The organism is Grimontia celer (assembly GCF_900055185.1).
GTDB classification, from domain to species: Bacteria; Pseudomonadota; Gammaproteobacteria; order Enterobacterales; family Vibrionaceae; genus Enterovibrio; species Enterovibrio celer.
The window spans coordinates 1,960,828-2,018,498 of record NZ_FIZX01000001.1; the positions used below are offsets into that span (position 1 = coordinate 1,960,828).

The window sequence follows — 57,671 nt, forward strand, 5'->3', positions numbered from 1 at the left end:
CGGCTCACGGTGCAGTGGCACGCGGTCTGGGAAGGTCCAGACAATTGCACGGGCTTTCGCGTTACCAAATGGCATACAGCCATGGGCAATTGCCACACGCTGGATACCGCCAGACAAGTCGGTCTTCCAATTTTTACCTTCAGCAGCCGCTTTCTCTTCTGCGGTCAGATCGTCCCACCAGCCAAGCTGCTTAAGCATCTTGTCGGTGAACTCTGGATAGCCGTCTTCCAGCTCACAGCCTTTCGAGTAGCTATCAACGGCCAGCAGGCTTTCTCCTTCAAATTCGACACCGAAACGTGCACGGAAGTTACCGCCTCCTTTCGCCACTTCTTTCGACGTGTCGTAAAGAATATGGGTGCCTGGGTGCTTCATTTCCGGAGTGCCCCAACAAGGCCAAGGCAGACCATAGGTTTCACCGTTAACAGGACCACCTTCTGCTTCCAGCGAGGTTTTATGGAAGGTATGCCAGTTTTGCTGGTGCGCTTTAATGCGCTCTGGGCTTTGGCCTGTGTAGCCAATCGTCCACATGCCCCGGTTGAATTCACGGGTAATGTCTTCAACGCTTGGCTCGTCATTCTGGACCGCGATGTTTTTGAACAGCTGATCGGAGAAACCGAGTTTCTTCGACAGCAAGTACATAATGGTGTGGTCTGGCTTGGAATCGAACAGCGGCTCAATCACCTGATCTCGCCATTGCAGTGAACGGTTAGACGCTGTTACTGAGCCGTAGGTTTCAAATTGCGTGGTCGAAGGGAGCAGATAGATACCATCTTTACGGTCGTTCATGACTGCCGCGACCGTTGGGTATGGGTCGACAATGACCATCATATCCAGCTGTTCCATGGCTTTTTTCATCTCTGGGCCACGGGTTTGGGAGTTCACGGCGTGACCCCAGTAGAACATGGCGCGAATGTTTTCTTTCTGTGCCATTTTCTCTGGGTCTTCCAATACACCATCCACCCAGCGGGAGACCGGAATGCCATTGGTATTCATCGGTTTTGAACCGTTGTAGGAGTTTGGATCAAAGCGACCCTGCACCCACTCTAGATCCACATCCCAGACTTTTGACCAGTGTTTCCACGCGCCGTCTGAAAGGCCGTAGTAACCCGGCAGTGTGTGTGAAAGCACACCGAGATCGGTCGCACCCTGCACGTTGTCGTGACCACGGAAAATGTTCGCGCCGCCACCGGATCTACCAATATTGCCGAGTGCCAATTCCAGTACACAGTATGCGCGGGTGTTGTTGTTACCTGTGGTGTGCTGGGTACCCCCCATACACCAGACGACAGAACCCGGACGGTTCTCAGACAGAATTTTTGCCGCTTTATACATGTCATCACGGTTGATGCCAGCGACGCGTTCCACCTCTTCCGGTGGCCATTTCGCGACTTCTTCGCGAATTTCATCCATACCGAATACACGTTGACGGATGAACTCTTTGTCTTCCCAGCCATTGTCAAAGATATGCCACAGAAGACCCCAGATAAACGCGATATCTGTACCTGGGCGCAGAGATACATAGTGGTCGCCTTTCGCGGCAGTGCGGGTACGGCGTGGGTCGGCTACCACAATCTTACAGCCGTTTTTCTCTTTCGCGATGAGGATATGCTGCATCGCGACAGGGTGTGCTTCGGCAGGGTTAGACCCAACAAAAAGGATCGACTTACAGTTGTGCATGTCGTTAAAGGAGTTGGTCATCGCACCGTAACCCCAGGTATTCGCTACCCCTGCTACCGTGGTGGAGTGACAAATACGCGCCTGATGGTCGACATTGTTGGTGCCCCAAAGCGATGCCATTTTGCGGAATAGGTAGGCCTGCTCGTTGCTGTGCTTGGCTGACCCCAGAAAGTAAACCGAATCCGGGCCCGCTTGCTTTCGAATTTCCAGACACTTATCGCCAATCTCATTGATGGCAGTATCCCAACTGATTTTCTGCCATTTGCCATCCACCAGCTTCATTGGGTATTTCAAACGGCGTTCACCGTGGCCATGTTCACGAAGGGCTGCACCTTTCGCACAGTGACCACCAGCATTAAATGGGTGGTCGAAGGCGGGTTCCTGACCGACCCAAACACCATCTTGCACTTCGGCATAGACACCACAGCCCACAGAGCAATGCGAACAGATGGTACGCTTTTGTTCTACCGGTTTATTCGGATCGACATCTTTTGCTTCGGCTTTTTTCATCATGCCCGGTGCAAACATGCCAGCAGCGGCAATACCACCCGCCGTTGCCAGCGTGGAATTGCGCATAAAGGTACGGCGGGAGACACCCAGCTGCTTTTCATCCTTGCTGACGGCGTCAGAGCGTTTCGTCAATTTCATCGTCTTACTCCATCTGCTGGGTTAGAGGGAATCGTAGTAATCGCGGATGTGTTGCGTTTCGCGATAGCCCGAGGTTTCTTCCTGCTCCGGTGTTTTCACCGTAACTTCTGCTTGCGCAGCACCGCTGACGGTTGAAGCAGCAGCGCCAGCCGCAGCAGCCACACCCAGTCCCTTCAGGAACTGACGGCGCGACCCATCTGGCTTTCCGGTTTCTTTCTTGTTTTCTGACATCACATTGCTCCTTGTACTTTTTGTCAGCGCTTTGTGCCGCTTTCCTGCTGTGCGGTATTACCAAGGGCGCTGGGTAAAGCTTATTTTCTCTATCGTTAGAAACTGATTGACGAGCTCAGCCACTGCGGTATAAAACACAGCAGCTTCTGCGCGTTTGGTGTCGTCACACAGGCCTTCAAACCAAGGCGCGATGTGGCGGTTGAAAAACGTTTTCTGTTCCTGAACATCACCTTCTTCCACCAGCATGGCCATGACTTCCAGTAAAGCGGCGATATGATCTTCAGGTTCTTTGGTGTCCTGTTGGCGTTCAAAACCCAGACGACGAAGATCCTGACGCAGCGACACCAGTGGCAACTCCATCAGCGAACCAGTGAGATACCAGGAACCGAAAGGCATCACCTCTCCACGGCCTACACCGATAAACAAAAGCTGGTATTCATCAGCAGCCTGAATCGGCGTCGTCTTACTGGCGGAAAGTTTCAGGACAGACCAAGCTGCTGCCATGCCGGGAGATTGCTCATCCCCTTCCACTTCCAACGTGGCCAGCCAGTTGAGCGCATCCTGATCGGGCGCTTGCCTGAAAAGATGTGCCAGTAAGTTGTAAATGTTCTGGCGAATCTGGTTTTCTTCGTTAGTGACGTCTTCGATGTTGATAGTCTCTTGCATAGCCATATCCGCTTCCTTACACCTTCATCTGCTTGTCCGGGTTATCCATCATGTCAGCGACAATGTCGCGAACCCGGCAGTCTTCGCACATGGAGAGGCGCTTGATGGCGTCTTCCTGGAAGTGGCTGTGGTTTTGCAGTTTTTCGACCAACATATTGATCATGGAGGCGGGCGCGAAAGGTTTACCGCAGCTGATGCACTCCGCGGCTTCCTCTTCATAAACAGTGTCACGTTGCTGACGCGATTCTGTATCCCAGTTAAAACGAGGCTCCAGTGTGAGGACAGATTCAGGGCAACTGGATTCACAAAGGCCACACTGCACACAATCCTGCTCTCGGAAGGTCATGCCTGGGCGAGAACCAATGGAAGAAAGCGCCTCAGTTGGACATACCGCCACACAACCCATACAAAGGGTGCAATCATCGGTGTTGACGTTAACGCGACCGTAAGGTGCACTTTGAGGCACAGGTGTAGTTGTAAGGTTTTGAGCAGATTGCGCAGCCAACAGATCCAACGCTGCACTCAGTTTCTCGCGCTTGGTACCAGTGAGCTTCTCTGTATGAGAGAGCAGCGCATTGGAGTATTGAGTGAGTGACGAAAGTGAGTCGGCAGCTTTCAACGCAATGCGGTCTGGTTCGATATTGAGGTCACTAAGGAAGGAAGCAGATACCGCAAGTTCCTGCTCCAGCACATGACGTGTTTTAGCGTGAAGGTTTGGCGCCATGGCCAGTATCACCTGAGAAGCACCGTAAACCAATGCACTCAGCCATGTGTCCAAACCCACGGAAGCCAGCTCTTCCAGTCGGACTGGAATGGTGTTGTTTGGCAACATTGACATGGCATCAACCAAAGCGTCTTCATCCGCTTCGGCGTAGAAAAGAATTGCTGGAGTCTCACCACCTTGTTGACGATAACCTTGAATCAGGTCGAAGACAAAATGCTGGGTATTTTCCGGATCAGGTAAGGCATAACTGATGGCTTCTGTCGGACATGCCGTTGCACATGAGCCCATCCCCTGACACAAGTAGGGATTGATGGTGATGGTTTGATTGAGCGAGCTCAGTGCGTCGGCAGGACAGGCGTCAATGCAGCGTGTGCAGCCTTCAAGTCCGCGAGATGCATGAGCACAACGCTCATTGTCCAAACGGAAAAATTTAGGCTTGTCGAAGGTTCCTACCGTTTCAGATATCGCCGCTAACGCTTCTTCTGCAGACACCAAGCCGCGCCCGGCAGCGTGATATCCCAAAGGAGGCAATTGGGCTGCATGGATACCGTTTTCAGTGAGATCGATGATTAGATCAAAATGCTCCCGCCCGACAGCAATTTGCGCCAGATTTTGCAGCGTTCCGTTTCGCTTCAAAGTGACTTGAAAAGCCCCTAAGAAACCTTCGATGCTCACGTCACTGCCATAGAACAATGCAAGACCCTCTGAAGGGTTCGATAACGTCGCGCCCGCTTCATTGCAAAGAAGCACAACGCGGTCACAGATATCAACTGCGATTGATTGACTGAAAGTAGACAATGCTTCAGCAGTTCCCACAACGAGAGCAAGCCCACGGCTTTCAAAGCTCACCGTAGGCGGGATAAGGTTTCCTAACGTGACTGTGCTTTTCAGTGCATGCAGTCTGGCCAATCCGTTGGTATCTGTTTGTTTTTCTAGATACTGATTGAGTGTTGTTGTGTTATTTTCCGTCGACATATTCTCAATTGCTGTTGTCTGTGTAGCCATAAACACCTGCGTCCCTAGCCGGCAAACGGCGTTAATCTGCTTCAATGCGAGAGTTCTTCAAGGCTGGCTTTACAACGTTTAGCGTTGCTGAACAGGGGTTTAGCTACGTCTTCGAGTAAGACACTTCTGTTACAGCAAGTAGCGAACCAGCTTTGAAGGAAGAAAAATGACCTAAACGGAGTCAGGATCCGTCCAAATTCTTATCCACACTTTCTATTGGGACATTTTGTCCCTCCGCATGAGACAAATTGTCCCCTAATTCCTCATGGGTACTTTTTGTCTCACCTTCTGGTAATTCCTTGAGACTGTCCTCATTAACCGATTGATCGCTTGGGGTTTCCTGAGCCAACGCTTCGTCTTCCGGCTTCTCCTCTGTCGCTTCTTCCAGCTTTTCCTTGGTCCACTTTCTTAAGGATTCAGCCACTTCCGCACTGAGGTTGGCAGTTTTGGAATAATCGAGGTCATAGTCGTTCATGCCATCAAGCACGTTGTAAGCATCACTGTGGAATAGCTTGCGAAGCGCCGCTTTCTTCACCTGTGAGGACACACCCTTCGCCAGGAATGCTGCAGCGGAATCCCCTTCTTTCAGGCGCTCAACATCGTCCATCGAAGGCGGGGGAAGCTCTGATTCTTCAGGCTCAGCCACAGCCTCGGAAACCACCAGTTCGGCATCGTCCTCAATCAGCTCAGTCTCTGGCGGCTTTTCATCTTCGGCGCTGTTTTGTTCCTGCTTTCGCTTGGACCAACGGTGCAAAAAGGAATCAGTTGCCACTCGCCCTCCCCGCGCCTTTGCGCTTCTTCTTACGTACTTCGAGGAGCTCGCCATGACGACCAATAAAGGCTTCCATCCAGGCCTGAACAGGCAATGGCATAGGCACCGACTGCACCAGATAATCGCCATCCATAAAGCTGGCTGCGTTGGTCTGCGATGCTGTAACTTTCAGGGGTTTTAGGGATTCATCGTCTTCGACTTCGAAGATGAAAAACAGGTGGGGATCACGGGAACTGAGGTTAAACCGATAGTCCGTGCGTTCGTCTTTAAATAGCTCTAAAGGCAAGGAAATCTGTTCCCCTGAACACTCTTCCTCCGTTCGGGGCAGGTTCAGGTTCGCGATAGACCAGCGCTTGGTTTTCCAGCGACCGACATCAACCTCTGTGGCTTCCAGGTCAAATTGCATTAGCCAGTATTGAGGGTCTTTTATTATTTTCGTCACACATCACTCCTTGAGGTTCCAGGCTTCAAAAACGCTACCGCAGGCACGCAGAAGTCTGGTTTTCTAACCCCATGAAGCAAAACACATACCAGCGACCGGATTGCTCTGCTGGCTTGGAACGGGAATTGCTAACTTTGCTGATGATGTTCAGTTTTCGTGTCTCTTACACACCCAAAAGGAAGCCGGGTAAATGACCCAACCAAAAATTATTCAAACCCAGACCGACATTCCTCAAACCATTGATGTGACCGTGTTCGACGAGTATGGCGAACCCATGACCAAGCAAATTGCCTGCGAACGCGCCTTGACGGTTTATCTCAACTGGAAGGAAATCGTGACCCTGATGACCTTGGGTGCCCGCCCGGACATGCTGGTATTGGGGTATCTCAAAAACCAAGGGTTGATTAACGATGCCGACGCGCTGGATTCAGTGATCATCGATTGGGAAACCCAATCCGCTGCTGTGGTCACGGCAGAGCAAAATGACGATATCGACGAGACGCTTTCCAAGAAAACCGTCACCTCGGGATGCGGTCAAGGCACCATGTTTGGCAACGTGATGAAAAAGCTCGAAGACCTGAAACTGCCAGAGCACCGCATTACCCAATCTTCCCTGTATGGCCTGCTGGAAGCGCTCACTCACCATAATGACACCTACAAAGCGGCAGGCGCTGTTCACGGTTGTGCGGTATGTAAAGGCACAGAAATTCTCTCTTTCGTCGAAGATATTGGTCGTCACAATGCGGTCGATACCCTGACGGGCGAGATGTGGCTGAAAGGTGAAACTGGCGAAGATAAAGTCTTCTACACCACAGGGCGGTTGACGTCAGAGATGGTGATTAAGGTGGCGCAAATGGGTATCCCTGTGCTGCTCTCCCGCTCGGGCGTGACACAGATGGGTTATGACCTTGCCAGACAGCTTGGCATTACCATGATTGCCCGCGCTAAAGGCCAACGTTTTCAGGTCTTCAATGGCGCAGAGAACATCGCCTTCGATGTAAAAGGTGGATCAGATGAGTGAATTTCCGGAGTTCATGAATGCCCGTCAGGTTGCGGAGTATCTCGATCTGAACGAAAAGAAGGTCTATAGCCTGGCCAATGACGGCGTGCTACCTGCCACCAAGGTTACAGGTAAATGGCTGTTTCCTAAGAGTCTCCTTGACCGTTGGCTGCTGGAATCCAGCCACAACGGTGTATTCAGCGACAGACTTTTAATTGCAGGCTCTGATGACCCTTTGCTGCAACACATTGTGAGCAAAATGGCGAACGCCTTGGGAAGCACGGCATTGGTGGGCTACACCGCCACAGGCACCAAACAGGGTTTGTCGATGCTGGAAAAAGGCCACGTCGATATCTGTGCCATTCACTGGGGAAATGCCGAGGAAGCCAAGCTCCGTCACCCCGCACTTATCCAACAATATGCCGGACACAAAAACTGGGTATTACTCCATGCTTTCGAGCGCCAACAAGGTCTGATTGTTCGCCCTGATCTCGCCGAGCAATTGAACGACCCGCACCATTTCACGGGAAAAGAATGGCGATGGGCTGGCCGTCAAGGTGGCGCTGGCAGTGCTCGGGCGATGGAAGAATGGCTATTTAGAAACGGTATTACCACTGACATGCTCAATACGGTCAGTGTCTGTCTGAATGAGCGGGAATTAGGCTCTGCGATTGCGCGGGGGGCGGCTGACATTGGGTTTGGTAGCCAAAGTGCCGCGGGAGAATTTGGCCTCGCTTTTCATCCCATTGCCAATGAAGCCTTTGAATTGGTCATCCCGAAAAACATCTATTTCCGCTCTTTGGTTCAACAGCTAATGCAACATCTGGATGACGAGGAGATCGTCAAACAAAGTGAGCAGTTCGGCGGTTACAACCTTCAACATGCTGGTAAACAAATGTGGGCAGCTGGCTAAGCGCCCACATATTTAGCCTTACTCCATCACCTGCAGCGAAGTGATTTCATCATCGGCCTGAATCTTCTCTCGAAGATAAAGGGTAAACGTGGTGCCCTCGCCAAGCTCAGATTCCACCTTAATCTCCCCGCCCAAACCGCTGACGATGCCATGGGTTACCGCAAGCCCAAGCCCAGTTCCTGAACGGCGCGTGGTGAAGAATGGGTCGAAGATTTTGGTGAGGTTTTCATTGGCAATGCCGCAGCCAAAGTCCTGCACAGAAATGATCGCTCCGATGGGATTACCGTTCTCATCTAACCAATCAGAAGAACGCACCACCAGCTTCCCTTTGTCATTCATGGCATGGACGCCATTCATCTGCAGATTCACCAGTACCTGCAAAAGCTGATGGCGGTTAATCTCCACACAGCATTTGGCATTGAGCTCTGTTACGACTTCCACATCTGATTTCTTGGTTCCTGATCGAACCAAAGTGACACTCTCTTCAATCACTGGATTGACGTGTTGCCAAGTGATTTCGTCCTGTACTCCACCCTGGCGGCTGTATTGAAGCAAGCTCCGGGTGATATTACGAATACGGTCAATTTGCTCCAAAACCGCACTCATTTCTTCGGACACCAACGTCGCGTTTTTGCCCAGCTCGTATTCCATCAACTCAATGTTGCCAAGGATCACCGCAGTCGGATTATTGATTTCATGGGCAATCCCCGCGGTCAGCTCACCCAGAGCAGCAAGCTTCTCGTTTAGTAGCAGCTTGCTTCGGGTTTGCTCTAACAAGGCGATGTTCTGGCGGAGCTCTTCGGTGGTTTCATGAAGACTGGCTGTACGCTCTTTAACTTTGTCTTCCAGCTCTAAAGCATTCTGGCGAATAGCTTCATTTTGCTGTTTGAGCTGGTCGAGCATGGTATCGAACTGACGGGCAAGAATCGCGAGTTCATGCTGCGGGTCTAGCCCCAACTTGCCAATGCGTGCGTCCTGATCGAAGCGCACCAGACGTACGACACGGTGAATACGCTCTATGGGCCGGAACAAGTCTTTAGCGCCGCGATACACTAATAGCCCCGTCACAAACAACGTGGCGAGAATACCGAAGCCTAATTCCACCAAGTTGGTGAGGTAACGGGAGATCAACGGCCATTCGAGATAACCGGTGTAAAGCATGCCTATCACCCGGTTATTGAAGTCTCGGATGGGCTTGTAGGCAGATATATACCAAGCATCGTAAACATAAGCCCGATTAACCCACACATCGCCATTTTCTAGCACTGACTTTCGCACTTCATCCGACACGCGGGTACCGATGGCGCGGCCAAATTTGTTATCGGAATCGAGAGGCACATTAGTACTGACACGGATGTCGTCCATAAACAGGGTGACGGTACCCACGCTGGCATCGGGCAAGGTGCCATCAGGGAATACCAAATCGCGGATCCTATCCACCAGCTCTGTACTGTTATTCAGCAATATGCCGCCATCAATGATCCACTCTAATTCGCCCGCCTCGTTGAAAAGAGGGAGTAAGCTTCGGCTGATCAAACCTCGGGACTCAATCACCTGCTCATTAAGAAGCGGAATCTCTGCACGTGAAGATAAGTCCGGCGTAATTGCTTCCAGTTCAATGTCCGACATCACCTGAAAGAAAGTGCGCTCGCGGCCTTCAATCAGTGGTTTTCGTAGGCTTTGCGGTAGTCTGTCTATTTCGTTGGCTGGGTAAACCGCAAGGAAATCAACATCATATTTCCCCGCTCTTGATTGCGCCCAGGAAAAGATACCCTCAGGGTCACGTTCAATCTGCATTTGGAAGTCATAAGAGCCCGCAATGGCGTTCAAATGCAGCCGCTGTTCGCGCTGCAACACTTCCATACTATTGCTCGCAACGGCAAGGTCAGCATTGACCCCGGCGAGCGCACTTTTCCAAGAGTATGCCAGCGTCCAGTACATGGTAAGAGCAATCAGCGCAAGCAGAGTAATAATGATAGGAACAGACGTCAGCACCAAGAGGCGATAACGCACCATAGTACGAAAACGCTGTCGCCATTGAGTGAACCATTTCATCCGTTACGCTCCATCATTTCACTCGTCGTTCCACTCTTTAAATTTACGCTCCAATGTCTTTCGCGCTACACCAAGTTGTCTCGCAGCGGCAGATTTATTGCCTTCGTGAGCATCGACGACTTTTTCGATGTGCGCGCGTTCTACGTCTTTTAATTGCCATTCTTTCGGATAGCCATCTTCACAGACTGTCACGACTTGTGTTTCTCCGCTGGCGGAGGCTTTTGGTAACTCTCCGTCGCTCCAGTGTTGCAGGTCCGGTTTGCCCAACAGTACCGCCCTTTCAACGGTATTCTTGAGCTCACGAATGTTGCCCGGCCAGTCATACCCTTGCATTGCAGTCAATTCTTCCGCTGACCACACCACAGGTTTCAATCCCATTTCCCGCGAAAGTGTTTCGGAGAAATGATTGAGCAATAATCCGATATCTTCAGTACGTTCTCGAAGCGGAGGTAATTCGACAGAGAGTACATTCAGACGATAGTAGAGATCTTTTCGGAATCGCCCTTCTTCCACTTCTTCCTGCAAGTTTCGGTTGGTCGCCGCGACGATACGCACATCCACTTGTACTTCCCGCTCGGCACCGACGGGACGAATGGTCTTTTGTTCAAGAGTTCGGAGTAGAGAAGCCTGCATCGGCAGTGGCATCTCTCCGATTTCATCGAGGAAAAGCGTCCCTTTATCCGCAACCCTAAAGAGTCCGTCCTTGCTCTTTCGCGCACCTGTAAACGCGCCAGATACGTGACCAAACAACTCGCTTTCCAAAAGCTCTGGCGCAATGGCACCACAGTTAAGCGGAACAAAAGGACCACTCCTCCCGCTTAATGAATGCAGTGCGCGTGCCACTAGCTCTTTACCAGTCCCAGACTCCCCTTCAATCAACACTGCTGCGGGTGAAGGAGCAAGGCGGGAGACCATCTCTCGCATCGCGAGGGTTTTGGGCGCTTCACCGATAATATCGACTGGAAATGAACGGGCGACATCGCGCTGCAAGGCGACATTGCGCCGCTCCATCATGCGTTTATCGAGGCAGCGTTGAACCGATTGCAGCATTTGTTCGAGGTTGAAAGGTTTGAGAATAAAGTCGGAAGCACCAGCGCGAAGGGCTTTGATGGCGGTTTCGAGTTCCGCATAACCTGTCATGAAAATGATGTCGCTGCGCCTTTCATCATCGGTGAAGGCTTCATGCCAATCGATACCAGAACGCCCCGGCAGGTTGATATCCACAATCAATAAATCGAAATGATTACGCTGTCTTAACGCTTCAGCTTCTTCCAGTGAAGAGGCCGTTTCGACCTGAGTAAGCTTCTTGGAGAGCGCTTTATTTAAGATAGCGCGCATGCCGGGTTCGTCATCAACGACCAGCGCGGAGAAACCGAATTGCTGTAATGCGTCCTTCATTCAGTCAAAAGCCTTCGTATTCGTATCAGGTGTACCCAAACAGCATGAAGAATCAGTAAGTTTGGTATGTATCGATAGCATACCGACTCAATCATCATACATGCGACATTTTGACTCAGTCCAACAAAGCCTTAAATGAATCATGTATATAAAGCTGGTCATCAGATCGCAGAACTGTGACGAACCTATTTAATTTTCAATTATTTATGCGCTTAAATGCACGCGCTCAATTTTTGGCATTTTTGTTGCAGTGTCCACAATTCGACCCATCCCAAGTGGGCGAGGCAACACCTTAAAACAAGAAAAGCAATCAAACGTCAGGAAGACATAATGAAATCCATAAAAATCTCGAATCTATTTGCGCTCATCACTTTCTTAACACTTTCCTTAACGGCAAATGCCGCGGAGCTCATCAGACTGGCCACCACCACCAGTACTTATCACTCAGGGTTACTGGAATATCTACTACCAGAGTTTAAAAAAGACACTGGCTATGAAGTCCAAATCCTTGCTGCTGGCACAGGTAAAGCACTAAAAATGGGGGAAAATGGCGATGTCGATTTGGTCATGACGCATGCGCCAAATGCTGAAGCTAAGTTTGTCGATAAGGGCTTTGGCGTTCTGCCTCGCGGCCTGATGTATAACGATTTTGTTTTGGTCGGCCCATTGTCCGATCCTGCGGGTGTAAAAGGCGGGAAAGACGTCGCGACCGCATTTAACGAGATTGCAGCGAAAAATGCTGATTTTATCTCCCGCGGTGATGACTCAGGTACCAATAAGAAAGAGCTGCTTCTATGGGAAGAGGCTGGTCAGCGTCCTGAATTTGGTGCTTACAAAGCAGTCGGCCAAGGTATGGGGCCAACACTGACCATGGCAAATGAAATGCAGGGTTACACTTTGACTGACCGTGGCACATGGCTGGCATATCAGAGCAAGCTGGACATGGAAGTGTTGGTGGAAGGTGACAAGCGTCTTTTCAACCCTTACCAAGTGATTCTGATTAACCCAAGCCGTTACCCAGACATGAACTATGAAGGCGCAAAAGTCTTCAGTGACTGGCTGGTTAATCCAAAGGCTCAAGCCATGATTAATGGCTTTAAAGTGAACGGCCAACAACTATTCGTGGCGGATGCTGGCTAATGGATATGCTGGAAACAACCCGACAGGCAGTTACCTTGCTGTTTAGTGGCGATACAACACTATGGGGTATTGTCGGGGTATCGTTTTCCGTATCGCTATTTGCTATCGGACTGGTGATTTTACCGGCCCTTCTCATAAGCTTTGCACTTGCGTACTGGGATATTCCCGGCAAATGGGTGGTGTTGTCATTGGTTAACACCCTTCAATCTGTCCCTACCGTGGTCATCGGCCTACTGCTGTATATGATGCTTTCAAGAGCAGGACCAATGGGCGACTGGAAAATGCTCTTCACCCAAAAAGCCATGATCCTCGGACAGATTTTAATTGCGATGCCGATCTTGATCGCCATGATGCACGCCGCCTTTCAAAACAGCGATCGCCGCGCTTGGGAAACCGCCTACACACTGGGCGCTTCAATTCCCCGTGCCATGCTGACCCTGATGTGGGAAATTCGCTTTCCATTGCTGGCAGCCGTCATCACCGCATTTAGCCGGATTATCACGGAAGTGGGTTGCTCCATGATGGTCGGCGGCAATATTTTGAATTACACACGAAACATTCCCACGGCCATTGCGCTTGAAACGTCAAAAGGGGCATTTGCCCAAGGCGTTGCGCTGGGCATGGTTTTGTTGATCCTCGCGCTGACGATGAACTTCTTCATTAGCTACGCGCGTGGCAATGGTCACCTGAGAACGAGTTAGGGGCAAGGATGAGTCAGATTACACTGGAAGCCAGCGACCTGTCGGTGAAATACAAGCACCGACTTCTGTTCCATATTCCTTCGCTGAAAATCGCTCCTGGCGATGCCATCTATCTCACCGGGCAAAATGGCATCGGCAAAACCTCCTTACTTAAAGTGCTGGCTGGTATCCAAAAGCCAACCAGCGGTATTTTGAACCTCCGCAAACCGACTCTCATGCAACGTTTGGCAGGCTTTGCTGGGCAAAGTGGCGTTATCTACATGCACCAAGCCGCTTATCTTTTCGACGGCACCGTGGCTGAAAACGTGGCTTATGGTCTGAAAGGCAGGCATTTCTGTCAAAGAACCTGCCGCCAGCTTACAATGCAGGCCTTAAGAATGATTGGGCTGGAAAGCCTGAGCCGGGAGCATATCTCTGTGCTTTCCGGCGGAGAAAAACAAAAAGTGGCGATGGCTCGCGCCTGGGCGCTAAACCCTTCTATCCTTTTGATGGATGAATCCTGCGCCAACCTTGACCCTGATGCCATCGAAGCACAGAAGGTCATGGTCGAAGATCTGTTAGATCGTGGCTCAAGTCTGGTGATCACCAGCCATCACCCTAACTCGCTAACTGCTTGCTGCAATCAGCGCTGGTCGATCGAAAGTCAGCGCTTGATCCATAAGCCAAAACTCAACTTAATCAACAAGGATAACCATGCAGTCGCTTCCTGAAACCACGTGGGTCATTCTTGCCGGCGGCCAAGCTCGCCGCATGGGTGGAAAAGACAAGGGCCTTGTGACCCTGAATAACAAACCTCTCATCGATTATGTTCACGACCGCCTGACCGAACAAGGCGCACATGTTGCCGTAAATGCCAACCGCAATCAGGAAACTTACGCACAATACGGACAAGTTTTCAGTGATGTTTTCGAGGGTTTTCCTGGGCCTTTGGGCGGTATCCATGCTGCGATGGCACAGCTCGACAGTGAGTGGTTTGGCTTCGTCCCTTGTGACTGTCCTAACCTACCCCATAACCTGCTGGAAAAGATGTATCAATCTATTTCTGATGATACCGAAATAGTGGTCGCCCATGATGGCGAGTCCGTCCAGCCTGTCGTGACTATGTACAAACGCAGTGTATTTGAGCGATTAGAAAACTTCCTTAATAACGGTGACCGCAAAATTGTCCTGCTCTACAACATTTGTAAGACAGAGTTGGTTGATTTCAGCGATGAACACGATGCCTTCATCAACCTGAACACACCCGCCGAGCTTGAAAAATTCGGGGCACTTTCATGAGTCTCTCCAACTGTTCCTTACCTGTACTTGGGTTCGCAGCCTTCAGTGGTACCGGTAAAACCACCCTGCTTGAAAAACTCATTCCGCAGCTGGTGGAATCGGGCGTACGCATTGCCATGGTGAAGCATGCTCACCATGAATTTGATGTCGATAAATCGGGTAAAGACAGTTATCGCCTCAGAAAAGCAGGCGCATCACAAATGCTGATCAGCTCTCGCAGTCGTAATGCTTTGATGACAGAAACACCGGAAGAAGAATATACCCTCAACCAACTGCTCAGCCGCCTTGACCAAAACCGCGCCGATCTTGTTCTGGTAGAAGGCTTTAAGCACGAGAGCTTCCCAAAAATCGAACTTCGCCGCGAAGAACTCGCCAAACAGTGGCTTCACAAAGAAGACAAGAACATCATCGCCATTGCCTGCGACAGTGACCCAAAATCAGATCTACCTGCTCTCGACATCAATGATGTACCCGCAATGTGCGCCTTTATCTTGCGCTGGATGGAAGGCCACAAAGCACAGACAACAACCTGTGATTCCTTATCCCCCACCATGCTCTCTGTTGACGCAGGAAGAGAGAAGATTTTAGCAGCGATTGATGAGCCAATTGCCAGCGAAATCCACTCGCTTGAATCTTTATCTGGCAAGGTTCTGTCAGAAGACGTTATCGCACCGGTCAATGTGCCTTCCAGCACCAATTCAGCCATGGACGGTTTTGCGATTCGCAGTGATGATTTGGACCGCGACAGCTATCAGATTGTCGGTGAAGTTTATGCAGGTCATGGTCTTGGGATACCGCTGCAAAAAGGCGAATGTGTCCGCATCATGACAGGCGCGCCTGTTCCCGAAGGCGCCGACACTGTTGTGATGCGTGAGCAGGCAGCGATGGACGGCGATCTGGTGATGTTCGATACCCGAAAAGGTGCCATCCGTCCCGGACAAAATGTGCGTCAGGCAGGCGAAGATCTTAAAAAAGGTGTTGCGGTATTTAATGCTGGTACCCGCCTCAATGCTGCCTCAGTAGGGATGATGGCATCACTGGGTTTCAATCAAGCCAAGTGTTACAAGCCTCTCACCGTTGCTCTGTTTTCAACTGGTGATGAAGTGCAGGCACCCGGAACGCCCGCCAAAGAAAGCTGCATCTATGATGCTAATCGTTTTACGGTTCGCAGCATGTTGGAAAACCTAGGTTGCCGGATTATTGATTTGGGCATTATTGAAGACAGTGAGCAAGCACTGACAGACACATTGACCACGGCAATGGAAAAAGCCGACGTGGTGATTTCCTCCGGTGGCGTGTCAGTAGGTGATGCGGATTACATCAAGAACGTGCTGGATGCCTTGGGTGACATTAATTTTTGGCGAGTGAATATGCGTCCAGGCCGTCCTCTTGCGTTCGGCAAGTTGGGCAATACACCTTTCTTTGGCTTACCGGGTAATCCAGTGGCCGTCATGGTGACCTTCTTGCAGTTTGTTGAACCTGCCATTCGTAAAATGCAGGGTGATGTGAACTGGCAACCTCAGCATTTTTCGGCTGTGACCAGAGAGAAAATTCGCTCCCGTTTCGGCCGCACTGAGTACACCCGCGGTATTTATTCCATCAGCGCCAACGGTCAGATTGAAGTGCGTTCAACGGGCTCGCAGGGCTCGGGGATATTGCGTTCGATGCATGAAGCGAATTGCCTGATTGAGGTGTCACCGGAAGTGGAGAGCGCAGAGGTGGGTGATAGGGTTAATATCATTCCTCTCGTTTCAAGGCTCTAAGCTCAGAACACCAGAAACAAAAAATGCCGCTGGACTCAGCGGCATTTTTTATCGATTTTAGACTTATTTGCCTAGCGCTTCTTTGTAGTGCACACGACACACCGACACGTATCTGTCGTTACCGCCTATCACTACTTGGTCGCCGTCTGCAATGGCATTGCCTTCTGCGTCGGTGCGGATGACCATATTCGCTTTGCGACCACAGTGACAAATGGTCTTCAACTCTACCAGTTTGTCTGCCCATGCCAGCAGGTATTTCGCTCCTTCAAACAGCTCACCACGGAAGTCAGTACGCAGACCATAACAAAGCACAGGGATGCGCAGTTTATCGACCACTTCTGTGATTTGATAAACCTGCTCTTCGGTCAGGAACTGACATTCGTCAATAAGTAGACAATCTACTTTATTGTTGGCGTTGATATCGCAAACAGCCGCGTAGATATCGTCTTTCGGAGAGTAGAGTTGGGCCTCTGCCTGAAGACCAATTCGAGAGCTGACTTTACCCACACCATAGCGGTCATCGATTGCAGCGGTAAAAATCAGCGGGTTCATACCGCGTTCCTGATAGTTAAACGAAGACTGCAAAAGCGTGGTGGATTTACCTGCGTTCATCGCAGAGTAATAGAAGTACAGCTGGGCCATGGAATTCTCCCGAAATTAAGACTGACGAATGCTACCGAAAAATGGAGAGCGGTAAAAGCGGCGCAAAGCGCGTTACAAGAAAAAAGCCCCCGAAATCGGAGGCTCAGAGAGTAGTTTATGCCAGCTTACCCGGTCGACGTGACATCCAGCCAAACAGCGCACACACGACGACAAACGCACACATACCTGCCATCAGGGAAATGCTCAATGAATCCGTGAAACCCAGAACCAGATAAGCTATAGCAGCAACCAAGGCACCCGCCAGTGCATAAGGTAGCTGAGTCGCTACGTGGTCGATGTGACCACAACGTGCCCCCGTCGAAGACAGGATGGTGGTATCTGAAATTGGAGAACAGTGGTCACCGAATACTGCCCCCGCCAAAACCGCAGACAACATCGGCAACATCAGCGCGATATCTGTTGCACCTGCAAGGTCTCCCGCGATTGGGAGCATAATACCGAACGTGCCCCAAGATGTACCGGTGGAGAAAGCCATCGCTGCAGACAACAGGAATAGCAGTACTGGAAGCAATTGAACGGGCAGGTTGCCCTGAATGAGGGTCGACAGGAATTTACCGGTTGCCATATCTCCAATCACGGTACCGATTGACCATGCAAAGAACAGGATCAAAATGGCACCGAACATCGACTTCGCACCAATCCAAGTGGTAGTTGCAATATCAGATACTGGCAGACCTTGCTTAGCCACAGTGATCAACGCAGACAGCAAGCCCATCGCACCGCCGTAAAGCAGCGACATGCCTACATCTGTGTTCTCAAAAGCCCCCAGCACTGAAAAAGCTTTACCGTCTGCTTCAAGCGCCTGTGCCCCTGAATAAACCATCCAAGACATGGTCGCAACGATAAGGACAATGATTGGTACGACCAAATCAGATACTCGGCCTTTTTCACTTTCTTCAATGCCAAGCTCATCATCGAGTGGCTCGTGACCACTTTCTTCATCACCTAGGCGACTACCAGTTGATGCCTGGTACTCAAAGCGACGCATCGGACCCACATCCATTTGGAACCAAGCCACAGCGAATACCATCAGCAATGCGAAAATCGCGTAGAAGTTCATTGGAATCATGTGAGCGAATGCGCTCAGCGGACTGTATTCCGTCACACCATGGCTAACGAGGATGCCACCAATCACAGTGATGATGTACGCCCCCCAGCTTGAAGCAGGCATGATGACGCACATTGGAGCAGCGGTTGAATCAAGGATATAAGCCAATTTTGCACGGGAAACGTGGAAACGATCAGTAACCGGACGACTGATGGCACCGACAGCCAGGCTGTTAAAATAATCATCCACAAAGATGAACACACCCAGGAAAGCCGCCAACAGTTTCGCACCGCGTTTGCTTTTCACTCGACTCTGCGCCCATTCTGCAAACGCACGTGTGCCACCTGAAAGCGTCAACAATGCAGTAATTGCACCCAACAACAGAAGGAAAACGACAATGCTCATATTCCATGAGTTAATGCTGCCATCAGAAATAAACAAACCTTTAATCAGGTTGCCAAGGTAAGAAGCAGTGCCAGAAACGGAAAAGTCATTGAGCAACAAAGCGCCGGAAAAAATACCCAAGCCTAGCGACAATAAGACACGGCGGGTCACGATCGCGAGTCCCAGCGCCAGCACGGCGGGGAGCAAAGAAAGAGAAGAAGAAGAAAAATCGACTAAATTCATGATCTCTATATCAACCTATTCGGTTGGAGATCTACTGCAGAAATGGAAAACCAGACTGAACGAAGACAACGGTTATACACATCGTTAAATCCTACAGTAGCGCTCCATAGTTAAATCCCAATACTATGGCAGTGTTGTGCCTATTCGGTCACAACCCCAGCAGAGTCCCCTGATAAGCGACATTCTGCTTCGGCGCTATCTCCTTTCATTTGTCCTCATCGGCATCACCCTAAGACAAACTACTGATAAACCGCGCACCTCTACGTGTATCAACTCAAACAACTTTATACGATTGACGGTTTTTGCACCGATATACACATACAAAGTAAGCCCGTTTGAGCATAAAGCTAGCGTATTTTATGTGACATTGGTCTGTTTGCAATACAAAGATAAAAAATTTTACACACCTAGCTCAACATGGTTACAAACCAGCCACATTTCACAGTTTCGTTATTCTCTTCGCACATAAACTCACACAAGTATGACGTGTTTATTGTACAGCCTACCGAAAAAGAAGGGATTTTCTATCAAATCAATGGGAGGGCAAATATTAGATTTGCACTTTAATTAAAATAGATATCTAATAAGCACGAAGTTTATTTATTAAATATTGCAAAGAATTATTTATTCTTGCTACTCTTAGTGAAGCAATAAATTATTACATAACGAGAGAATAGGACTGGCATAATGTCTGATGCACTGAAAGTATTGTTAAACCTGCGCAGCCTTCGTGCCGTTGCGCGTGAACTTACTCTGGAACAACTACAAGAAGCTCTGGAAAAACTGCAAGCAGTAGTTAGCGAGCGTGAAGAAGCAGAAGCAGAAGCACGTGAAGCTGAAAAAGAGCGCGTTGAGAAGCTTGAGAAATACCGTGAAATGCTGATCAAAGACGGTATTGATCCAGAAGAACTTCTGGCAACACTTGGCGGCACCAAACCTAAATCTAAGCGTGCTGCGCGCCCAGCGAAATACAAATACACTGACGTAGACGGTTCAGAAAAAACTTGGACTGGTCAGGGCCGTACACCGAAAGTAATCAAAGATGCAATTGATGCTGGCGGTAAAGTAGAAGACTTCCTGATCTAATCGGGCGACGTCTAATACTAAGACAAAAAAGTATCATCATGAAAAAGGAGCAAATTGCTCCTTTTTTTATGCTTGTCGACAAATCTGTGCCTCTCTAAGAACGAAGTACACATGCGGCATACAAAAAAGCGCGCTAACCGCGCGCCTTTCTAATTAGTACTCTTCTCAGCCAAATTTAATACGATCTGCCAAGTGGCTTACTGCCAGTGCAAAGTAGTGAGAGCGATTCCACTTCATTAAGCTTTGATAATTGCCATAGACCAGATAGCTACGGCCATATTCATCATCAGGCTGAATTAACCAAGCTTTTATTTCCACATCTGGCAGTGAAGCATTATTCATACGTCGTACGCCAAGTGCTTGCCATTCCGCCAAAGTTTTTGCTTTATCCTGACTTAAACCTGACAAATCTCTATCGAGGTTTTTAGGAGTGATAACTTGACGTCCCCAAGTATATTCATCGTCCCATCCCGCGTTTTTTAAATAGTTTGCGGAAGAGGCAAACACATCAGGCTTCGAATTCCAGATATCTTTCTTACCATCGTTATTCCCGTCGGCTGCGAAAGAGATAAAAGAACTTGGCATAAATTGGCACTGACCCATGGCGCCAGCCCATGAGCCTTTCATCTTATCAATCTCGATGTGCCCTTCCTGCAATATCGTTAATGCAGAGAAAACTTCACCTCGGAAAAACGCTTCACGTCGACCGTCGTAGGCCATTGTTGATAGCGCTTCAATAACATTAAAGTTACCAGTGAATTTGCCGAAGTTACTTTCAACGCCCCACAAGGCAACTAAAAAGCGGGGTTGTACGCCGTATATTTCACCAATACGCTTTAGGTCATCATAATGCTCGTCGTACAACTTGCGAGCTTGAGAGACTTTCCAATCCGGAACTGCGCGCGGAATATACTCATCCAGAGTTAAACGTTTCTCGGGCTGATTTCTATCTGCTTTAACCGCACGTTCACGATAAGTCAGATTACTAAATGCCTTTTCGATGAGTGCAGCATCATAACCCTTTTCTACACTCTCTTTTTTCAGACCCTCAACGTAGCTGTCAAAACTCTGCTTTTCTTCAGCCAATGCTGGTGCAGACAAAGATAACGCAGCCCCAATGAGGATAGAGATTAATCCCTTACGCATAGCGCTCCTTTATAACTTGGTGTTTTTTTGTCGAATGTGCTGCAGCGCCGCATCCGGTGCAGGTGGCAACTGCAGATAAAATCCATCGTTCTTAAGGTTTTCACGTACTTTATTGATATCGGCAATCGCCAGCTTTTCACGTTTATCTAAGTTGACCATCATTACGAACTGCGGGTTCCCGAAAGTTTGTAACAATTGTTCAGGCACGTCTGAAAAATCATCCTTACGGCTTACGTAAAGATAGGTCGATTCCTTTTTCGTGCTCTTATAAATTGCGCAATACACCTTATACCTCTCACTATTCATGTCAGTTTGCAGCAAACGAATTTTGCGCTGTTCCCAATTTAGAGAAATGGCTTAGAAAATCGCAATGAAATCGGCGATTAAACCAGCACAGTCAGCCTTGGTGCTTGCCGCAAAGATGCCATGAATATACCATGCAGAACACTGTCTGATAATGCACGAAACCCGCTTTATTCCTCCCTAGAATGGCACGCAAATAAAATTTGTCCGCCACCGGAAAAATTGGGTGACGAAAATTCACGTTAGTGTTGTCAAAGCCAACAGTACCGTACCAGCTGGATAACTACCCGAATGACAAAAAATGCTGAACTCAAAGGCAGTTCGTTTACACTTTCTGTGCTCCATTTAATGGATGATGATTTGGATAGCGCGATGCAAGTGCTGTCTGACAAAGTCAGCCAGGCTCCGGCCTTTTTTGATGGCGCACCTGTTGTTGTCGATATCTCCAGGCTTCACTCTCAACCTGACTTCTTCCAGCTAAAAGCCACCATCGAAAAGACTGGCATGCTTGTTGTCGGAGTCACAGGTTGCAAACAAAATCAGGTACGTGAAGCCGCAAAGCTTGCAGGATTAGCTGTAATGAATCCGGCCAAGCAAGCAGCCCGTGTTAACGACCCCATCCAAACACCAACAAAAGTCATCACAACACCGATTCGCTCCGGACAGCAGGTCTACGCCAAGAATGCTGATTTGGTCGTACTGAACCATGTTAGTGCCGGTGCTGAAATCATTGCTGATGGCAGCATTCATATTTATGGCGTGCTCCGCGGCCGTGCCATTGCAGGCGCAAGCGGACAAAAAGAAGCCCATATATTCTGCCAGAACCTGCAATCCGAGTTGCTTTCCATTGCAGGCACATACTGGCTCAGTGAAACCATCCCAGAGCAGTACGCTGCACGTCCGGTGAAAGTCTCGCTGAAAGACGACTCATTAAACATTGAACACCTCACACTCTAACTTTCCAAAGGACTGAGGAATGACTCGAATTATCGTAATCACTTCTGGCAAAGGCGGCGTGGGTAAAACCACCTCAAGCGCTGCCATTGCTACCGGCCTTGCGCTGTCGGGAAAGAAAACGGCTGTTATCGACTTTGATATTGGTCTTCGTAACCTTGATCTCATCATGGGCTGCGAACGTCGCGTGGTTTATGACTTTGTTAACGTCATCAACGGCGAAGCTAACCTTCACCAGGCATTGATCAAAGACAAGCGCGTAGAAAACCTGTTTGTCCTGCCTGCGTCCCAAACCCGCGATAAAGACGCCCTGACCAAAGAAGGCGTTGCCCGCGTGCTGGAAGACATGAAGGCGATGGACTTCGACTTCATTATCTGTGACTCTCCAGCAGGTATCGAAGCTGGCGCGCTGATGGCGCTTTACTTTGCCGATGAAGCCATCGTCACGACTAACCCTGAAGTCTCGTCTGTTCGTGACTCAGACCGTATTCTCGGCATTTTGGATTCTAAATCTCGTCGCGCTGAAAACGGCGAAGAACCAGTAAAAACTCACCTGCTGCTGACCCGCTACAACCCAGCGCGCGTTGCACGGGGTGAAATGCTGAGCGTCGCAGACGTCGAAGAAATCCTGCGCATACCGCTACTGAGTGTGATTCCAGAAAGCCCTTCTGTGTTGCACGCGTCGAATAAAGGTGAACCGGTGATTTTGGATCAAGAGTCTGATGCAGGTCTGGCATACAGCGACGCCATCACCCGTCTGCTGGGTGACGAATGTCCTTTCCGCTTCCTGGAGGAAGAGAAGAAAGGCTTTTTGAAGCGACTGTTCGGAGGATAACCAATGGCATTGCTGGAGTTTTTCCGTCCAAAGAAGAAGACGTCCGCATCGCTTGCTAAAGAGCGTCTGCAGATCATCGTTGCAGAACGCCGCAGCGCAGGGAGTGCTGAGCCAACGTACCTACCCCAGCTGAAGCAAGACATCCTTGAGGTTATCCGTAAGTATGTGGATATCTCTCCTGAACAGGTTTCTGTTGCTCTTGAGCAACGTGATGACGATTTGTCTGTTCTCGAGCTCAACGTCACCCTGCCAGAAGACAAGTAACCTTCATAGTTACTGATCTTTTGGGATGAACAAATGAAAAAACCGGCGATTTCGCCGGTTTTTCTTTTTTCAGTGTTAGGATTATTTATCCAGTACTGCCAGTACTTTCTCTTCCAGATAAGCTTTACGCCAGCCAGTAAGAATATCCGGTGCTTTTTCTGGATTCCGATCATTCATCCATGCCCATTTAAGCACTTGGTGAATTTGCTTTTTCGATCCAATGAATTCCGGCACCATACCCAGCTGCTCGGCGACTGCGTTCGTTTGCTCTTTGATGTTCTTCACCGCTTGCTTGTAACCCGGCATGTCAACAAGGCGCTGAATCTCTTCAGGGTAATGAGCTATAGGCGTCTTATCTGCCTCCTGCGCCATTCGAATAAGGCGGCTGCCATGGCGTTCAATCTCAAATCGGTCAAAGCCTTCATCTGCCATCTTATCCAATGAACGGATGTTAAAACGCGCCATTTTCCATAGGTGCAATTCTTTCACCACGAAGTTCAACGCCAAGTCCCGGCGCTGCGCTTCTCTTAATCGCCAGCTCGCGAGCTTTTGCAGCACGGCCAGTTGTTTCGGGCGCAGCTGCCACGCGTTTTTAATATCGAGATAGGCTTTTTCGGGCTCTGGGGTTTTACCGCGTTTGCTTACCATCAGGGTACATTCTTGCTTCACCGCTTCATCCCAGCCTTTTTCGGTGACGCGTTTCGCAAGCAGATTATAGAGTGGTAACAGGTAGTAAACATCGGCAGCAGCGTACTCGAGCTGTTTTTCACTTAGCGGGCGAGCACACCAGTCAGTTCTGGCTTCACCTTTGTCCAATGTCACTTCGAGATACTCTTCAACCAGTGTTGCAAAGCCCGTCGACAAACCATGACCCAAGAACGCTGCCATGATTTGGGTATCAACCATTGGCGTTGGCATCACGCCCGCATAATGATGGAACACTTCAAGATCTTCACTGCACGCATGCAGTACTTTCACCACAGATTCATCGGTCAGCAGCGCCCAAAGCGGCGACATGTCTTCCAGTTCAATCGGGTCAATCAGGGACAGCGTTTCGCCATCGTAAAGCTGAATAAGACCTAGGCGCGGATAGAGTGTGCGGGTACGAACGAATTCGGTATCCAGCATCACTGCTGGTACTTGGCGTGCTCTCTCACACACACGTTCGAGTTGGGATAGCTCAGTTACAATGTCAAAATTCACGCTGTCATCCACATTTAGGTTCCAAGCTCGCTCTTTGAGCCCAGAAAACAAACATGCTGGCCTGAGCCAGCATGTTTTCAAAGGCATAGGTAGTTTAGTTACTACCTATTGTACGCGCTTAAGCGAGTCGACGCATGTCCGATTATGCTTCTGCGTTTTTGGCGTCCTGCTCTTCACGAAGAGCGCGACGCAAGATCTTACCCACGTTAGTTTTCGGCAGATCTTCGCGGAATTCGATCACCTTAGGTACTTTGTAACCCGTCAGGTGTTCACGACAATGCGCAAGAAGCTCATCTTTCGTCAAGCTTGGATCGCGTTTCACCACACAGATCTTTACGATTTCACCAGAGGTTTCGTGCGGCTGGCCAATTGCCGCAACTTCCAACACTTTACCGTGCAGCGCGACAACATCTTCGATTTCGTTTGGATAAACGTTGAAGCCAGACACCAGAATCATGTCTTTCTTACGGTCAACAATGTGCAGGAAGCCGTCGTCATCGAATTTGACAATGTCGCCCGTTGAAAGCCAACCGTCTTCGGTGATCACTTCTTTTGTCGCTTCAGGACGCTGCCAGTAACCCTGCATCACCTGAGGACCTTTCACCTGCAACTCACCAATCTGATCGTTTGGCAGTACGTTACCTTCCTCATCAACGATGCGGACATCGGTGGATGGTACTGGCAAGCCGATAGAGCCATTGTACTCTTTCAAGTCGTACGGGTACGCCGCCACCAGCGGAGAACATTCTGTCAGGCCATAACCTTCCAGCAGATGTTTACCCGTCAGCTTCATCCAGTTTTCAGCCACGGCACGTTGAACCGCCATGCCACCGCCAACTGTCAGGCTGAGATTGCTGAAATCCAACTCATGGAAATCTTCATTGTTCAGCAGTGCATTGAACAAAGTGTTTACGCCAGTGATTGCCGTAAACGGATGCTGTTTAAGCTCTTTCACAAACGCAGGAATATCACGCGGGTTAGTGATCAGCAGGTTCTGGCCACCCATTTCGATAAACAGTAAGCCATTAACAGTCAGCGCAAACACGTGGTAAAGCGGCAGCGCAGTGACCACTAACTCACGGCCTTCTTTCAAGACAGGTGCATACATGGCTTTAGCCTGGTTCAGGTTCGCCAGCATGTTGTTGTGGGTCAGAACCGCACCTTTCGCAACGCCTGTGGTGCCACCGGTGTACTGTAGGAAGGCAATGTCATCGCCGGTCATAAACGGCTTCACGTACTGCATACGACGGCCTCTTTTCAGCGCTAGGCGCATTGAAGTCGCGTGTGGCAGATTGTATTTCGGTACCATCTTCTTGATGTACTTCACCACGAAGTTAACGATGGTTCCTTTAGCACGTGGCAGTTGGTCGCCAAGGCTGGTCAGAATAACGTGGCGCACACTGGTGTTATCGACGATTTTTTCCAGTGTATGTGCAAAGTTCGATACGATAACAATTGCGGTCGCACCTGAGTCATTCAGCTGATGCTCGAGTTCGCGAGGGGTGTACAGCGGGTTAACGTTTACCACTACACAGCCAGCACGCAGAATACCGAACAGCGCAATCGGATATTGCAGCAGGTTTGGCATCATGACAGCCACGCGGTCGCCTTTTTTAAGGCCAAGATCGTTTTGCAGGTAAGCTGCAAAAGCACGGCTGCGTTCTTCCAGCTTACGGAAGGTCATCACCTGCCCCATATTAATGAAGGCAGTCTGATCAGCATATTTCTGCACCGACTTTTCGAACATCTCCACCAGTGATGGGTACATGTTCGGTGAGATTTCCGCTGGTACATCTGATGGGTAGCGGTTAAGCCAAACCTTATCCACTTGATCTCTCCTATTTTTTAACGCGGGCAGAAAAGGCCCGCGCCAGACGCAATAAATTCAAACGAGTGTTTTAACTCGCAATTAGACCAGAAGTAACATTCAATTAACATCGCTAAGCGCTGTGAGATGTAGCTTGGTCACAAAATCAATGATCAAAGACGCCGTTTTCGCCTGACTCTGAAGGTGGCAGTGATGTGTGCCTTCCACCATTTCCACGGTCAGGTTCTTGAACCACGCCTTACGTTTTTCAGCCATGGGGCTACGAAGCTCCGGATAACCGTCTTCGCCAATAATCGCCATCACTGGACATTCAATACCTCGGACCAGATGCTCGGCATGATGTGTCGACATCCGGTAAATCGATTCCGTCTTCAACTTGGCATCATGACGCCAGCGCCAGATATCGCCCACTTGCTCAATGCCACGCGTCACCAACGGTGTCAGATCTTCAATGCTGACTTTGTTGATACCCCGGCGAAGTTTCAGCGCCGCATCCAGCGAGGGTAAGTCACGAGGCAACTTCATATTCGCGCGGCTTTCAACACCGCGTTTCAGCCTTTCGACGACTTTATCTTCGCGCTCAGACATTGGGCCAAGCGCTTCTATCATCACCAACCCTTTCGCCCTTTCAGCGAAGGCAGCACTCCAGCAAGACGCTACCAATGCGCCCAACGAATGCCCGACCAGATAGATCGGCCTGTCGCCCAGCTGAAGGATCAGTTGGTGCAGGTCGTCCACATAATCAAAGAAGGGATAGAAGCTGTCAGCACCTTTATGGTCGGAATAACCGTGCCCAGGCCAATCTGGCATGACCAAATCAAAGTGCTCGCTGAGTTGCTGGGCCAGTGGCGCAAAGCTTCCGCTATTATCTTGCCACCCATGCAACATCAGAAGAGTCGGCGTGTTTCGCTCGGTCAGATAAACCTGCGCGGCGAGATCGCCAAATCTCACTGCATATTTTTTTTCTTGTAATGTCATATTGGACCGTTTGAGAGCGCGCGAAGCCTACCACAGAGGGTGCAGGCCAAGTGGTACGAGGAGTTACTTAAACGAAGACATCTACGCCGAACATGGCGATAAGTTCTTCACGACGGGCCTGGTTTTTCACATCCATGTAGGACGCCAGCGCATGGCGGCTTCGCCCATCGGGTAAATCGTAATGAATGTTTTGAAAGGCATCTTCCGCCATTTCAGGGTTTCGAATTCCACGGGATACCGCTTTTGCCACCACGGAAGGCTCGGAGACATCACGGGCCTCATCCTTCTTAGGCGTGGGTTTGCGTCCAGCTTTTCCTGGACGCTGTATCTGCTGTGGTAATCCCTGAATTGAAACCATGAAAGACCTTATCGATTAGCTTTAGATAAAACTATTCGCGACCTGGTAATTTCTTCCATGCCACAGTATCACGAAGGTATACCGGGCTGGCATGTTCTGCATCCACTGCCTCTCCACGCGCAAACGCATGATGAGCAAGGATTAACATATCCTGCGATTCAGGATATAGCACACCGCTGTCGCTTACTGACAAGTGTAGCTGGCCTTGCAGATCAGGGTAAGCTTGCCAGCCCGTTCCTGCTACAAACCACTCACCACCTTCTGCCAACTCTGGCTTGAACATTTCAGGAGGCAGCACTGCTTCTTCGACGACCGTTTCCCAATCGCCGTTTTCAAGGCGCACATAGCCACCTGCATAGATTTCGTTCATGCGTGCATCGATGGTGGACAGCACATGTGTGGCCTGTTGTTTACGATGAGCTTGCTCCGCCATTGCAGCCAGTGTAGATACACCGACCATTGGTAGGTCTGCACCAAATGCCAGACCCTGAGCGATACCAATACCAATACGAACACCGGTAAAACTGCCAGGACCACGACCAAACGCCAGCGCATCGAGCTGGTTCAGCTTTAAGCCCGCTTCAGCCAATACACTATCGACCATAGGCAGGATTTTCGTGGTGTGTTCACGCGGTGCCATTTCACAACGCGCGATAATGTCGTTCCCCATCTTCAGGGCAACGGAGCAGTTTTCAGTGGCCGTATCGACGGCAAGGATCTTAGAAGCCATTTATACCTCTGACGCTGCAGACGATTCTGCAGACTGGTTGTTCGTATCTATTTCAGCGAGAAATTCACTGACTTTTGCCAGATCACGCGTTCGCGGAATTGGCGGTAAGCTGCGCAGGAAGGTTTCACCATAGTTTCTGCTCACCAAGCGGTTATCACAGAGAATGAGCGCACCATGATCGTTTCTATCACGTATAAGTCGCCCAACTCCCTGCTTGAGGGTAATCACCGCATCGGGGATTTGAACGTGGGAAAACGGGTCGCCGCCCTGAAGGCGACAATCTTCAATCCGTGCTTTTAGTAACGGATCATCCGGCGCAGTAAAAGGCAATTTGTCGATAATAACACAGCTCAGCGCTTGCCCTCTAACGTCTATCCCTTCCCAGAAGGCACCTGTGGCAACCAAAAGCGCATTACCGAGCTCTAAAAATTCAGCGAGTAGTTTCTGTTTCGACATTTCCCCTTGCACCAACACCGGCAAGTCTGACAATTCGCGGAAACGCTCAGACAAATCACGCACCATTTGATGAGAGGTGCAAAGGAAGAAACAGCGTCCGTTGTTTTGCTCGATCACTGGCTTGAGCATGTCCACTAATTTATCTGCAAGGCCATAGCTGTTTGGCTCGGGCAAAAAGCGCGGTACACAGAGAATCGCCTGAGATTCGTAATCGAATGGGCTGGGCAGGGTAAACTGCTCCGTGGGCTCTAAACCCAAGCGGTTGCTGAAGTGACTGAAATCATCATTCACCGCGAGCGTTGCAGAGGTAAATATCCACGCCCCTTCCTGCTGCTGAATTTGCTCGCGGAATTTTTCAGCCACGGACAATGGCGTGATGTTCAGGCTGAAATGATGACGGCTGCATTCGTACCAGTAGGAATAGCCAGGGATGGAAGTATCTTTTACCCGCTCAAGTCTGGCTTTAAATAAAGTGGCGCGATCGAAGGCAGCATCCAACAACTGGCTTCGACCCAACGACAGTTTCATCACGTCATGGGCAAGCTCAAGTGCATCAGTCAAACGCACTAGCTCCCTTGCCACGGCTGGCGAAGTGCTTATTTCACGCCAGTTACCGCGAAAGCCCGGCTCGCCCAGTACAATGCGTAAATCTGAAGCCGATTGAGAGAGACGATCAGCGACTTTCTCAAGCTGTTTGGTATCGCGAAGTTCAGTGCGATACGCAATGTTGATGTCTTTGGCGAGTTCCTGAAGTTGGCGACTGGAAAGACTCTGGCCGAAATACTGGCTGGCGATATCGGGTATCTGATGCGCTTCATCGAAGATAAACACTTCCGCTTCCGGAATCAGTTCACCAAACCCTGTTTCTTTGATCGCCAAATCGGCTAGGAAAAGGTGGTGATTCACAACCACCAAGTCTGCATCCATGGCGCGCTTGCGGGCCTTCACCACAAAACAGTCTTCGTAACTTGGGCATTCTTTACCCAGACAGTTGTCATTTGTCGAAGTAATTGTGGGGATGATTGGGCTGTCTTCCGCCAAATCATCGCATTCGCCCAAATCGCCGGTTTTGGTTTCTGAAGACCAACTTCGTACTTTCACTAACTGGCTAAGCAGCATTGGGTCGGCGTGACCATCGTGACTCTCAATCATCTGGCGGCTTAAACGCTCTGGGCAAAGGTAGTTTGCACGCCCTTTCAGCAAGGCAACACGACCTGAGAAGCCGAGGGTGTCAACCATCAATGGCAGATCACGGTGAAACAGCTGTTCCTGAAGGTTTTTAGAACCTGTACTGACGATGGTTTTCTTTCCACTGAGCAGTGCCGGCACCAGATAAGCGTACGTTTTACCAGTACCCGTCCCTGCCTCGACCACAAGTTGAGTTTGATTTTTAATTGAACGCTCAACTGACAAGGCCATATCGGTCTGCGGCTGACGTGGCTGGAAGCCTTTTATCGCTCGAGCCAACGCACCTGTGGTGGAGAAAACCTTCGAAATCATTGGTCATTTATACAGTATTTGAAAGGATTGCATTATGCCAACAATCCCCCCTTATCGCCAGACATGCAGAACCTCACCGTCAAGTCTTTGACCTTGAGGCCAATTCAGAGTAAAACGTGATGAATAGCAAATTAAAATTCATCACGAGTAATACGTTTCTATGGAAAGAAAAATCCTGCTGACGGACTGCCCTGACGCTCAAGGCCTCATCGCCAAGATCACCAACATCTGTTACAAGCACCAACTCAACATCATCCATAACAATGAGTACGTTGACCACAGCACAGGTCAGTTCTTTATGCGTACTGAGCTGGAAGGAATTTTCAATGATGAAACCTTCCTGATGGATATCGATCAGGCACTCCCTGCAGGCAGTCACCGCAATCTTGTTGACACCAGTCGCCGTAAACGTGTGGTGATCATGGTGACCAAAGAGTCGCACTGTCTGGGTGACATTCTCATGAAAGCCTATGACGGCTCACTGGATGTGGATATTGCTGCCGTGATTGGTAATCACGACAAATTGGCCGCATTAACGGAAAAATTCGATATCCCGTTCCACTTTGTGAGCCATGAAGGCTTGGAACGTGAAGCGCATGAAAACCAAATCATCGACATCATCGAAGGGTATGAACCGGATCATATTGTTCTGGCGAAATTTATGCGTGTTCTGACACCAAACTTCGTTGCACGTTTCCCGCGCAAAATCATCAACATTCACCACAGCTTCCTGCCAGCATTCATCGGCGCGCGCCCTTATCATCAGGCGTGGGAACGTGGCGTGAAAATCATTGGAGCAACGGCGCATTTCGTGACCAACGATTTAGATGAAGGTCCAATCATCGACCAGAACGTGAAACATGTTGACCACACCTTCAGTGCAGAAGACATGGTTAAAGCAGGTCGTGACGTAGAAAAAACCGTGCTGAGTAATGCACTGAGCCAAGTGCTCGAAGACAAAGTCTTCGTTTATGGCAATAAGACCGTCATTCTGTAAGCAGGAAATAGACCAAAGAAAAAGGAGCCTCAGGCTCCTTTTTCACTTTCTATCACTTGCTCCAGAGTCACAGGGTGGAGCTTAACGCAGACGTCCTTGAACTTGAATGCCACAGTCGGGTTGGCAATACGCTCGCCCTCGCCTGCGGGAGAACTCAGCTTCACCTTCACACCCAGTGATACCAGTTGATCCCACTTTGCTGCAAGCGCTGGGAACAAGCCAAACACATCCTCAAGCAGTGCTTCCGGTGTTGTCGCCTTTGACGGTACCACCCATTCAGCGTGTTCCCACCCTTCTTCCGGATAAAGCTTATCGCCCGGATAAGGCAACTCGACACATTGCGTTTGCCATTGACCAAAAGACAGCGATTCTTTCGCTTTGATCACCACAATCGGACGACCATTGATGTTATTTACGGAGAGTTCTTCACCCGAAGAAAGCCAGGATTGATGAAGTTTCTCAGCCGCTTTTCTGTCATTGATGCGCAAAGCGATGTGGTCGGCCGGATAGGCGCTAAGGTCCAACTCCAACAGTTCTAACAGCGCATCCAAGCGAGCAGAAAAATCGGGGAGTGTGGCGTAGAGGGATTCGACGGTTAATGCTGGCATGGTCATCTCGTTACCTTCAAAGATGACAGGAATTTACCACAGCGTTGATATCACTGGAACGCACACGCTTTTACTTGCTATGAAATCCACCTATTTCGCAGGATTCAGCTTTTAAACTGCGCCTGTTTGTGGGTATTATTACGCCTACATACGCGCATCACACTTTGATGCCCAAGTTTCAGTGCTAAAGCCGTCAACCATGCCCTGTTTGCCTCAAATTGCAGTGGGTATTGTTGACGGATTTTTTGCTTTAACCCGGCTGCATTTTGCCGGGTGTCAGAATTAAGGTAAGCAAGTGAATATTCAAGCCCTTCTTAACGACAAAGTCGCTGCAGCCATGGTTGCTGCAGGTGCACCTGAAGGCAGCCCAGCGGCTGTCCGTCAATCAGCGAAACCACAGTTTGGTGACTACCAGGCAAACGGCATCATGGGTGTTGCCAAAAAGCTGGGTTGTAACCCACGCGAATTCGCGCAGAAAGTGCTGGATGTTCTGGATCTGGATGGCATGGCGGAAAAAACCGAAATCGCTGGCCCAGGATTTATCAATATTTTCTTGAGCACTGAATGGCTCGCAGCCAAAGCAGACGAAGCGCTGGCGAGTGACCGTCTGGGTGTGGCAGAAGCTGAAAAACAAAACATTGTGGTTGACTACTCAGCACCAAACGTAGCGAAAGAAATGCACGTTGGTCACCTGCGCTCAACCATCATTGGTGATGCGGTTGTACGTACCCTGGAGTTTATGGGTCACAACGTTATCCGCGCTAACCACCTTGGCGACTGGGGTACCCAGTTCGGCATGCTGATCGCAAACCTTGAGCGCCATGAAGCACAAGGTGGCGACATTTCAATGGATCTGAGCGACATCGAAGGCTTCTACCGCGAGTCGAAGAAGCTTTACGACGAAGACGAAGAGTTCGCAAAGACTGCGCGTAACTACGTGGTTCGCCTGCAAAGCGGTGACGAATACTGCAAAGAAAAATGGCAGCAACTGGTAAAAATCACCCTGGAACAAAACCAGCGTAACTATGACCGTTTGAACGTATCCCTGACCGATAAAGACGTGATGGGTGAAAGCAAGTACAACGGCATGCTGGCTGGCATTGTTGAAGACCTTAAAGCACAAGGTCTGGCAGTCGAAGATGACGGCGCAATGGTTGTGTTCCTGGACGAATACAAGAACAAAGATGGCGAGCCTATGGGTGTGATCATCCAGAAGCGTGACGGCGGCTTCCTGTACACCACCACGGATATTGCGTGTGCGAAATACCGCTACGAAACCTTCAACGCAGATCGCGTGCTGTACTTCATCGACTCACGTCAGCACCAGCACCTGATGCAGGCATGGACTATCGTACGTAAAGCCGGTTATGTACCTGAAAGCATGAGCCTTGAGCACCATGCATTCGGCATGATGCTGGGTAAAGATGGCAAGCCATTCAAGACCCGAGCAGGTGGTACCGTTCGTCTGGCTGACCTGCTGGATGAAGCAGAAGTACGTGCGAAGAAGCTGATTGAAGAGAAGAACCCTGAACTGTCAGCGGAAGAAAAAGACAACATTGCCAACACTGTAGCTATGGCAGCGGTAAAATACGCTGACCTGTCTAAGCACCGCACTACTGACTATGTGTTTGACTGGGATAACATGCTGGCGTTTGAAGGCAACACTGCGCCTTACATGCAATACGCTTACACCCGTGTGGCCTCTATCTTCAACAAAGCCGGCATTGACGCAAGCAGCATCCAGGGCCAAATCATTGTGTCTGAAGAGAAAGAGAAAGCACTGGTTTCTAAACTTCTGCAATTTGAAGAAGCCGTTGATGGCGTTGCCCGCGAAGGTCAGCCACACATCATGTGTAGCTACCTGTTTGAGCTGGCTGGCACCTTCTCAAGTTTCTACGAAGCATGTCCAATTCTAAATGCAGAAGGCGAAACCAAACAAAGCCGTTTGAAACTGGCAGCACTGACAGCTAAGACCATTAAACAGGGGCTGGATCTACTTGGTATTAAGACGCTAGAGCGCATGTAAACACTGATTCAGAAGCAAGATCACACTTTTAAAAGCCCGCGAATCTTTCGCGGGCTTTTTTACACCCAGTGTAAAAATATCGTACATAATTCTGTTTCACTAACCGACATGTGTGTCAACTAGGAATACAGAATGAGCGACTACGCCTTTTTTGAAGCCACTCGTATTTTTAAACGTGCTGTACCTATGATGGTAAAGTACAAAGTACCGACAACCCCTCATTATTTCTCACTTTGGTATACGTACTGCGCAGGCACTAACCCTCAGCTTAATCAAGCTGTTGATGAGACAGTCACTCGATTTGGAAGCTGTTCACCACTTCATTGCGACAACATCATTGAGACCTATCTGCTTGATGATGCAAAGCGCGAGGTGAATAATTTCCGCCAAAAACTCCAAACTCTGGCAGCCGATCTGGGTGACTCAATGGGCTCAACGGTTTCTGATACAGAAGAGTTCAGAGATATTCTAAGCACGTCCGTTAACAGGTTGAAAAACGTTAAAAGCCATATAGCAGCGAATGGAGAGAGTAAGCAGGTTTTGCAGGAACTTTTAAAGGGCTCCCAGCATCTGCTTAGCGCCACTTCGCAATACCAAATTCAGGTGTCGTCCCAGAAAACAGAAATTGATGCTTTGAAAAAGCAGTTACAGGAATATCAGAAGCAAGCTTCACACGATGCGCTGACTGGTTGCCTTAACCGTCGAGAATTTGAAAAGCAGTTAGAGGACAACGTTCATCAAAAGAACGTGTTTAGCGTCATGATGGTCGATATCGATCACTTCAAATCATTCAATGATGAGTTTGGTCATCAGATGGGTGATAAGGTGCTTCAGATTGTGGCCGCCAAACTTCAGCAGGTCGTCGATGAATCCGGAGCTGTATTCAGATATGGCGGTGAAGAGTTTGTGGCCATTCTGCCAAGCCTTCCTTTGAAATCGACCTTTGTTGTTGCTGAAAAGATGCGCTCAACTCTTGAACGACTCTCTGTAACAGACAAGCGTTCGGGCCAGAAAATTAACTCGATCACCGCATCATTCGGTATAGCAGAGAGAGAAGGTGATGAATGCGGACTAGCACTGGTAGCCAGGGCCGATGAAGCCTTGTACAACGCTAAACATAAAGGCCGTAACTGCGTTATGCCGCAGGTTCGCTAAGCGAACCTGCTATTGGGTGAGTTTTGCCCCTCCGCCTGCGAGCCATTGCAGCTCTGCTTCAGTGGAAAGTCGGCCTAAAGATGCATTGCGGGTAGGAAAGCGCCCAAATCGCTTGATGATATCGAAGTTGGTGCGGGCATGACGGAATATATTTTCGAACAACCCAGCTTCCTCCTGCCCTGCCGAGCTGCACAACTGACTGAATCTGAATAACGCTTCTTCCTGATCTTCCATATGCTCAGAGTGCTGCAAAGGCATATAAAAGAACGCACGCTGAATAGTCGGTAAATCTAAATCCTGCGCTTCTGCCAACCCTCGCTTACATACGGCCAAAGCGAACTCATCGTAACGAAAAGCCGCACTCAATCCGCGGTAGATTCGACGACTGAACTGATCGAGTAATATGACAGTGGCCAGAGTCCCTTGTGGTGAACAAAGCCACTGGCTGAGCTTTCCTTCCCCCGCCATACTCACATGAGGAAGAAATTGCTCCCGGATCTGCCTGTCCAGGCTGTCATTGTTCTCAAACCACATAGATTTGAGCGCATCGTCTGTTTTGGGGGCGTCTGGGTCGCCAAACCAAAACTCCAGCACTTCTGTATAGTCCATTCGCGCCTCCATGTGACGCCGAGTTCTTTTGACCTTAAGTACTCTTAAAGCCTAACTGCATATTTGGTATAGCGTGGCTCAATGACACGTTAGGGACTGGTTTTGTGATTTTACTATGACATTTGCGCAAAACGTGCGCTCTCAAACAGGCAAGAGTTTAATCTTGGTCATACCGCCTAAAGGCTTGGGCTATCGTTTCAGTCATGAGAATTTGCAATCCATCGATTATTTACATTAGTGCGGAATCCCAGTAGTTTTGACCTGATTTCCTGACATCAAGAGAAGATGAAATGCCATTCGAACTCCACCCACGATTGGACGCAGACACGACCTGGCTGGGCGATTTTCCGCTCTGCCGTGTTCTATTAAGTAAAGAAGACATCGGCCCTTGGCTGATTTTGGTTCCTAAAGTCGAAGGGATTCGTGAGATTCATCACCTGACGAAAAGTGACCAACAACAGTTCATACAAGAATCTTCGCTGGTTGCAGAAAAACTGGAAGCGCACTCCAACGCTGACAAACTCAACATTGGCGCACTGGGGAATATGGTTCCTCAACTACATGTTCACCACATTGCCCGTTTTCAAACAGATATCGCTTGGCCTGGTCCAGTTTGGGGAAACACCAATGGCGTGCAGCGCCATGAGTTGGCTCAAAATGAAATGACAGAGAAGTGGCGTAGCCTGCTGGGAGACGCAGCTGGGTTTACCCCAGCAGGATAAAAGAAAAGCGCGGATTCAACCCGCGCTTTTTTGTTTTCTATTGATACACAGTCACGCCAAGCTCAGAGTCTTCAAGCCAGGTGTATTGCCTGATTGTGCCTGACGCCCGAGCTGAAACGGTTATCTTGAGTTTTCCCCGTTTGACCCATTCACTCAGCATGGCCTCAACCCCATCCTCGGAAAGAGCGAACGCTTTTGCTAACTCTTTCAATGAACATTTTGGGTGAGACTGAATGTAATTCCTTAAGGAAAACAAAATCATACTGCAACAACCCTGAGCGCATTACTGAAAGAACCGTTACGCTTGAGTAGTGAAACAGTCGCTACCATTAGCGCGATGCCGCCCGAAATCCAAAGCCCACTCACTAATGGTGTTACCATCAACATCATCGATTGATAAATGATAGTCGCCACGACTACACCCAGCAGCATAGTCCACCCAGCAATGAACATGGCAAATGGTCGACCGAATTCACGCACATAAGCACCCATCGCTGCGACACAAGGTGTATAGAGTAAAACAAAGACCAGATAAGCAAACGCACTTGCAACGGTAAAGTTCGCGCTTAAGTTAGCAAAGATGCTCAGATCGACTTCCTGTTCCTCAGCCACCGCTTCGTTATCAGCCAGATCTCCGACTTGAATACCCAATGGATCGGAATAATTAAGACCCATGAGGTTTTCAGGAATAGTCTGTACTGCTTGGCTCAGGCTACCCAACAAATCATACTCACTGGCTTCTTCACTGCTTGGCGAGGCATAAAGGTTATTTAACGTACCGACCACTGCTTCTTTAGCAAAAATCCCCGTAATGATACCCACTGTCGCCTGCCAGTTGTCTTCCTGAATACCAATCGGCATAAACACGGGCGTGACAAATTGAGCGGCTTTTGCCAGCACAGAATTGTCTGAGTCTTCGTTACCAAACGAACCATCAGTACCAATTGAGTTAACAAAACTCAATATCGTCACGACCACAACAATAGTCTTACCTGCGCCAAGCACGAAACGCTTCAGTTTCTGCCAGGTTTTTACGTAGATATCTTTCACTCGTGGCCATTCATAACGAGGCATTTCCATCAACAATGCCTCACTGTCGCCAGGATAAAGCGTCCGACGTAAAACTACGCCCGTAAAAATAGCTACTGCAATACCTAGCAGATAAAGAAGGAAAACAATGTTTTGCCCATTGTCTGGAAAGAATGCGGCAGCAAAGAGTGCATAAACTGGCAACCTCGCACCACAAGACATAAATGGTGCCATTGCTGCTGCAAGGCGACGTTCACGTTCTTGATCGAGTGTACGGGTTGCCATGATGGCAGGTACGTTACATCCAAAGCCTAGAACCAAGGGAACGAAGGCTTTCCCAGGCAAACCAATCTTCTGCATCGCCTTATCCAGCACAAATGCTGCGCGCGCCATATATCCGGAAGCTTCAAGCAACGACATAAAGAGGTAAAGGCAGGCAATCACGGGGATAAACGTTGCGACAGTTTGAATACCACCGCCAACACCATCGGCAATAATCGTCACCAACCAGACAGGTAGATGATTGTCCAGCAGGTAGTGACCGCCATCGACCAACAAAGCCCCTGTACCAATATCGAAAAAGTCGATAAAAGCGCCACCAATGTTAATGGAAAACATGAACATCAGATACATCACGCCAAAGAAGATCGGCAACCCAAAGTAGCGGCTCAATACCACGTTATCGATAGCATCGGTCACTCGCGCTTTAAATGGGATTACCTGAGTTTTAGATTCTCGGCAAACTTCTGCGACGCGCGAATAGCGGACATCAGCAATAGTAAGATCTATATCTGTGGAATCGAGCTTGTCGGTCACACCGGATAGGCATTGCAGCGTTGCGTCCGAAACTTGACGTTTTAATGCACTGTCGCCGCATAGCAGTCGGATCGCACTCGCGCGGGCGTACGTCTGACCCTCTTCATGCATTGCCGTCGAAAGGGTTTCAATACCCGCCTCTAATGCCTGCCCGTAATCCAGCATCAAAGATACGTCGGGTTGAGCCTCTGACAACGCATTTGATAAAGAGGCTTTCAGCGAATTTACTGAATCCATGTCAGTCGCTGTGACCGAATAAACCGGACACTGGAGAAAACTTGACAATATAGACGTGTCAACATCAAAACCTTGCGCTTTAACCACGTCCATTTTGTTGAGAACAACCACCATAGGTCGCCCCAGCTCACGAAGTTGAAGCGTGAGGTACAAGCTACGCTCCAGACTGCTGGCGTCGAGAACGTTTACAATCAAATCGCAAGGGAGATTAAACAGAGCGGAAATCGCGATTGATTCATCGAGACTGTTTTCACCATCGGCATTATCCAGTGTGTAGATGCCCGGCAAGTCAGTGAGGACAGCATCTTGCTCTTTTAGAGATAATTTGCCTTTCTTTTTATCAACGGTGACACCCGCCCAGTTACCAATCTCCTGTCGGGAGCCAGTCAGTCGGTTGAATAGGGTCGTTTTCCCCGAGTTAGGGTTACCAACAGTAAGTAATTGCTTACCCCTCATGAGAAGTCACCTCAATGTTTTGCGCCAAGGAAAGTCGGAGCGCAATATCACACCCTCTGACTCTGATTTGGATAGGGTCGCCCATTGGAGCATAACGAATAACGCTTACATCTGTATCCGGCAGCAAGCCCATTGCCATCAGTTTTTTTCTTGGAATTGTTGGTACAGAGGAGAGAGAGATAACCCGCCCTGCCATGCCAGGTTTGAGTTCTGTAAGCTTCATAAATACAACCAAAATGAGAATCATATACATTTGCAGTCAAAAGTATTGCAAATTGTTTCAGAAAGAAAGTTGTTTTTGATCAACAAAGTTAGGGGATTTAAACAGAGTTTCGATAGCCTACATGTCAAAGCCCACGTCAATTTCGTCAATATTTCCGTTAACTTCGTAAAATTCCATATAAAACCGCCGGTTTGACGCACGTTACTACTGGGGTTCAAAAAGAAAAAATCTCCGTTAGCTTTTCGTCAAAAACGTTAAAAGGCTAAAATTCTCTGGTTTTTACCCAGTAAAAAGTTAGAGGCGGTGCAAAGAAATGAGGGCTTTTTAATCGAAATGAAATAATGGCGGGAAATTACTATCGGCTGTAGCAGTGAAATCGTTTTAATAACCCCAAGTTATTTAAAACCTAATTCCAGATGGTGTGTGGTCTCCCACACACCTCCGGCAGCAAGCGAAGGTGTCTTTGACGCCCGTGGTATAGTCAGCAGGCTATACCACGCTCTTTTTTTTCTCTCCCTCTTTGATATATCAACCCAACGACATTTTGTATCTGCCTCTCAAGGGCTTCCCGTCGGTCTCGCCATGAAATTCAACCACCTGGTTTACACGTGATATTCGTTGCTACACGTATCCCGGAACTGTGAGGGCGTTACTCCATATTTTAATTTGAATGACTTGGTAAAGTAGGACGGCTCATTAAATCCGCATGCCACAGCAACATCCGTAATCTTATCTCCCTGACATAACATCCGCTTAGCGTTTTCCAACCGTGTGGCAATCAATACCTCTTTGAAGGTACTCCCCAGCTCTAGTTTGAATCGACGCTGCAAGCTTCGTTCAGAGATGAATAGCGCTTTTGCTAACAACGCTGTGGAATATTCAGGATCGTGGAAATGACTCCCAATTTCCAACAGGACACGTTCTCGCCACTCTTCAGCTTCTTTATCAATACTATTGCTTGCAGACTCTGCCACCGTCAGCGGGCTTGGTGTAACAGGCTCCGGCTCAAGCTCAGGTAAAACGCTTCTTGAACCGCTACAAAAGCGCTTGGCTGACTCCTCGCGCTTGTCAATTTCAATGACTTTCCTGTGAACAGTTTCTCTTAGCTGCTTGTTTTGAGACTTGATAGCAGTGTTCTTTTTTCGGTAATAAAACGCCACAAAGATAATCGCGACTGTCACGACCAGAAAGAAGTAGCCCAGTCGTTGATACCATGGCTGTTCTACAACAAAACTGAGCAGGCGCACTTTTTCTCCAGCTCCATTTCCTTTCGACAGGTTAACTACAAGGGTATATTCGCCAGTATTCAATGCACTGAACACCAGTTTCTGATCGTTGGTTGTGTACCAGCTATCATCGCCATTACCTTCCAACCGGTACTCGAGTTTGTCTTGGGTGCCAAACGGCATTTGTCCCACCTCAATCGCTACCGTTCCTTTGGTGGTAATGTTTAAAGGCGCATCAGAAGAGGGTCCAAGGCGCCACGGAGTACCGTTTATATAGATAGCACTCGGAGAAACAGGTGCTGGTGGAGCACTGAATAGAAAAGATAATGTCGGTTCGGGAATTGAGAAAACGCCAAAATCACCAGCTATCAGCATCTTCTCTTCATTCTTTTGACAATAGTGACGCAGAGAAGGCACGGAGTTGGGCGAACCTTGAACGAATTGCAGTACCTCGTTCGAAAACTGCTGTCTGTAGATTCCTTTGGTAGTGACGTATAGAGAAGATGCACCGTTAACAACCAAACACTTTGCGACATCTTCTGATGTATTCACAAAGCGCTCTTTAGGTAGCGTTTGTTTAACTGTGTCATAGGTATAAACGCCCCTCTGGGTAAGCATCCAGATCTCCCCTTTAGGGCCCACTTTGAGTGACTTTATGGCACCGATTTGTTCTCGGGTCAGTTTAGGAATAAACCTGCCATCAAAGTAGAAATACAAGCCATTGGTGGTTCCTAGCCAAGTTCCGCTCTCCTCAAGATCGATAACAGATGTTAGCCGATTATTGAATACGCCTGACCAGTCGCTGCCAAAATCCACCAAAGTACGGCCTTTTGGCCAAAACCGCATAACATTAGAACCTTGAGCAAGCCAAAGGGAGTGGCTGTCACTAACAATGCGGTCTACTGGTTTATCCTCAATTGCCCTCGGTACCTTCCCATTCAGTAGAGAAAACGTTTGAGGGTCATAAGCTTTAAGCCCTGACGCCGATGCTACCCACAAGACACCATCAAACATCGCCATACTGTCGATCGCGGAGTCTAACTGCGTCGACTTAATCGGCTCTAAGCGTTCATTGAGCGTAATCAGCTTATACCGCGTGCTCATCAGGAAATCGTTTCCATACTGAACCAATGCGGACAGTTGTTCTTCACCTGGCTCGGGCGACAACACATACATAGGAAATCGGTTGATTTGACTTGCAACCATGTTTCGGTAATTCAGCCCTGCATCTGTTGCCACCCAGAGCTCTTCCATCATTCCTACTTCAAGATCTTTGATAGCTTGCCCTGAAAAGCTGAACGCATCGTCACTTTGACCAGTGAGAAGCTTGAACTCAGAATCTTCTATTTTCTTAAGATACAAACCTGAAGGAGAACCGGCCCAAACGCCCTCTGCCGTTGCAGCCAAATGGTCAATTCGAATACCTGATAGATAACGCTGCAGCTCTTTTCCCTCCTCAAAGACAACAATGCCTTGCGCTGTACCTGCCCAGAACTGCTCCCCCACTTTCTCAAGGGCATTTAGCTTTGCGTCAACGTCAAATAGCACTTTTCCAGAAGGCAGTTCGACTCCTTGATTATCACGCTGCGCGATAACGCGCTCTCCATTTTCAAAGATATCGGAAAAAGGCTCAGCCAAGAGCATTTCGGGTTGGGTGGTGTTTGCAGCTATCGAATAAGTATTGGTGGCGGTTAGAACCCACAGATGTTCACTCGTTCCGACAATTTCCTTTACCCTCCCTTCAACCGACAGAGGGTTCAATTGGTTATTGTCTATATCGTATTGGAGCAACTGCCCTTTTGAGACTAACCACAGATCACCATTAAACAACTCGATATGCGAGATCCTCTTACCGATTGGCGTGAAGGCATCAAGCTTGTGGTAATGAACACCATCGTAGTAACTGACACGTCCATTAGTATCAAGAAGCCAAATACCTCTATTGTCCGCGTATTCGATCTCTTTTATTTTTGCCGTGTCGCTGGCTGAAGGAAATGGAAAGGCATAGAAAATAGGTGACGCCTGCACCGATGCCGACAAACTGGCAAAGGTAGAGATCACCAAAAAGAAAGGTCTACATTGAGCAAGCAAATAGCGAAGCAGTGACATCATTGTTTTGTATGATTTTTTACTGTCACTGCATTTTCGCAGTTTTTCGGATTCGGTCTTGCTCGCAATGCAGGGTTATGCGAACAAGCTCACATTACCCTAACTTAAATTTCGCTGAAACAAGCCAAATATTGACTTCCCAATTGATTGAGAAAATCAACGTATTGATTCGTTTCTACCTTAAGGTCAGTTGCCATTGGGTCAAGAACTAACACCTTTGCATCTGTTCCTTTCACCAGAGTTGACACCATGGCTGGATTGAACTGGGGTTCACTGAATACGCACTGTGCCTGTCCCTTTTTAATAGCTCCACGAATCGCCACCAAGGTCTTGGCACCCGGTTTACGTTCCGGATTGATGGTGAGATGCCCCAGCGAGTTGAGCTTAAACGCATCTTCAAAATATCCATACGCGTCGTGAAATAGAAAGTACCCCTTGTTATCAATGGCTGAAAGGCGTGTTTCAAGGGAAGATTTTGCACTCTCCAAGTCCGCCTTGAATCGGGCATAGTTGCTCTCGTAATCTTTCGCATGAGAAGGATCGAGCTTGACCAATTTGTCTTTCACTGCCTGAGCAATCACAATGCTTTGGTCTGGTCCCAACCAAATATGTCCGTCAATGCCGTCATGCGAGTGACCATGATGGTCGTGATCATCATGTCCATGCGCTCCCTCATCGAAGTAGCGGACTGGCATGCCTGGGTAAGTTGTTAAACGGACGGCGTTGTCCGCATCGCCCAGTAACTTCTCCAGAAACAACTCTAGCTCCGGTCCTACCCAGAATACAGCATCTGCCGCAGAAATCTTTTTCAGGTCCGATGGTCTCAGCGCGTAGTCATGCGGAGATGCACTATCCGGCAGTAACACTTCCACGTTTGCATGGTTACCCGCTATGTCATTGGCTATCAGACCGAGGGGTTTGATAGTCGTCACCAAGTTTGGTTGGGCACTCGCAACTGCTGGAAGGAATAACATTAAGGCTATGAAAAACTTCTTTGTACTACTGATCATCGTGTCATCCATCATGCGAATTTAAAAACAGCGAGAAATGTTATATTATAACATTTCATTTTTAAACCACTTGTTCAAGATATGTCCTCAGCTCTCGTTAAACTCGACCAAGTTTCCGTCATCTTTGATGGAAAAAGCGTTTTAGATCGTGTCTCTCTGTCCCTCTACAGAAATAAAATCACAACGCTTATCGGCCCAAATGGTGCTGGAAAATCCACACTAGTTAAGACAGTTATTGGCTTGACGGCACCCAGCATAGGGAAAGTAGAAAAGAGCAAAGGATTGAAAGTTGGCTACGTACCACAGAAGCTCAAACTAAATGAAAGCCTCCCTCTTAACGTAGAGCGCTTTTTGAAGTTATCTCCTGGTGCCAACCGTAAAAGCATTGGTGAAGCACTGACGCTTGTTGGGGCAACAAAATTACTTCACGCCAATATGCATACATTGTCCGGCGGTGAGTGCCAACGCGTTCTATTGGCAAGCGCGGTTCTAAAGAAGCCCGACTTGTTGGTTTTAGACGAGCCAGTACAAGGCGTAGATGTGTCAGGTCAGTTAGAACTTTACAGCCTGATAGGTGAGCTGAAAGATAAGTTGCAGTGTGCTGTACTCATGGTTTCCCACGACCTTCACATCGTCATGGCAAAAACAGATGAGGTTATTTGTCTTCAACACCATGTGTGTTGTTCTGGCGAACCCGAAGCGATTTCATCTCACCCAGAATACATTGCATTGTTCGGTCGTCGAGAATGCGAACAACTGGCACTCTACCAGCATCACCACAACCACGAACACGATCTGTCAGGAAGCCCTATTGGTCCCTGCCAACACGGAGACCATCATAATGCTTGAGTTTCTTGCGATACCGTTTTTTGCAGGTGTCCTCATTGCTGCCACTGTTGGTCCTCTCGGCTCGTTTGTTGTGTGGCGCAAGATGGCTTACTTCGGCGACACACTTGCTCACGGCTCACTGCTGGGGTTAGCACTCGGGTTTATGCTTCAGATAAACCTGAACATCGCACTCATCTTCAGCTGTATTGTCATTGGTATTTTGTTGGTTGGGCTACAACGTAAAAGCAGCGTTTCGACAGATACACTGCTTGGTATCATCGCTCATACGTCTTTGTCACTCGGCCTTGTGACAATCAGTTTTGTTGACGACTTACGTGTAGACCTAATGGCGTATTTGTTTGGCGACCTTCTATCTGTCACAACGGCAGACATTAGTTGGATTGCAGCTGGCTGCGCGCTGGTATTGGCGCTTCTGTATAAACTATGGACGCCATTTCTTGCAATTACAGTTAACGAAGAGATGGCAAGGGTCGACGGATACAATGTCGATAGGCTCAAACTGGTGCTCATGCTATTGGTCGGCCTTGTAATTGCCGTTGCAATGAAGTTTGTCGGCGCATTGATCATTACTTCACTGATGATTATTCCTGCCGCGACGGCACGGCGTTTCTCAAAAAGTCCTGAACAAATGGTCATTCTTGCCAGTGTCATTGGTGTGATTTCAGTGTTTGGCGGTATTGCCTTGTCATGGTTCGAGGATACCCCAGCAGGGCCTTCAGTGGTTGTCGCTGCAGGTTTTCTTTTCTTTCTCAGCCAGTTTTACAAACAAGCTGAATAGCATTTAAAAAAAAACCGCTCCGAAGAGCGGTTTTTTTAACTTCTGGTCTATTACCAGCCAGTGCGTGAACGCAGTGCTTTACCGATATCGGCAAGACTTTTCACTGTGGTTACGCCAGCTGCTTCCAGTGCTGCAAATTTGTCTTCTGCAGTACCTTTACCACCTGAGATGATCGCACCAGCGTGACCCATACGCTTACCTGGAGGAGCAGTCACACCAGCGATGTAAGAAACAACAGGCTTAGTCACATTCTCTTTGATGAATGCAGCGGCTTCTTCTTCAGCGGTACCACCGATTTCACCGATCATCACGATCGCTTCAGTCTGTGGATCTTCTTCGAACATTTTCAGAACGTCGATGAAGTTAGAGCCCGGGATTGGGTCACCACCGATACCTACACAAGTAGATTGGCCGAAACCTTCGTCAGTCGTCTGCTTAACTGCTTCATAAGTCAGCGTACCTGAACGAGATACAATACCCACTTTACCTGGCTTGTGAATGTGGCCAGGCATGATGCCAATCTTACATTCGCCCGGAGTGATAACACCTGGACAGTTTGGACCAATCATGCGAACGCCAGCTTCATCCAGCTTCACCTTCACTTCCAGCATATCCAACGTAGGGATACCTTCGGTGATGGTCACAATAAGTTCGATACCTGCATCAATCGCTTCCAGAATCGCATCTTTACAGAACGGAGCTGGTACGTAGATAACAGTCGCTGTCGCGCCAGTCGCTTCTACGGCTTCTGCCACAGTATTGAATACTGGAAGACCCAGATGAGTGGTGCCGCCTTTGCCTGGTGATACACCACCAACCATTTGCGTTCCATACTCGATCGCTTGCTCTGAGTGGAAAGTACCCTGACCACCGGTGAAACCCTGACAGATTACTTTGGTATCTTTGTTAATCAAAACAGACATTATTTGCCCTCCGCTGCAGCAACAACTTTCTCTGCTGCTTCAGTCAGTGAGGTCGCAGCAATAATGTTCAGGCCTGACTCAGCCAGTTTCTTCGCGCCAAGCTCAGCGTTGTTACCTTCAAGGCGAACAACAACCGGTACTTTAACGCCAACTTCTTCTACCGCACCGATGATGCCGTCTGCGATCAGGTCACAGCGCACGATACCGCCGAAGATGTTCACCAGAACAGCTTTTACGTTGTCGTCAGAGAGGATGATTTTGAATGCTTCAGTAACGCGCTCTTTGGTTGCGCCGCCACCAACATCCAAGAAGTTTGCAGGGCTGCCGCCATGCAGGTTTACGATGTCCATGGTACCCATTGCCAGGCCCGCACCGTTAACCATACAACCAATGCTGCCATCCAGAGCAACATAGTTCAGTTCCCACTGTGCTGCGTGTGCTTCACGTGGATCGTCCTGTGATGGATCGTGCATTTCACGGATTTTTGGCTGACGGTATACGGCATTGCTATCAACAGCCAGTTTTGCGTCCAGGCAGTGGAGATTGCCTTGATCAGTGATAACCAGCGGGTTCACTTCCACCAGCGCAACATCGCGTTCGATGAACAGTTTTGCAATGCCCATGAAGATTTTGGTGAATTGCTTGATTTGCTCGCCTTGTAGACCTAGCTTAAATGCCAGTTGACGGCCTTGGTATGGCTGAGGGCCTACCAATGGGTCTATCGCCGCTTTGTGGATAAGCTCTGGTGTCTCTTCAGCGACTTTTTCGATTTCCACACCACCTTCGGTAGATGCCATGAAAACAACGCGACGTGAACCACGGTCTACTACTGCACCCAGGTAGAGTTCTTGAGCAATGTCAGTACACTCTTCAACCAGGATTTTGCTAACTGGCTGGCCATTTGCATCTGTCTGGTAAGTCACCAGATTTTTGCCCAACCAATTCTGAGCGAATTCTTTGATTTCTTCTTTGTTGCTAACCAGTTTCACACCGCCCGCTTTGCCGCGACCACCAGCGTGTACCTGACATTTAACAACCCACTTGTTTCCGCCTAGTTTGTCAGCGGCTTCAGCAGCTTCTTGAGGAGTGTCACAGGCATACCCTTCGGATACTGGCAGCCCATATTCAGCAAACAGCTGTTTTGACTGATATTCGTGCAGATTCATGATGTTCTATCCGTGTCTATTTCCGTTTTATAGGTTTAATTTGCTTTCCACACAGGGGGCTCCAGCCCCCTGCTATCCGGTAAAAACCGGGCTGCTTATACGTCAAGCAGCAGACGCGTTGGGTCTTCTAAAAGCTCTTTTACAGTCACCAAGAAACCAACAGACTCACGTCCATCGATCAAACGGTGATCGTAAGAAAGAGCAAGGTACATCATTGGCAGAATCTCAACCTTGCCATCTACTGCCATTGGACGCTCTTGGATCTTGTGCATACCAAGGATAGCAGCTTGTGGTGGGTTGATAATCGGCGTCGACATCAGAGAACCAAATACACCACCGTTGGTGATGGTGAAGTTACCGCCGGTCAGTTCATCAACCGTTAGCTTACCGTCACGACCTTTGATAGCCAGCTCTTTGATCCCTTTCTCGATCTCGGCTAGGCCCAGGCGGTCACAGTCACGCAATACTGGTGTTACCAAACCACGAGGAGTCGAAACAGCCATGCTTACGTCAAAGAAGTTGTGATAAACAATGTCATCACCATCGATTGATGCATTCACTTCTGGGTAGCGCTTCAGCGCTTCAACAACAGCTTTCACGTAGAAAGACATGAAGCCCAGACGAATACCGTGGCGCTCTTCGAAAACGTCTTTGTATTGCTTACGAATGTCCATGATTGGCTTCATGTTCACTTCGTTAAACGTGGTCAGCATCGCTGTGCTGTTTTTCGCTTCCAGCAGACGCTCAGCAACACGCTTACGAAGACGCGTCATAGGAACACGTTTCTCGCTACGGTGGCCAAGTGCAGGCGCTTCATCTTTCGCTGCTGCCGGTGCAGCGGAAGCCGCTTTCGCACCGCCACTTTTCAGGAACGCATCTACATCTTCGCGAGTGATTCGACCGCCAACACCAGTGCCTTTAATCTGCTCAGGCGTCAGATCATTTTCAGCAAGAAGACGACGAACAGCTGGGCTCAGCGCATCGTTTGATTCTTCTGATAGCGACGCGGTGTGGCGTTTGTCTGGCGATGCTTCAGAAGACGCTGGCGCATCTTGCGTAGGTTCACCGGCAACAGCACCAGGCTTCAGCTTGGCAAGCAGTTGCTTAGACAGAACAGTCGCACCTTCTTCTTCGATGATAGCTTCTAGCACGCCATCGTCTGGAGCTGGAACTTCCAGAACCACTTTATCTGTTTCAATATCAACCAGTACTTCGTCGCGGCTTACCGCATCGCCTGGCTTCTTGTGCCATGTCGCCACTGTTGCATCAGCAACAGATTCAGGTAGGTCGGGAACCAGAATTTCGATTGTCATTTCGTTTAATTCCTTAGCTTTCTAGTTCTTAATTCAGGGTAAGAGCGTCTTCAATCAACGCCTTTTGTTGTTTTAAGTGTACCGACATGTAACCTACCGCCGGCGATGCAGAAGCCGCACGGCCTGCATAGCTCAGGGTGGCATCAGCCGGGATGGCCAAGCGGAAATTGTGCTGGCTGCTGTACCAAGCGCCTTGGTTTTGAGGCTCTTCCTGGCACCAGACAAAATCTTTGGCGTTGACATATTCGCTGATCGCAGCCTGTACGTCCTCTTTCGGGAACGGGTAGATCTGCTCAATACGAATGATGGCGACATCTTTAATTTCTTCTTTGCGACGCGCTTCCAGCAAGTCAAAGTAGACCTTACCTGAACACATCACGACACGTTTGACCGCTTTTGGATCCAGCTCGTCAATCTCGCCGATTGCTGGTTGGAAGTTGCCATCTGCCAACTCATCCAGTGTTGATGTACACAATGGATGACGGAGCAGTGATTTAGGCGACATCACAATCAGAGGGCGACGCATTGGGCGGAACACCTGGCGACGCAGCATGTGGTAAACCTGTGCTGGCGTTGAAGGAACGATAACTTGCATGTTTTGCTCAGCGCAAAGTTGCAAGTAACGCTCAAGGCGTGCGGACGAGTGCTCTGGGCCCTGACCTTCATAGCCGTGTGGCAGCAGCATGGTCAAGCCACACATACGACCCCACTTCTGCTCACCGGAGCTAATGAACTGGTCAATAACAACCTGTGCGCCGTTTGCAAAATCACCGAACTGAGCTTCCCAAACAGTCAGACCACCCGGTTCTGCAGTCGCATAACCGTATTCAAACGCCAATACCGCTTCTTCTGACAACACAGAGTCAAAGACCTGGAATGGGCCTTGTTTGTCATGGATATTTGTCAGCGGGATATAGGTACTTGCATCGTTCTGGTTGTGCAGCACAGCATGGCGGTGGAAGAAGGTACCACGACCAGAGTCTTGGCCTGTGATACGGATGCGACGACTCTCATCGACAATCGTTGCATAAGCCAGTGTTTCAGCCATGCCCCAATCCAGCGCTTTCTCACCGTTAGTCATCGCAAGGCGATCGTTGTAGAGCTTGTTAACACGGCTGTGAAGCTTGTGGCTCTCTGGATAAGTACAAATACGTTTAGCAAGCTCAACCAAGCGCTGCTTATCAAATGTGTTTGGCCATTCAACTGTCCAGTCATGACCTAAGTACGGGGACCAGTCAACGGAGTGAAGCGCCATTGGGCGATACTCTTTCACCACGATTTCGCCGTGGTCCAGAGCGTCACGGTAGCCGTTAACAAGCTCGGTCGCTTTTTCTACGTCTGCTACGCCTTTGTCAGCCAGCACATCAGCATACAGTTTGCGTGGTGTCGGATGTTTTTTGATCTTCTGATACATCAACGGCTGAGTCGCATTCGGCTCGTCCGCTTCGTTGTGACCGTGTCGACGGTAACACACAAGATCAATCACAACATCACGCTTGAATTCGTTTCGGTAATCAATCGCCAGACGCGCCACAAATGCCACCGCTTCCGGGTCATCTGCATTTACGTGGAAAATTGGCGCCTGAACCATCTTCGCGATGTCAGTACAGTACTGTGTGGAGCGGGTATCGTTCGGGTTTGAAGTGGTAAAGCCCACCTGATTGTTAACCACGATACGAATGGTTCCACCGACTTTATAACCGCGCGCCTGAGACATATTAAACGTCTCTTGCACCACACCCTGACCTGCAATAGCAGAATCACCGTGGATAGTGATCGGCAGTACCATTGAACCGTTCTTGTCACCAAGACGGTCTTGGCGGGCACGTACAGACCCCATAACTACAGGATTTACGATTTCAAGGTGTGACGGGTTAAATGCCAGCACCAAATGAACATCGCCACCCGGTGTTGCGAAATCGCTAGAGAAACCTTGGTGATACTTCACATCACCCGTACCCCATGATTCGCCATGTTTACCCGCAAACTCGTCAAACAGTTCTGAAGGTTTTTTACCCAGAACGTTAACCAGCATGTTCAAACGACCACGGTGCGCCATGCCAACAACCACTTCACGCACACCTTGTGTGCCCGAGTGGCGAATGACTTCTTTCACCATTGGGATCAGCGCATCACCGCCTTCCAACGAGAAACGCTTTGCGCCGGGGAACTTAGCACCAAGATAACGCTCGAGACCTTCCGCTGCAGTCAGTTCTTCCAGCAAGGTCACTTTCTCGTCACTGGAAAATTCTGGCTGACCAACCACAGATTCAAGGCGTTGCTGAATCCAGCGCTTCTCTTCTGTGTTGGTGATGTGCATATATTCGGCACCAATAGAACCACAATAGGTCTTGGTCAGTGCTTTATAGAGGTCGGCAAGTTTCATGCTCTCTTGCCCAATGGCAAAAGAACCTACGTTAAACGACTCTTGGAAATCGTCTTCGTTCAGACTATGAAAAGATGGGTCTAAGTCAGGCACGCGGTCGCGCTGCCAAAGACCGAGAGGGTCCAGATTTGCTTGTTGGTGTCCACGGAAACGGTAGGCGTTGATAAGTTGAAGAACTTTAACCTGTTTCGCGTCGACGTCCGGATCACTGACTGATGCACTGAAATGCGCTGTCTCGGTAGCAAGTCTGCGGAAATATTCACGAACTCTTGAGTGGGGTTGCTCGGTTGCGTTGCCATTCACGACAGGCAGCTCGTCAAAAACTGCTCGCCATTCGCTATCTACAGACTCGGGGTCACTGAGGTACAGTTCGTAGAGGTCTTCTACGTAAGTTGCATTGGCGCCAGCCAAATGAGAAGACTCAAACCAAGCCTTCATCACGCCATTTTGCATTGTTATCCCTTAACCACTTAGTTTTTATGTTGCTACGACCGGGGGTTAACCGGCGTTCCTTTTAAACTCCCCCGAAAGGGAGCTTAAATCTTGATATATGTAGGTGTACAGAGGCCGATATTACACTGCGCGTTTAAGCAGCATTGAGCGAATATGGCCGATTGCTTTCGTAGGATTTAGCCCTTTAGGACAAACATTTACACAGTTCATGATGCTATGGCAACGGAAAACGCTAAAAGCGTCGTCCAGATCTGATAAACGCTCATCTGTCGCAGTGTCGCGGCTGTCAATAAGCCAACGATATGCAGCCAGAAGTCCAGCAGGGCCTACGAACTTGTCCGGGTTCCACCAGAATGATGGGCACGATGTGGTACAACATGCACACATGATGCACTCATACAGACCATCAAGGTGAGCACGGTCGTCAGGCGATTGAAGGTTCTCACGCGATGGCGGTGTGCTGTCATTAATCAGGTAAGGCTTAACACGTTCATAGTTCTGATAGAACTGAGTCATATCGACAATCAGGTCACGAACTACAGGCAGACCAGGCAGTGGACGAATCACAATGCTTGATTTGTCGGTCAAAGCTGACAGCGGTGTGATACATGCCAAACCGTTCTTACCATTCATGTTAATACCATCAGAACCACACACACCTTCGCGGCATGAACGACGGAATGCCAGCGTTGGATCTTGCTCTTTCAACAGGATCAGCGCATCCAGAACCATCATGTCAGAACCGTCTGGCACTTCCAGGGTATACCCTTTCATGTGCGGCGCGTCATCAACATCCGGGTTGTAACGGTATACAGAAAAATTCAGTTTCATAATCTTCTACCTCCCTTAGTAAGTACGCGCTTTCGGTGGGAAAGCTTCACGATGTACTGGCGTCATGTTCACATCACGCTTTGACATCGCTTCTGTTTCCGGGTTGTAGATGGTGTGGCACAGCCAGTTTTCATCATCACGCTCTTGGAAATCAAAGCGTGCATGTGCGCCACGGCTCTCTGTACGGTAGTTCGCAGCAACCGCTGTAGAGAAGGCAGTTTCCATCAGGTTGTCCAACTCCAGACATTCGATACGCTGAGTGTTGAACTCTGAGGATGTGTCATCCAAGCGGGCTTCTTTCAGGCGCTCGCGGATAACCTTGAGTTCTTCCAGACCTTTCGCCATCGCATCGCCTTCACGGAATACCGAGAAGTTATTCTGCATGCACGATTGCAGGTCTTTACGGATTTGAACTGGGTCTTCGCCTTTCTGAGTCGTGTTCCAACGGTTTACTCGCGCCAGAGAAGCCTCAATGTCTGACTCGGACGCATCGCGTGCTTCCACTTGTGCGGCCAAAGTCTCACCCAAGTGCAGACCCGTTGCGCGACCAAATACCACAAGGTCAAGTAGCGAGTTACCACCCAGACGGTTTGCACCGTGCACAGATACACTCGCAATCTCACCACAAGCAAACAGACCTTGAACTTCAACATCGTTGCCGCTTGCGTCTTGCTTGATTGCCTGACCGGATACTTGTGTCGGTACGCCACCCATCATGTAGTGACAGGTTGGAATGACTGGAATTGGCTCTTTAATTGGGTCAACGTGTGCAAATGTACGAGACAACTCGAGAATACCAGGCAGACGCGCTTCCAGAACGTCTTTACCCAAGTGATCCAGCTTCAGTTTAATGTGAGGACCCCATGGGCCTTCACAACCGCGGCCTTCACGAATCTCTACCATCATTGAGCGTGCGACGACGTCACGGCCCGCGAGGTCTTTTGCGTTTGGAGCATAACGTTCCATGAAGCGTTCGCCGTCTTTGTTGAGCAGGTAACCGCCCTCACCACGACAACCTTCTGTTACAAGTACACCTGCACCAGCAATACCGGTTGGGTGGAACTGCCACATTTCCATGTCTTGCATTGGAACACCAGCGCGCAAAGCCATACCTACACCGTCACCGGTGTTGATGTGAGCATTTGTCGTTGACTGGTAAATACGACCTGCACCGCCAGTAGCGAGAACCGTTGCTTTCGCTTTGAAGTAGCAGATCTCTCCGGTTTCCATATCCATCGCAGTCGCACCAACAACCGCACCGTCTTGGTTTTTCACCAGGTCTAATGCATACCACTCTGAGAAAATCGTGGTCTTGTTCTTGATATTTTGTTGGTACAGCGTGTGAAGCAGTGCGTGACCAGTACGGTCAGCTGCCGCTGCGGTACGCGCAGCCTGCTCGCCGCCAAACGCTTTAGACTGCCCACCGAATGGACGCTGATAGATGCGGCCATTATCGAAACGGGAAAACGGAAGACCCATTTTTTCCAGTTCGATGATTGATTGAGGGCCAGTTTTACACATGTACTCAATCGCGTCTTGGTCACCGATGTAGTCGGAACCTTTGACCGTGTCATACATGTGCCATTCCCAATTGTCTTCATGGGAATTACCCAGCGCTACCGTGATACCGCCCTGAGCAGAAACGGTGTGGGAACGGGTCGGGAAAACTTTAGACAGCAGCGCACAAGAAAGGCCCTGCTCAGAAATTTGCAGTGCAGCGCGCATGCCTGCGCCACCCGCACCGATAACAATTGCGTCGAATTCTCTTACTGGAATACTCACTTACACACCCCACAATACAAAAAAGCCAGTCAACAGGTAGACAAACAGCAGCGCGACAACACCAAACTGCATAAACATACGCAGCACGGTCGGCTTAATGTAGTCCGTCAAAACCTGCCACATACCTATCCAAGCGTGGATAAGTACGCACACCAGCGCCAACATGGTGAAAACTTTATTGCTTGTTTGTCCCCAGAACTCGATCCAGCTCTGATATGTCAATTCGGGACCAAACGCAAAGAAACCCACCATATATAGGGTGTAAAGCGTCATGATGATGGCAGTCGCACGGAGCAAGATCCAGTCATGAACCCCGTTTCTGCCGAAAGAAGATACGTGTCCTACCATACTAAAATCCCCGCTAAAACAGACAGCACTGCAGTGATAATGAAACCGATTTTCGCGCTCTGCGAACCACCTTCCATCTCTTCAAAATGACCCATGTCCATCAACAAGTGACGGATACCGCCAACAATGTGATAGGCAAGCGCAGTCAGAATGCCCCATAGGACAAACTTGGCGAAGAAACTGTTTACGATGTCAGAGGCGGCTTCGAAACCACTAGGGGATGATAGGGAGAGGCTTAATAGCCAGAGAAGGATGGCGACCGAGATAAAGGTGATGACACCCGACACACGGTGCGTAATAGACGCGATCGCTGTGATAGGGAAGCGAATGGTCTGGAGGTCGAGGTTTACCGGTCTTGGCTTTCTTACTTTCACGATATGGCCCACTCAGCTCCATTGAGCAAATTATTGTTATTACACTCTCTGGAATCACATCTCGCTATAGCGCCAGACCTACAACATCATTTATTACGTTTTCACGTGCCACTGCTATTAACTGCAGTTCAAGCACTGAAATCCGCATTGAAAATATCGATTTGAGCCCCGAAACGCCCCGGCATTATGTAATATCCAGAGACCTGCCGCAGAGTATATGCCCCGTAACATTTAAACACAAACCAATAAAATTGACGGAAATCCCGAAACAGAGCATTAACTTAAAGCGTACAGAATTTTGATACTTGCGCACACCCGACAAAGTTCACTTCTGCAAATTGACATCCAATGAGACGATCGGTACAACAACGGGGTCCGTATCCGGGATAGGATTATAAAAAAACAAAGGAGAATGTTATGGCAGATAAGAAAGCTACCCTACAAATTGAAGGGAAAGCACCTATCGAACTGCCGATCAAAGGGGGCACAGTCGGTCCAGAAGTGATCGATGTACGTGCATTGGGTGCGAACGGCTTTTTTACGTTTGACCCAGGTTTCGTTGCAACAGCGTCGTGTGAGTCACAAATTACATATATTGATGGCACAGCAGGCGTTTTATTGCACCGTGGCTACCCAATTGATCAATTAGCCAATAACGCTGACTATTTGGAAGTTTGTTACATCCTACTATATGGTGAAGCCCCAAGCCCTAAACAATACGAAGAGTTCCGTCGTATCGTAACTCGCCACACCATGGTTCACGAGCAAATTGCGAGTTTCTTCCATGGTTTCCGTCGTGACGCCCACCCAATGGCCGTTATGGTGGGTGTGGTTGGCGCACTGGCTGCGTTCTACCACGATTCTTTAGACATCAACAATGACACGCACCGTGAAATCACTGCGTTCCGTCTTCTGTCGAAGATGCCTACGTTGGCGGCGATGTGTTACAAGTACTCGATCGGACAACCGTTCATCTATCCACGTAACGATCTGGATTACGCTGAAAACTTCCTGCATATGATGTTTGCTACACCTGCAGAAGAGTATGAAGTGAATCCTGTTGTTGCGCGCGCAATGGACAAAATCTTTACCCTTCACGCAGACCACGAGCAAAATGCTTCTACGTCTACCGTTCGTCTGGCTGGCTCTTCCGGTGCAAACCCATTTGCATGTATTGCAGCGGGTATTGCTTCACTATGGGGTCCTGCTCACGGCGGTGCTAACGAAGCGTGTCTGCGCATGCTGGAAGAAATTGGTTCTGTAGAGAACATTCCAGAGTACATTGAACGTGCTAAGGACAAAGATGACCCATTCCGCCTGATGGGCTTCGGTCACCGCGTTTACAAGAACTACGACCCACGTGCTACGGTAATGAACGAAGCATGTCACGAAGTTCTTGATGAGCTGAAAATCAATGACCCTCTGCTGGATGTTGCAATGGAGTTGGAAAGAATTGCACTTTCTGACCCTTACTTCATCGAGAAGAAACTCTACCCGAACGTAGACTTCTACTCAGGCATCATTCTGAAAGCAATCGGTATCCCAGTGTCGATGTTCACCGTGATTTTCGCGATGTCCCGTACCATCGGCTGGATCGCTCACTGGAATGAAATGCACAGTGACCCGCAAAACCGTATCGGTCGTCCACGTCAGCTTTACACTGGTTATGACAAGCGCGATTTCAAACCTCTGAAAGACCGCGAGTAATAGGCAAAAGCCAAAGAAAAAAACGCCGCTTCTAGCGGCGTTTTTTGTTTTGTGTACAACTTTATACCGGGTTGTCGATATCGATAAAGCTCACGTTAAAACCATGCTCACTCGCCAGCCATTCACCAAGAGCCTTCACGCCATAACGCTCTGTCGCATGGTGTCCCGCACTGAAGTAATGGACACCTAACTCTCTGGCTGAATACGTCGTTCGCTCTGAGATTTCGCCGGAAACAAACGCATCCATTCCCTTGCTTGCAGCAAGATCGATGAAGTCTTGGCCACCGCCTGTACACCAACCTACTTTCTTGATGGATTTGGCAATGCCACTTTCAATATGAAGTGGCTGGCGATTCAACTTCCTCGCCAACAGATCACTAAAATCTTCTGCTGACAACGTGACAGGTAGTTCACCCCAAACGGCCACTGAGTTTGGGTTGCCATCTTCAAGACCACCGAGCTGCTTGATCCCAAGAAGCTTTGCCAATTGCGCGTTGTTACCCACGTCGGGATGAACATCTAAAGGAAGGTGATAAGCATAAAGGTTGATACCGTTTTCGATCAGGGCCTTTATGCGTTTAAACTTCATACCCTTTAGTGGCTCGGCCTCGCCGCGCCAAAAGTAACCATGGTGAACCAGCAGCGCGTCTGCACGCTGCTCAATCGCGGCATCTATTAGCGCCTGTGAAGCCGTGACGCCGGTGACGATTTTCTTCACCTCAGCCTTTCCTTCTACCTGCATACCATTTGGGCAGTAATCTTTGATCGCGAAAGGCTTTAGAAAGTCGTTGAGGAGCGATTCGAGTTGGTAATTGTTCATGTTCTTCCTGAATCTCAGTGTCTGTTACACATATTCTAACCACCATGACGATGCAGGTGAACCTCGTTTGCTATATGCTCTCGGTACAGTTATCAAGGAAGGTCATTCATGTTCGCAGACAGTCTTCAAGTTCAAAGGGATATTGCTTGGATTCAGCAGTCATCAGACATCATCAATCAACACTCTTCGAGCATTGTTCCCTCTAAATTCTGGACTTCATTTTCATTCGAGCGCTACCCTGCCTATGAGGGTGGTCATCGAATTGGTTTTTACTACCAATGGCTTATTAATCAATGTCTACAGCAAAGTGAAACTTATCATTTGAT

At 49.0% G+C, this 57,671-nt stretch carries 53 protein-coding genes and 1 riboswitch (2 of these 54 only partly in view); of the genes, 19 read left to right on the plus strand and 34 right to left on the minus strand.

The features are described from left to right. The 6 genes from GCE9029_RS08590 to GCE9029_RS08615 all read right to left on the minus strand — a co-directional run. A protein-coding gene (locus tag GCE9029_RS08590; protein WP_062662621.1) for a formate dehydrogenase subunit alpha crosses the window boundary here: on the minus strand, nt 1-2,325 show its 5' portion. It extends 531 nt beyond the left edge of the window; only the first 2,325 of its 2,856 coding nucleotides appear in the window; the start codon lies at nt 2,323-2,325; its stop codon lies beyond the left edge, outside the window. Between the two features lie 21 nt (nt 2,326-2,346). Beyond that, nucleotides 2,347-2,556 (minus strand): twin-arginine translocation signal domain-containing protein, encoded by a 210-nt coding sequence (locus tag GCE9029_RS08595; protein ID WP_062662623.1) that lies wholly within the window; start codon nt 2,554-2,556, stop codon nt 2,347-2,349. A gap of 57 nt (nt 2,557-2,613) precedes the next feature. After that, a complete protein-coding gene (locus tag GCE9029_RS08600) occupies nt 2,614-3,228 on the minus strand; it encodes a TorD/DmsD family molecular chaperone (protein ID WP_062662625.1) in 615 nt (204 codons plus the stop codon). A 10-nt stretch (nt 3,229-3,238) separates the two neighbouring features. Next, complete coding sequence (locus tag GCE9029_RS08605; RefSeq protein ID WP_438356855.1) at nt 3,239-4,951, minus strand: 4Fe-4S binding protein; 1,713 nt, start codon at nt 4,949-4,951, stop codon at nt 3,239-3,241. A gap of 181 nt (nt 4,952-5,132) precedes the next feature. Continuing rightward, complete coding sequence (locus GCE9029_RS08610) at nt 5,133-5,723, minus strand: DUF3306 domain-containing protein (protein WP_062662627.1); 591 nt, start codon at nt 5,721-5,723, stop codon at nt 5,133-5,135. Further along, on the minus strand, nt 5,713-6,165 hold the full coding sequence (locus GCE9029_RS08615) for a DUF3305 domain-containing protein (RefSeq protein WP_062662628.1): 453 nt from the start codon (nt 6,163-6,165) through the stop codon (nt 5,713-5,715). Before GCE9029_RS08615 ends, GCE9029_RS08610 begins: the two co-directional genes overlap by 11 nt. Before the next feature lie 190 nt (nt 6,166-6,355). Between GCE9029_RS08615 and GCE9029_RS08620 the strand changes: the two genes are divergently transcribed. Both GCE9029_RS08620 and GCE9029_RS08625 read left to right on the plus strand, forming a co-directional pair. Further along, a complete protein-coding gene (locus GCE9029_RS08620; protein WP_062662630.1) occupies nt 6,356-7,186 on the plus strand; it encodes a formate dehydrogenase accessory sulfurtransferase FdhD in 831 nt (276 codons plus the stop codon). After that, nucleotides 7,179-8,078 carry a substrate-binding domain-containing protein gene (locus GCE9029_RS08625; protein ID WP_062662632.1) on the plus strand — a complete coding sequence of 300 codons (900 nt, stop codon included), beginning with the start codon at nt 7,179-7,181 and terminating at the stop codon, nt 8,076-8,078. Before GCE9029_RS08620 ends, GCE9029_RS08625 begins: the two co-directional genes overlap by 8 nt. A gap of 18 nt (nt 8,079-8,096) precedes the next feature. Here the strand turns inward: GCE9029_RS08625 and GCE9029_RS08630 are convergent, their stop codons facing one another. After that, nucleotides 8,097-10,133, minus strand: a complete 2,037-nt coding sequence (locus GCE9029_RS08630) for a sensor histidine kinase (protein ID WP_062662634.1) — start codon at nt 10,131-10,133, stop codon at nt 8,097-8,099. An 18-nt stretch (nt 10,134-10,151) separates the two neighbouring features. Continuing rightward, nucleotides 10,152-11,531, minus strand: a complete 1,380-nt coding sequence (locus GCE9029_RS08635; protein WP_062662636.1) for a sigma-54-dependent transcriptional regulator — start codon at nt 11,529-11,531, stop codon at nt 10,152-10,154. Nucleotides 11,532-11,861: 330 nt separating this feature from the next. Between GCE9029_RS08635 and GCE9029_RS08640 the strand changes: the two genes are divergently transcribed. The 5 genes from GCE9029_RS08640 to GCE9029_RS08660 are packed head-to-tail and all read left to right on the plus strand — an operon-like array spanning nt 11,862 to nt 16,413. Then, nucleotides 11,862-12,671 carry an ABC transporter substrate-binding protein gene (locus GCE9029_RS08640; RefSeq protein WP_062662638.1) on the plus strand — a complete coding sequence of 270 codons (810 nt, stop codon included), beginning with the start codon at nt 11,862-11,864 and terminating at the stop codon, nt 12,669-12,671. Continuing rightward, nucleotides 12,671-13,372, plus strand: a complete 702-nt coding sequence (locus GCE9029_RS08645) for an ABC transporter permease (protein WP_002542119.1) — start codon at nt 12,671-12,673, stop codon at nt 13,370-13,372. Before GCE9029_RS08640 ends, GCE9029_RS08645 begins: the two co-directional genes overlap by 1 nt. 8 nt (nt 13,373-13,380) lie before the next feature. Further along, complete coding sequence (locus GCE9029_RS08650) at nt 13,381-14,082, plus strand: energy-coupling factor ABC transporter ATP-binding protein (protein ID WP_062662640.1); 702 nt, start codon at nt 13,381-13,383, stop codon at nt 14,080-14,082. Next, nucleotides 14,066-14,650: a molybdenum cofactor guanylyltransferase MobA gene (mobA, locus tag GCE9029_RS08655; RefSeq protein ID WP_062662642.1), complete on the plus strand. Its 585-nt coding sequence runs from the start codon at nt 14,066-14,068 to the stop codon at nt 14,648-14,650. The genes GCE9029_RS08650 and mobA overlap by 17 nt, the downstream gene beginning before the upstream one ends. Beyond that, on the plus strand, nt 14,647-16,413 hold the full coding sequence (locus tag GCE9029_RS08660; protein ID WP_062662644.1) for a bifunctional molybdopterin-guanine dinucleotide biosynthesis adaptor protein MobB/molybdopterin molybdotransferase MoeA: 1,767 nt from the start codon (nt 14,647-14,649) through the stop codon (nt 16,411-16,413). Before mobA ends, GCE9029_RS08660 begins: the two co-directional genes overlap by 4 nt. A 63-nt stretch (nt 16,414-16,476) precedes the next feature. Here the strand turns inward: GCE9029_RS08660 and GCE9029_RS08665 are convergent, their stop codons facing one another. Together GCE9029_RS08665 and GCE9029_RS08670 are read right to left on the minus strand one after the other, a co-directional pair. Then, complete coding sequence (locus GCE9029_RS08665; RefSeq protein ID WP_062662646.1) at nt 16,477-17,055, minus strand: thymidine kinase; 579 nt, start codon at nt 17,053-17,055, stop codon at nt 16,477-16,479. A gap of 115 nt (nt 17,056-17,170) precedes the next feature. Continuing rightward, on the minus strand, nt 17,171-18,751 hold the full coding sequence (locus tag GCE9029_RS08670; RefSeq protein ID WP_062662648.1) for a Na+/H+ antiporter NhaC family protein: 1,581 nt from the start codon (nt 18,749-18,751) through the stop codon (nt 17,171-17,173). 89 nt (nt 18,752-18,840) lie between these two features. After that, nucleotides 18,841-19,022: riboswitch (Lysine riboswitch) on the minus strand. Nucleotides 19,023-19,438: 416 nt separating this feature from the next. Between GCE9029_RS08670 and GCE9029_RS08675 the strand changes: the two genes are divergently transcribed. Beyond that, nucleotides 19,439-19,837 carry an H-NS family histone-like protein gene (locus GCE9029_RS08675; RefSeq protein WP_062662650.1) on the plus strand — a complete coding sequence of 133 codons (399 nt, stop codon included), beginning with the start codon at nt 19,439-19,441 and terminating at the stop codon, nt 19,835-19,837. 165 nt (nt 19,838-20,002) lie between these two features. Here the strand turns inward: GCE9029_RS08675 and GCE9029_RS08680 are convergent, their stop codons facing one another. Both GCE9029_RS08680 and GCE9029_RS08685 read right to left on the minus strand, forming a co-directional pair. Beyond that, nucleotides 20,003-20,983: a lytic murein transglycosylase gene (locus tag GCE9029_RS08680; protein ID WP_062662652.1), complete on the minus strand. Its 981-nt coding sequence runs from the start codon at nt 20,981-20,983 to the stop codon at nt 20,003-20,005. 9 nt (nt 20,984-20,992) lie between these two features. Further along, entirely contained in the window at nt 20,993-21,268 is a 276-nt protein-coding gene (locus tag GCE9029_RS08685; RefSeq protein ID WP_039850128.1) for a YcgL domain-containing protein, read from the minus strand. Nucleotides 21,269-21,577: 309 nt separating this feature from the next. Between GCE9029_RS08685 and minC the strand changes: the two genes are divergently transcribed. From minC to minE, 3 genes are read left to right on the plus strand one after another with little or no spacing between them, the layout of a single operon-like run. Further along, entirely contained in the window at nt 21,578-22,243 is a 666-nt protein-coding gene (gene minC, locus GCE9029_RS08690) for a septum site-determining protein MinC (protein WP_062662654.1), read from the plus strand. 19 nt (nt 22,244-22,262) lie between these two features. Then, the gene (gene minD, locus GCE9029_RS08695; protein ID WP_062662655.1) at nt 22,263-23,075 is read left to right on the plus strand and encodes a septum site-determining protein MinD; all 813 of its coding nucleotides are present in this window, start codon (nt 22,263-22,265) and stop codon (nt 23,073-23,075) included. A 3-nt stretch (nt 23,076-23,078) separates the two neighbouring features. Next, entirely contained in the window at nt 23,079-23,339 is a 261-nt protein-coding gene (minE, locus tag GCE9029_RS08700; RefSeq protein WP_002539539.1) for a cell division topological specificity factor MinE, read from the plus strand. Nucleotides 23,340-23,420: 81 nt separating this feature from the next. Here minE and rnd read toward each other — a convergent pair whose 3' ends face one another. The 6 genes from rnd to yoaA all read right to left on the minus strand — a co-directional run bounded on the left by rnd (nt 23,421) and on the right by yoaA (nt 30,392). Further along, nucleotides 23,421-24,542: a ribonuclease D gene (gene rnd, locus GCE9029_RS08705; RefSeq protein WP_062663182.1), complete on the minus strand. Its 1,122-nt coding sequence runs from the start codon at nt 24,540-24,542 to the stop codon at nt 23,421-23,423. 142 nt (nt 24,543-24,684) lie between these two features. Next, nucleotides 24,685-26,370, minus strand: a complete 1,686-nt coding sequence (fadD, locus tag GCE9029_RS08710) for a long-chain-fatty-acid--CoA ligase FadD (protein WP_062662657.1) — start codon at nt 26,368-26,370, stop codon at nt 24,685-24,687. A gap of 99 nt (nt 26,371-26,469) precedes the next feature. Next, nucleotides 26,470-27,348, minus strand: coding sequence for an alpha/beta fold hydrolase (locus GCE9029_RS08715; protein ID WP_062662659.1), 879 nt, complete (start codon nt 27,346-27,348; stop codon nt 26,470-26,472). A gap of 67 nt (nt 27,349-27,415) precedes the next feature. Then, entirely contained in the window at nt 27,416-27,706 is a 291-nt protein-coding gene (locus GCE9029_RS08720; RefSeq protein WP_062662661.1) for a hypothetical protein, read from the minus strand. 31 nt (nt 27,707-27,737) lie between these two features. Next, nucleotides 27,738-28,436 (minus strand): tRNA (adenosine(37)-N6)-threonylcarbamoyltransferase complex dimerization subunit type 1 TsaB, encoded by a 699-nt coding sequence (gene tsaB, locus GCE9029_RS08725; RefSeq protein WP_062662664.1) that lies wholly within the window; start codon nt 28,434-28,436, stop codon nt 27,738-27,740. Then, a complete protein-coding gene (gene yoaA, locus GCE9029_RS08730) occupies nt 28,437-30,392 on the minus strand; it encodes a DNA repair helicase YoaA (RefSeq protein WP_062662666.1) in 1,956 nt (651 codons plus the stop codon). It lies immediately after the preceding gene. A gap of 160 nt (nt 30,393-30,552) precedes the next feature. Here yoaA and purU point away from each other — a divergent pair, with 160 nt between their 5' ends. Beyond that, nucleotides 30,553-31,389, plus strand: a complete 837-nt coding sequence (gene purU, locus GCE9029_RS08735; RefSeq protein ID WP_046305742.1) for a formyltetrahydrofolate deformylase — start codon at nt 30,553-30,555, stop codon at nt 31,387-31,389. 29 nt (nt 31,390-31,418) lie between these two features. Here the strand turns inward: purU and GCE9029_RS08740 are convergent, their stop codons facing one another. Beyond that, entirely contained in the window at nt 31,419-31,997 is a 579-nt protein-coding gene (locus tag GCE9029_RS08740) for a VOC family protein (RefSeq protein ID WP_062663183.1), read from the minus strand. Between the two features lie 295 nt (nt 31,998-32,292). Here GCE9029_RS08740 and argS point away from each other — a divergent pair, with 295 nt between their 5' ends. Then, a complete protein-coding gene (argS, locus tag GCE9029_RS08745; protein ID WP_062662668.1) occupies nt 32,293-34,023 on the plus strand; it encodes an arginine--tRNA ligase in 1,731 nt (576 codons plus the stop codon). A gap of 132 nt (nt 34,024-34,155) precedes the next feature. Continuing rightward, a complete protein-coding gene (locus GCE9029_RS08750; protein ID WP_062662670.1) occupies nt 34,156-35,178 on the plus strand; it encodes a GGDEF domain-containing protein in 1,023 nt (340 codons plus the stop codon). A gap of 9 nt (nt 35,179-35,187) precedes the next feature. Here GCE9029_RS08750 and GCE9029_RS08755 read toward each other — a convergent pair whose 3' ends face one another. Further along, nucleotides 35,188-35,787 (minus strand): DUF924 family protein, encoded by a 600-nt coding sequence (locus GCE9029_RS08755; RefSeq protein WP_062662672.1) that lies wholly within the window; start codon nt 35,785-35,787, stop codon nt 35,188-35,190. Between the two features lie 290 nt (nt 35,788-36,077). Between GCE9029_RS08755 and GCE9029_RS08760 the strand changes: the two genes are divergently transcribed. Further along, nucleotides 36,078-36,509 (plus strand): HIT domain-containing protein, encoded by a 432-nt coding sequence (locus tag GCE9029_RS08760; RefSeq protein ID WP_062662674.1) that lies wholly within the window; start codon nt 36,078-36,080, stop codon nt 36,507-36,509. Between the two features lie 37 nt (nt 36,510-36,546). Here the strand turns inward: GCE9029_RS08760 and GCE9029_RS08765 are convergent, their stop codons facing one another. The 5 genes from GCE9029_RS08765 to znuA all read right to left on the minus strand — a co-directional run bounded on the left by GCE9029_RS08765 (nt 36,547) and on the right by znuA (nt 43,615). Beyond that, nucleotides 36,547-36,771, minus strand: a complete 225-nt coding sequence (locus tag GCE9029_RS08765; protein ID WP_062662676.1) for a FeoC-like transcriptional regulator — start codon at nt 36,769-36,771, stop codon at nt 36,547-36,549. Beyond that, the gene (feoB, locus tag GCE9029_RS08770) at nt 36,768-39,047 is read right to left on the minus strand and encodes a Fe(2+) transporter permease subunit FeoB (RefSeq protein ID WP_062662678.1); all 2,280 of its coding nucleotides are present in this window, start codon (nt 39,045-39,047) and stop codon (nt 36,768-36,770) included. The genes GCE9029_RS08765 and feoB overlap by 4 nt, the downstream gene beginning before the upstream one ends. Next, complete coding sequence (locus GCE9029_RS08775) at nt 39,037-39,270, minus strand: FeoA family protein (RefSeq protein ID WP_062663184.1); 234 nt, start codon at nt 39,268-39,270, stop codon at nt 39,037-39,039. Before GCE9029_RS08775 ends, feoB begins: the two co-directional genes overlap by 11 nt. 602 nt (nt 39,271-39,872) lie before the next feature. Next, entirely contained in the window at nt 39,873-42,608 is a 2,736-nt protein-coding gene (locus GCE9029_RS08780) for a helix-turn-helix domain-containing protein (protein ID WP_062662680.1), read from the minus strand. Between the two features lie 101 nt (nt 42,609-42,709). Beyond that, nucleotides 42,710-43,615, minus strand: coding sequence for a zinc ABC transporter substrate-binding protein ZnuA (gene znuA, locus GCE9029_RS08785; protein WP_062662682.1), 906 nt, complete (start codon nt 43,613-43,615; stop codon nt 42,710-42,712). Between the two features lie 81 nt (nt 43,616-43,696). On the opposite strand from znuA, the gene znuC reads away from it, so the two are divergent. Both znuC and znuB read left to right on the plus strand, forming a co-directional pair. Next, nucleotides 43,697-44,464: a zinc ABC transporter ATP-binding protein ZnuC gene (gene znuC / locus GCE9029_RS08790; protein WP_062662684.1), complete on the plus strand. Its 768-nt coding sequence runs from the start codon at nt 43,697-43,699 to the stop codon at nt 44,462-44,464. Next, entirely contained in the window at nt 44,457-45,242 is a 786-nt protein-coding gene (gene znuB / locus GCE9029_RS08795; protein ID WP_062662686.1) for a zinc ABC transporter permease subunit ZnuB, read from the plus strand. The genes znuC and znuB overlap by 8 nt, the downstream gene beginning before the upstream one ends. A 50-nt stretch (nt 45,243-45,292) precedes the next feature. Here znuB and sucD read toward each other — a convergent pair whose 3' ends face one another. The 8 genes from sucD to sdhC form a co-directional block, all read right to left on the minus strand. After that, on the minus strand, nt 45,293-46,165 hold the full coding sequence (gene sucD, locus GCE9029_RS08800; protein ID WP_002539560.1) for a succinate--CoA ligase subunit alpha: 873 nt from the start codon (nt 46,163-46,165) through the stop codon (nt 45,293-45,295). Continuing rightward, nucleotides 46,165-47,331, minus strand: coding sequence for an ADP-forming succinate--CoA ligase subunit beta (gene sucC / locus GCE9029_RS08805; protein WP_062662709.1), 1,167 nt, complete (start codon nt 47,329-47,331; stop codon nt 46,165-46,167). Before sucC ends, sucD begins: the two co-directional genes overlap by 1 nt. A 95-nt stretch (nt 47,332-47,426) precedes the next feature. Next, nucleotides 47,427-48,644 (minus strand): 2-oxoglutarate dehydrogenase complex dihydrolipoyllysine-residue succinyltransferase, encoded by a 1,218-nt coding sequence (gene odhB, locus GCE9029_RS08810; RefSeq protein WP_062662712.1) that lies wholly within the window; start codon nt 48,642-48,644, stop codon nt 47,427-47,429. 28 nt (nt 48,645-48,672) lie between these two features. Beyond that, nucleotides 48,673-51,483 carry a 2-oxoglutarate dehydrogenase E1 component gene (gene sucA / locus GCE9029_RS08815; RefSeq protein ID WP_062662714.1) on the minus strand — a complete coding sequence of 937 codons (2,811 nt, stop codon included), beginning with the start codon at nt 51,481-51,483 and terminating at the stop codon, nt 48,673-48,675. Between the two features lie 120 nt (nt 51,484-51,603). After that, nucleotides 51,604-52,314, minus strand: a complete 711-nt coding sequence (locus GCE9029_RS08820) for a succinate dehydrogenase iron-sulfur subunit (RefSeq protein ID WP_062662716.1) — start codon at nt 52,312-52,314, stop codon at nt 51,604-51,606. A gap of 15 nt (nt 52,315-52,329) precedes the next feature. Beyond that, nucleotides 52,330-54,096: a succinate dehydrogenase flavoprotein subunit gene (gene sdhA, locus GCE9029_RS08825; RefSeq protein ID WP_062662719.1), complete on the minus strand. Its 1,767-nt coding sequence runs from the start codon at nt 54,094-54,096 to the stop codon at nt 52,330-52,332. Next, nucleotides 54,097-54,444, minus strand: coding sequence for a succinate dehydrogenase, hydrophobic membrane anchor protein (gene sdhD / locus GCE9029_RS08830; protein ID WP_002539568.1), 348 nt, complete (start codon nt 54,442-54,444; stop codon nt 54,097-54,099). It abuts the gene before it with no gap. Further along, nucleotides 54,438-54,830: a succinate dehydrogenase cytochrome b556 subunit gene (gene sdhC / locus GCE9029_RS08835; RefSeq protein WP_046305722.1), complete on the minus strand. Its 393-nt coding sequence runs from the start codon at nt 54,828-54,830 to the stop codon at nt 54,438-54,440. Before sdhC ends, sdhD begins: the two co-directional genes overlap by 7 nt. A gap of 405 nt (nt 54,831-55,235) precedes the next feature. On the opposite strand from sdhC, the gene GCE9029_RS08840 reads away from it, so the two are divergent. After that, nucleotides 55,236-56,525 carry a citrate synthase gene (locus GCE9029_RS08840; protein ID WP_062662721.1) on the plus strand — a complete coding sequence of 430 codons (1,290 nt, stop codon included), beginning with the start codon at nt 55,236-55,238 and terminating at the stop codon, nt 56,523-56,525. Nucleotides 56,526-56,586: 61 nt separating this feature from the next. Here GCE9029_RS08840 and GCE9029_RS08845 read toward each other — a convergent pair whose 3' ends face one another. Beyond that, a complete protein-coding gene (locus tag GCE9029_RS08845) occupies nt 56,587-57,345 on the minus strand; it encodes a Nif3-like dinuclear metal center hexameric protein (protein ID WP_062662723.1) in 759 nt (252 codons plus the stop codon). A 108-nt stretch (nt 57,346-57,453) separates the two neighbouring features. Here GCE9029_RS08845 and GCE9029_RS08850 point away from each other — a divergent pair, with 108 nt between their 5' ends. Then, on the plus strand, nt 57,454-57,671 hold the 5' end (the start) of the coding sequence (locus tag GCE9029_RS08850) for a DUF1853 family protein (protein ID WP_062662725.1). 547 nt of this gene lie beyond the right edge of the window; the window shows 218 of its 765 coding nt (coding positions 1-218); it begins with the start codon at nt 57,454-57,456; its stop codon lies beyond the right edge, outside the window.

Excerpts from the sequence above, each read along its gene's own strand:
- GCE9029_RS08620 (WP_062662630.1), top strand. The coding sequence starts at position 6,356 with ATGACCCAACCAAAAATTATTCAAACCCAGACCGACATTCCTCAAACC.
- sucC (WP_062662709.1), bottom strand. The coding sequence starts at position 47,331 with ATGAATCTGCACGAATATCAGTCAAAACAGCTGTTTGCTGAATATGGG.
- minE (WP_002539539.1), top strand. The coding sequence starts at position 23,079 with ATGGCATTGCTGGAGTTTTTCCGTCCAAAGAAGAAGACGTCCGCATCG.
- GCE9029_RS08750 (WP_062662670.1), top strand. The coding sequence starts at position 34,156 with ATGAGCGACTACGCCTTTTTTGAAGCCACTCGTATTTTTAAACGTGCT.
- GCE9029_RS08755 (WP_062662672.1), bottom strand. The coding sequence starts at position 35,787 with ATGGACTATACAGAAGTGCTGGAGTTTTGGTTTGGCGACCCAGACGCC.
- GCE9029_RS08600 (WP_062662625.1), bottom strand. The coding sequence starts at position 3,228 with ATGGCTATGCAAGAGACTATCAACATCGAAGACGTCACTAACGAAGAA.
- GCE9029_RS08775 (WP_062663184.1), bottom strand. The coding sequence starts at position 39,270 with ATGAAGCTTACAGAACTCAAACCTGGCATGGCAGGGCGGGTTATCTCT.
- znuC (WP_062662684.1), top strand. The coding sequence starts at position 43,697 with ATGTCCTCAGCTCTCGTTAAACTCGACCAAGTTTCCGTCATCTTTGAT.
- GCE9029_RS08605 (WP_438356855.1), bottom strand. The coding sequence starts at position 4,951 with ATGGCTACACAGACAACAGCAATTGAGAATATGTCGACGGAAAATAAC.
- GCE9029_RS08720 (WP_062662661.1), bottom strand. The coding sequence starts at position 27,706 with ATGGTTTCAATTCAGGGATTACCACAGCAGATACAGCGTCCAGGAAAA.
- yoaA (WP_062662666.1), bottom strand. The coding sequence starts at position 30,392 with ATGATTTCGAAGGTTTTCTCCACCACAGGTGCGTTGGCTCGAGCGATA.
- GCE9029_RS08780 (WP_062662680.1), bottom strand. The coding sequence starts at position 42,608 with ATGATGTCACTGCTTCGCTATTTGCTTGCTCAATGTAGACCTTTCTTT.
- minC (WP_062662654.1), top strand. The coding sequence starts at position 21,578 with ATGACAAAAAATGCTGAACTCAAAGGCAGTTCGTTTACACTTTCTGTG.
- GCE9029_RS08740 (WP_062663183.1), bottom strand. The coding sequence starts at position 31,997 with ATGCCAGCATTAACCGTCGAATCCCTCTACGCCACACTCCCCGATTTT.
- GCE9029_RS08675 (WP_062662650.1), top strand. The coding sequence starts at position 19,439 with ATGTCTGATGCACTGAAAGTATTGTTAAACCTGCGCAGCCTTCGTGCC.
- minD (WP_062662655.1), top strand. The coding sequence starts at position 22,263 with ATGACTCGAATTATCGTAATCACTTCTGGCAAAGGCGGCGTGGGTAAA.
- GCE9029_RS08660 (WP_062662644.1), top strand. The coding sequence starts at position 14,647 with ATGAGTCTCTCCAACTGTTCCTTACCTGTACTTGGGTTCGCAGCCTTC.
- tsaB (WP_062662664.1), bottom strand. The coding sequence starts at position 28,436 with ATGGCTTCTAAGATCCTTGCCGTCGATACGGCCACTGAAAACTGCTCC.
- sucD (WP_002539560.1), bottom strand. The coding sequence starts at position 46,165 with ATGTCTGTTTTGATTAACAAAGATACCAAAGTAATCTGTCAGGGTTTC.
- GCE9029_RS08635 (WP_062662636.1), bottom strand. The coding sequence starts at position 11,531 with ATGAAGGACGCATTACAGCAATTCGGTTTCTCCGCGCTGGTCGTTGAT.
- feoB (WP_062662678.1), bottom strand. The coding sequence starts at position 39,047 with ATGAGGGGTAAGCAATTACTTACTGTTGGTAACCCTAACTCGGGGAAA.
- GCE9029_RS08630 (WP_062662634.1), bottom strand. The coding sequence starts at position 10,133 with ATGAAATGGTTCACTCAATGGCGACAGCGTTTTCGTACTATGGTGCGT.
- GCE9029_RS08625 (WP_062662632.1), top strand. The coding sequence starts at position 7,179 with ATGAGTGAATTTCCGGAGTTCATGAATGCCCGTCAGGTTGCGGAGTAT.
- sdhD (WP_002539568.1), bottom strand. The coding sequence starts at position 54,444 with ATGGTAGGACACGTATCTTCTTTCGGCAGAAACGGGGTTCATGACTGG.
- GCE9029_RS08845 (WP_062662723.1), bottom strand. The coding sequence starts at position 57,345 with ATGAACAATTACCAACTCGAATCGCTCCTCAACGACTTTCTAAAGCCT.
- znuA (WP_062662682.1), bottom strand. The coding sequence starts at position 43,615 with ATGATCAGTAGTACAAAGAAGTTTTTCATAGCCTTAATGTTATTCCTT.
- GCE9029_RS08820 (WP_062662716.1), bottom strand. The coding sequence starts at position 52,314 with ATGAAACTGAATTTTTCTGTATACCGTTACAACCCGGATGTTGATGAC.
- GCE9029_RS08760 (WP_062662674.1), top strand. The coding sequence starts at position 36,078 with ATGCCATTCGAACTCCACCCACGATTGGACGCAGACACGACCTGGCTG.
- GCE9029_RS08765 (WP_062662676.1), bottom strand. The coding sequence starts at position 36,771 with ATGATTTTGTTTTCCTTAAGGAATTACATTCAGTCTCACCCAAAATGT.
- GCE9029_RS08665 (WP_062662646.1), bottom strand. The coding sequence starts at position 17,055 with ATGGCCCAGCTGTACTTCTATTACTCTGCGATGAACGCAGGTAAATCC.
- GCE9029_RS08650 (WP_062662640.1), top strand. The coding sequence starts at position 13,381 with ATGAGTCAGATTACACTGGAAGCCAGCGACCTGTCGGTGAAATACAAG.
- GCE9029_RS08645 (WP_002542119.1), top strand. The coding sequence starts at position 12,671 with ATGGATATGCTGGAAACAACCCGACAGGCAGTTACCTTGCTGTTTAGT.
- GCE9029_RS08670 (WP_062662648.1), bottom strand. The coding sequence starts at position 18,751 with ATGAATTTAGTCGATTTTTCTTCTTCTTCTCTTTCTTTGCTCCCCGCC.
- odhB (WP_062662712.1), bottom strand. The coding sequence starts at position 48,644 with ATGACAATCGAAATTCTGGTTCCCGACCTACCTGAATCTGTTGCTGAT.
- znuB (WP_062662686.1), top strand. The coding sequence starts at position 44,457 with ATGCTTGAGTTTCTTGCGATACCGTTTTTTGCAGGTGTCCTCATTGCT.
- GCE9029_RS08640 (WP_062662638.1), top strand. The coding sequence starts at position 11,862 with ATGAAATCCATAAAAATCTCGAATCTATTTGCGCTCATCACTTTCTTA.
- GCE9029_RS08680 (WP_062662652.1), bottom strand. The coding sequence starts at position 20,983 with ATGCGTAAGGGATTAATCTCTATCCTCATTGGGGCTGCGTTATCTTTG.
- sucA (WP_062662714.1), bottom strand. The coding sequence starts at position 51,483 with ATGCAAAATGGCGTGATGAAGGCTTGGTTTGAGTCTTCTCATTTGGCT.
- mobA (WP_062662642.1), top strand. The coding sequence starts at position 14,066 with ATGCAGTCGCTTCCTGAAACCACGTGGGTCATTCTTGCCGGCGGCCAA.
- GCE9029_RS08840 (WP_062662721.1), top strand. The coding sequence starts at position 55,236 with ATGGCAGATAAGAAAGCTACCCTACAAATTGAAGGGAAAGCACCTATC.
- GCE9029_RS08595 (WP_062662623.1), bottom strand. The coding sequence starts at position 2,556 with ATGTCAGAAAACAAGAAAGAAACCGGAAAGCCAGATGGGTCGCGCCGT.
- GCE9029_RS08715 (WP_062662659.1), bottom strand. The coding sequence starts at position 27,348 with ATGACATTACAAGAAAAAAAATATGCAGTGAGATTTGGCGATCTCGCC.
- purU (WP_046305742.1), top strand. The coding sequence starts at position 30,553 with ATGGAAAGAAAAATCCTGCTGACGGACTGCCCTGACGCTCAAGGCCTC.